Origin of the sequence: Blautia sp. OF03-13, from assembly GCF_003460685.1 — a bacterium.
Lineage (GTDB): Bacteria > Bacillota > Clostridia > Lachnospirales > Lachnospiraceae > Fusicatenibacter > Fusicatenibacter saccharivorans.
This window is the reverse complement of record NZ_QTVR01000015.1, coordinates 1-57,671: the sequence shown is the minus strand read 5'-3', so window position 1 is coordinate 57,671 and position 57,671 is coordinate 1. Positions and strand designations below refer to the sequence as shown.

Annotated in this window: 48 protein-coding genes, 1 tRNA gene and 3 pseudogenes (1 of these 52 running past the window's edge); 6 read left to right on the top strand and 46 right to left on the bottom strand. The window is 50.2% G+C overall.

Annotated features, from left to right (window positions below; all coding sequences use genetic code 11):
• From DXA55_RS12115 to DXA55_RS12105, 3 genes are all read right to left on the bottom strand, one after another.
• Window positions 1-1,151, bottom strand: the start of a protein-coding gene (locus DXA55_RS12115) for a glycoside hydrolase family 31 protein (protein ID WP_117814336.1). 1,237 nt of this gene lie to the left of the window's left edge; only the first 1,151 of its 2,388 coding nucleotides appear in the window; the start codon lies at window positions 1,149-1,151; its stop codon lies beyond the left edge, outside the window.
• A 99-nt stretch (window positions 1,152-1,250) separates the two neighbouring features.
• On the bottom strand, window positions 1,251-2,921 hold the full coding sequence (locus DXA55_RS12110; RefSeq protein ID WP_117814335.1) for a glycoside hydrolase family 13 protein: 1,671 nt from the start codon (window positions 2,919-2,921) through the stop codon (window positions 1,251-1,253).
• Between the two features lie 154 nt (window positions 2,922-3,075).
• The gene (locus tag DXA55_RS12105; protein WP_117814334.1) at window positions 3,076-4,092 is read right to left on the bottom strand and encodes a LacI family DNA-binding transcriptional regulator; all 1,017 of its coding nucleotides are present in this window, start codon (window positions 4,090-4,092) and stop codon (window positions 3,076-3,078) included.
• 349 nt (window positions 4,093-4,441) lie between these two features.
• On the opposite strand from DXA55_RS12105, the gene DXA55_RS12100 reads away from it, so the two are divergent.
• The gene (locus DXA55_RS12100; RefSeq protein WP_147342021.1) at window positions 4,442-5,056 is read left to right on the top strand and encodes a hypothetical protein; all 615 of its coding nucleotides are present in this window, start codon (window positions 4,442-4,444) and stop codon (window positions 5,054-5,056) included.
• A gap of 2 nt (window positions 5,057-5,058) precedes the next feature.
• Window positions 5,059-5,973, top strand: coding sequence for an InlB B-repeat-containing protein (locus DXA55_RS12095; RefSeq protein ID WP_117814332.1), 915 nt, complete (start codon window positions 5,059-5,061; stop codon window positions 5,971-5,973).
• Window positions 5,974-6,096: 123 nt separating this feature from the next.
• On the opposite strand, the gene DXA55_RS12090 is transcribed toward DXA55_RS12095, so the two are convergent.
• Window positions 6,097-6,399 (bottom strand): Dabb family protein, encoded by a 303-nt coding sequence (locus tag DXA55_RS12090; RefSeq protein ID WP_022462610.1) that lies wholly within the window; start codon window positions 6,397-6,399, stop codon window positions 6,097-6,099.
• 69 nt (window positions 6,400-6,468) lie between these two features.
• Window positions 6,469-7,215 carry an RNA polymerase sigma factor region1.1 domain-containing protein gene (locus DXA55_RS12085; RefSeq protein ID WP_147342020.1) on the bottom strand — a complete coding sequence of 249 codons (747 nt, stop codon included), beginning with the start codon at window positions 7,213-7,215 and terminating at the stop codon, window positions 6,469-6,471.
• Between the two features lie 140 nt (window positions 7,216-7,355).
• Here DXA55_RS12085 and DXA55_RS12080 point away from each other — a divergent pair, with 140 nt between their 5' ends.
• Window positions 7,356-7,985 (top strand): HdeD family acid-resistance protein, encoded by a 630-nt coding sequence (locus DXA55_RS12080; protein WP_022462612.1) that lies wholly within the window; start codon window positions 7,356-7,358, stop codon window positions 7,983-7,985.
• 110 nt (window positions 7,986-8,095) lie between these two features.
• On the opposite strand, the gene DXA55_RS12075 is transcribed toward DXA55_RS12080, so the two are convergent.
• From DXA55_RS12075 to DXA55_RS12065, 3 genes are all read right to left on the bottom strand, one after another.
• A complete protein-coding gene (locus DXA55_RS12075; RefSeq protein WP_117814331.1) occupies window positions 8,096-10,897 on the bottom strand; it encodes a glycoside hydrolase family 3 protein in 2,802 nt (933 codons plus the stop codon).
• A gap of 175 nt (window positions 10,898-11,072) precedes the next feature.
• Entirely contained in the window at window positions 11,073-12,431 is a 1,359-nt protein-coding gene (locus tag DXA55_RS12070) for a sodium-dependent transporter (protein WP_055219809.1), read from the bottom strand.
• A gap of 77 nt (window positions 12,432-12,508) precedes the next feature.
• Window positions 12,509-13,366 carry an AraC family transcriptional regulator gene (locus DXA55_RS12065; RefSeq protein ID WP_117509636.1) on the bottom strand — a complete coding sequence of 286 codons (858 nt, stop codon included), beginning with the start codon at window positions 13,364-13,366 and terminating at the stop codon, window positions 12,509-12,511.
• A gap of 111 nt (window positions 13,367-13,477) precedes the next feature.
• Here DXA55_RS12065 and DXA55_RS12060 point away from each other — a divergent pair, with 111 nt between their 5' ends.
• Window positions 13,478-14,782: a glycoside hydrolase family 27 protein gene (locus DXA55_RS12060; protein ID WP_117801959.1), complete on the top strand. Its 1,305-nt coding sequence runs from the start codon at window positions 13,478-13,480 to the stop codon at window positions 14,780-14,782.
• An 88-nt stretch (window positions 14,783-14,870) separates the two neighbouring features.
• Here DXA55_RS12060 and sigE read toward each other — a convergent pair whose 3' ends face one another.
• The 28 genes and pseudogenes from sigE to DXA55_RS11925 all read right to left on the bottom strand — a co-directional run bounded on the left by sigE (window position 14,871) and on the right by DXA55_RS11925 (window position 46,292).
• The gene (gene sigE / locus DXA55_RS12055; protein WP_330378078.1) at window positions 14,871-15,569 is read right to left on the bottom strand and encodes an RNA polymerase sporulation sigma factor SigE; all 699 of its coding nucleotides are present in this window, start codon (window positions 15,567-15,569) and stop codon (window positions 14,871-14,873) included.
• Between the two features lie 42 nt (window positions 15,570-15,611).
• Window positions 15,612-16,475: a sigma-E processing peptidase SpoIIGA gene (locus tag DXA55_RS12050; protein ID WP_158554986.1), complete on the bottom strand. Its 864-nt coding sequence runs from the start codon at window positions 16,473-16,475 to the stop codon at window positions 15,612-15,614.
• Between the two features lie 189 nt (window positions 16,476-16,664).
• Window positions 16,665-17,846 carry a cell division protein FtsZ gene (gene ftsZ, locus DXA55_RS12045; protein ID WP_055219889.1) on the bottom strand — a complete coding sequence of 394 codons (1,182 nt, stop codon included), beginning with the start codon at window positions 17,844-17,846 and terminating at the stop codon, window positions 16,665-16,667.
• A gap of 185 nt (window positions 17,847-18,031) precedes the next feature.
• Window positions 18,032-18,979: a cell division protein FtsQ/DivIB gene (locus DXA55_RS12040; protein ID WP_117760483.1), complete on the bottom strand. Its 948-nt coding sequence runs from the start codon at window positions 18,977-18,979 to the stop codon at window positions 18,032-18,034.
• A complete protein-coding gene (gene murA, locus DXA55_RS12035) occupies window positions 18,976-20,241 on the bottom strand; it encodes a UDP-N-acetylglucosamine 1-carboxyvinyltransferase (RefSeq protein WP_117814330.1) in 1,266 nt (421 codons plus the stop codon). Before murA ends, DXA55_RS12040 begins: the two co-directional genes overlap by 4 nt.
• 84 nt (window positions 20,242-20,325) lie before the next feature.
• Window positions 20,326-21,408, bottom strand: coding sequence for an FtsW/RodA/SpoVE family cell cycle protein (locus DXA55_RS12030; RefSeq protein WP_117509641.1), 1,083 nt, complete (start codon window positions 21,406-21,408; stop codon window positions 20,326-20,328).
• 64 nt (window positions 21,409-21,472) lie between these two features.
• A complete protein-coding gene (murD, locus tag DXA55_RS12025; RefSeq protein WP_117814329.1) occupies window positions 21,473-22,840 on the bottom strand; it encodes a UDP-N-acetylmuramoyl-L-alanine--D-glutamate ligase in 1,368 nt (455 codons plus the stop codon).
• A 19-nt stretch (window positions 22,841-22,859) separates the two neighbouring features.
• Window positions 22,860-23,815, bottom strand: a pseudogene (gene mraY, locus DXA55_RS12020) (phospho-N-acetylmuramoyl-pentapeptide-transferase).
• 249 nt (window positions 23,816-24,064) lie between these two features.
• Window positions 24,065-25,789 carry a peptidoglycan D,D-transpeptidase FtsI family protein gene (locus DXA55_RS12015; protein WP_117814328.1) on the bottom strand — a complete coding sequence of 575 codons (1,725 nt, stop codon included), beginning with the start codon at window positions 25,787-25,789 and terminating at the stop codon, window positions 24,065-24,067.
• Window positions 25,790-25,871: 82 nt separating this feature from the next.
• Entirely contained in the window at window positions 25,872-27,926 is a 2,055-nt protein-coding gene (locus DXA55_RS12010) for a peptidoglycan D,D-transpeptidase FtsI family protein (protein WP_117814327.1), read from the bottom strand.
• Window positions 27,927-28,065: 139 nt separating this feature from the next.
• Window positions 28,066-28,509, bottom strand: coding sequence for a hypothetical protein (locus DXA55_RS12005; RefSeq protein WP_117814326.1), 444 nt, complete (start codon window positions 28,507-28,509; stop codon window positions 28,066-28,068).
• Between the two features lie 29 nt (window positions 28,510-28,538).
• Entirely contained in the window at window positions 28,539-29,477 is a 939-nt protein-coding gene (rsmH, locus tag DXA55_RS12000) for a 16S rRNA (cytosine(1402)-N(4))-methyltransferase RsmH (protein ID WP_022461069.1), read from the bottom strand.
• 29 nt (window positions 29,478-29,506) lie between these two features.
• A complete protein-coding gene (gene mraZ, locus DXA55_RS11995) occupies window positions 29,507-29,938 on the bottom strand; it encodes a division/cell wall cluster transcriptional repressor MraZ (RefSeq protein ID WP_022461070.1) in 432 nt (143 codons plus the stop codon).
• A 323-nt stretch (window positions 29,939-30,261) separates the two neighbouring features.
• Window positions 30,262-31,137: a prolipoprotein diacylglyceryl transferase gene (gene lgt / locus DXA55_RS11990; RefSeq protein WP_117814325.1), complete on the bottom strand. Its 876-nt coding sequence runs from the start codon at window positions 31,135-31,137 to the stop codon at window positions 30,262-30,264.
• Between the two features lie 206 nt (window positions 31,138-31,343).
• On the bottom strand, window positions 31,344-32,441 hold the full coding sequence (gene ychF / locus DXA55_RS11985) for a redox-regulated ATPase YchF (RefSeq protein ID WP_117814324.1): 1,098 nt from the start codon (window positions 32,439-32,441) through the stop codon (window positions 31,344-31,346).
• Between the two features lie 124 nt (window positions 32,442-32,565).
• On the bottom strand, window positions 32,566-33,219 hold the full coding sequence (locus tag DXA55_RS11980) for a thiamine diphosphokinase (RefSeq protein ID WP_147342019.1): 654 nt from the start codon (window positions 33,217-33,219) through the stop codon (window positions 32,566-32,568).
• Window positions 33,220-33,253: 34 nt separating this feature from the next.
• Window positions 33,254-33,937 carry a ribulose-phosphate 3-epimerase gene (gene rpe, locus DXA55_RS11975; protein WP_117814322.1) on the bottom strand — a complete coding sequence of 228 codons (684 nt, stop codon included), beginning with the start codon at window positions 33,935-33,937 and terminating at the stop codon, window positions 33,254-33,256.
• A 1-nt stretch (window position 33,938) separates the two neighbouring features.
• Window positions 33,939-34,823: a ribosome small subunit-dependent GTPase A gene (gene rsgA, locus DXA55_RS11970; RefSeq protein WP_055219788.1), complete on the bottom strand. Its 885-nt coding sequence runs from the start codon at window positions 34,821-34,823 to the stop codon at window positions 33,939-33,941.
• A gap of 2 nt (window positions 34,824-34,825) precedes the next feature.
• Window positions 34,826-35,302: pseudogene (locus DXA55_RS19605) on the bottom strand (PASTA domain-containing protein); the annotation flags it as partial.
• 42 nt (window positions 35,303-35,344) lie between these two features.
• Window positions 35,345-37,091 (bottom strand): annotated as a pseudogene (gene pknB / locus DXA55_RS19600) (Stk1 family PASTA domain-containing Ser/Thr kinase); the annotation flags it as partial.
• Complete coding sequence (locus DXA55_RS11960; RefSeq protein ID WP_022463152.1) at window positions 37,085-37,828, bottom strand: Stp1/IreP family PP2C-type Ser/Thr phosphatase; 744 nt, start codon at window positions 37,826-37,828, stop codon at window positions 37,085-37,087. The pseudogene pknB and the gene DXA55_RS11960, both read right to left, overlap by 7 nt.
• 30 nt (window positions 37,829-37,858) lie before the next feature.
• Window positions 37,859-38,899 carry a 23S rRNA (adenine(2503)-C(2))-methyltransferase RlmN gene (gene rlmN, locus DXA55_RS11955; protein WP_055226967.1) on the bottom strand — a complete coding sequence of 347 codons (1,041 nt, stop codon included), beginning with the start codon at window positions 38,897-38,899 and terminating at the stop codon, window positions 37,859-37,861.
• Window positions 38,900-38,902: 3 nt separating this feature from the next.
• Complete coding sequence (rsmB, locus tag DXA55_RS11950; RefSeq protein ID WP_306665733.1) at window positions 38,903-40,270, bottom strand: 16S rRNA (cytosine(967)-C(5))-methyltransferase RsmB; 1,368 nt, start codon at window positions 40,268-40,270, stop codon at window positions 38,903-38,905.
• Window positions 40,260-40,955 (bottom strand): zinc metallopeptidase, encoded by a 696-nt coding sequence (locus DXA55_RS11945; RefSeq protein ID WP_117814320.1) that lies wholly within the window; start codon window positions 40,953-40,955, stop codon window positions 40,260-40,262. Before DXA55_RS11945 ends, rsmB begins: the two co-directional genes overlap by 11 nt.
• A gap of 81 nt (window positions 40,956-41,036) precedes the next feature.
• The gene (gene fmt, locus DXA55_RS11940) at window positions 41,037-42,008 is read right to left on the bottom strand and encodes a methionyl-tRNA formyltransferase (RefSeq protein WP_117814319.1); all 972 of its coding nucleotides are present in this window, start codon (window positions 42,006-42,008) and stop codon (window positions 41,037-41,039) included.
• Between the two features lie 28 nt (window positions 42,009-42,036).
• Window positions 42,037-42,528, bottom strand: coding sequence for a peptide deformylase (def, locus tag DXA55_RS11935; RefSeq protein ID WP_117814317.1), 492 nt, complete (start codon window positions 42,526-42,528; stop codon window positions 42,037-42,039).
• Between the two features lie 63 nt (window positions 42,529-42,591).
• On the bottom strand, window positions 42,592-44,820 hold the full coding sequence (gene priA, locus DXA55_RS11930; protein ID WP_117814315.1) for a replication restart helicase PriA: 2,229 nt from the start codon (window positions 44,818-44,820) through the stop codon (window positions 42,592-42,594).
• Window positions 44,817-46,292, bottom strand: a complete 1,476-nt coding sequence (locus tag DXA55_RS11925) for a UDP-N-acetylmuramoyl-L-alanyl-D-glutamate--2,6-diaminopimelate ligase (RefSeq protein ID WP_117814313.1) — start codon at window positions 46,290-46,292, stop codon at window positions 44,817-44,819. Before DXA55_RS11925 ends, priA begins: the two co-directional genes overlap by 4 nt.
• A 197-nt stretch (window positions 46,293-46,489) precedes the next feature.
• Here DXA55_RS11925 and arcC point away from each other — a divergent pair, with 197 nt between their 5' ends.
• Window positions 46,490-47,419 (top strand): carbamate kinase, encoded by a 930-nt coding sequence (gene arcC, locus DXA55_RS11920; RefSeq protein ID WP_022463144.1) that lies wholly within the window; start codon window positions 46,490-46,492, stop codon window positions 47,417-47,419.
• 76 nt (window positions 47,420-47,495) lie between these two features.
• Here the strand turns inward: arcC and DXA55_RS11915 are convergent, their stop codons facing one another.
• The 10 genes from DXA55_RS11915 to DXA55_RS11870 form a co-directional block, all read right to left on the bottom strand.
• Window positions 47,496-48,893 (bottom strand): glycine--tRNA ligase, encoded by a 1,398-nt coding sequence (locus DXA55_RS11915; protein WP_055265793.1) that lies wholly within the window; start codon window positions 48,891-48,893, stop codon window positions 47,496-47,498.
• Between the two features lie 27 nt (window positions 48,894-48,920).
• Entirely contained in the window at window positions 48,921-49,613 is a 693-nt protein-coding gene (locus DXA55_RS11910; protein ID WP_022463142.1) for a hypothetical protein, read from the bottom strand.
• Between the two features lie 25 nt (window positions 49,614-49,638).
• Complete coding sequence (locus tag DXA55_RS11905; protein WP_055265795.1) at window positions 49,639-50,919, bottom strand: adenylosuccinate synthase; 1,281 nt, start codon at window positions 50,917-50,919, stop codon at window positions 49,639-49,641.
• Window positions 50,920-51,060: 141 nt separating this feature from the next.
• A complete protein-coding gene (purB, locus tag DXA55_RS11900) occupies window positions 51,061-52,497 on the bottom strand; it encodes an adenylosuccinate lyase (protein ID WP_022463140.1) in 1,437 nt (478 codons plus the stop codon).
• Between the two features lie 167 nt (window positions 52,498-52,664).
• A complete protein-coding gene (locus tag DXA55_RS11895) occupies window positions 52,665-53,423 on the bottom strand; it encodes an amino acid ABC transporter ATP-binding protein (RefSeq protein ID WP_117814311.1) in 759 nt (252 codons plus the stop codon).
• Between the two features lie 24 nt (window positions 53,424-53,447).
• Window positions 53,448-54,095 (bottom strand): amino acid ABC transporter permease, encoded by a 648-nt coding sequence (locus tag DXA55_RS11890; protein ID WP_055226988.1) that lies wholly within the window; start codon window positions 54,093-54,095, stop codon window positions 53,448-53,450.
• Between the two features lie 6 nt (window positions 54,096-54,101).
• The gene (locus DXA55_RS11885; protein WP_117804200.1) at window positions 54,102-54,956 is read right to left on the bottom strand and encodes an amino acid ABC transporter substrate-binding protein; all 855 of its coding nucleotides are present in this window, start codon (window positions 54,954-54,956) and stop codon (window positions 54,102-54,104) included.
• A 206-nt stretch (window positions 54,957-55,162) separates the two neighbouring features.
• A complete protein-coding gene (gene alr / locus DXA55_RS11880; RefSeq protein WP_022463136.1) occupies window positions 55,163-56,287 on the bottom strand; it encodes an alanine racemase in 1,125 nt (374 codons plus the stop codon).
• 111 nt (window positions 56,288-56,398) lie between these two features.
• Window positions 56,399-56,854, bottom strand: a complete 456-nt coding sequence (locus tag DXA55_RS11875) for an Lrp/AsnC family transcriptional regulator (protein WP_022463135.1) — start codon at window positions 56,852-56,854, stop codon at window positions 56,399-56,401.
• 174 nt (window positions 56,855-57,028) lie between these two features.
• Window positions 57,029-57,295 (bottom strand): 4Fe-4S dicluster domain-containing protein, encoded by a 267-nt coding sequence (locus tag DXA55_RS11870; RefSeq protein WP_158565083.1) that lies wholly within the window; start codon window positions 57,293-57,295, stop codon window positions 57,029-57,031.
• Between the two features lie 251 nt (window positions 57,296-57,546).
• Here DXA55_RS11870 and DXA55_RS11865 point away from each other — a divergent pair.
• A tRNA-Gly gene (locus tag DXA55_RS11865) sits at window positions 57,547-57,617 on the top strand.
• The last annotated feature ends 54 nt before the right edge of the window (window positions 57,618-57,671 follow it).

Below are 57,671 nucleotides of genomic sequence, written 5' to 3'. Positions count from 1 at the left end.
TAGCGGGAGAAGGTCATCGGACGTTTTCCGTCTCTTCCACTATCAAGGAAATGATAGTGATTCAACATCCACAGCGGATCAAGACCCTCGATCTTGGTATTTTGTCCCTGCTGCCAGTCAATCCACCAGAAATCGACGCCCTCTTTTTCCATCGGATGATGGACTTTGTCGAAATATACATCAACAAATTTCGGATCCGCAATGTCAAAATTGACCGGCTCTTCTTTTTTTGCATCCACTCCCATAGCTTCTGCTACTTCCGGATAGCAGTCCTCATACGCACGAATTCCGTCTGCAGGATGGACGTTCAGTGTTGTCTTCATGCCACGTGCATGGAGTTTTCCAAGAAAACGCTCCGGATCCGGGAAGAGTTTTTTATTCCAGCTATAGCCGGTCCAGCCGCTGCCGTATTTCGGATCCACATCGTCTACACGGTGCCAGTCCATATCGATAACAGCAACCGAGAAGGGAACGTTCTCTTTGTCAAAGTCTTCCATCAGTTTCATATAGGATGTTTCACTGTAACGCCAGTAACGGCTCCACCAGTTTCCAAGCGCAAACCTCGGAAGCATCGGTGTCTTGCCACAAAGGTGGTAGAAATCCTTTAATGCCAAACGGAAATTCCAGCCATAGCCGAAGAAGTACAGATCCTGCACTCCTTTCTTTCTCGGGGTCACCCAACCGTCCTCTGTCATCAGAAGCGACTTCGAATCATCCAGAACAGCGGAACCAAACCAGGACATGATACCAGGTTCCAGTTCGCATGCTCCGTTGACCTGATCAAGCGTACGGGCCGTTCCTCCAAGATCCTGTGTCGGATCTCCGTAATGCCATGCCGGTACAGAACTGATGCCGACTGCCGTTGTTTTGCAGGAAAGTCCGTTTGCAGAGAATGCCTTTTTGTTGTAATTCAGCTGCAGATACTTTGTGCGCAGCTCCAGCTCATCGCCTGTGTCTTTGACGGAAAATTCCACTGCTGGAAAATCACGGTTTACAACCGTCTGGGATGCCGCATCGATGAATTCACCGTCCTCACTGTATTCCAGCCGAAGAAGATGATCCGTCAGCACCGTGATACGATATTTATCGCCCTTTACTACATTCTTCGGATCTGCAAGCGGATGTGTCTCCATTTTCAGATATGATTTCATGTTTTGTTTTCCCCTTTCTTATCTTACCGGTTTTTGCCACATTTTGAGAACAGGAATCTGTGGCAAAAGTTCGTTCTGTCACAGATTCCTCTGCATTTTTTATTTTGTTTGCAGAACAACCGCCTCATACGCGCGCAGTTTTCGTGTCCCTGCTGCCGCGCCGTCCTGCGGATAGTTGCTGATCAGCACCTCTGCTCCTGCAAAGGTTTCCGGAACCGTGTACTCCTGCTCCTCTTTTGTAAAATTGCACATCACGAGGAGTTTCTGATCGCCTAAGGTTCTGGTATATACATACAGTGCCTCGTCCTCCGGATCGAGCAGCTCGTACGTTCCGTAAACCATGATATCCTTCTCTTTCCGGAGATGAATCAGTTTCTTGTAATAATTGTATACAGAATCCGGATCCGCCATCTCATTTTTTGCATTGACGGTCTCGTAATCCGGTCCGACTTTGATCCACGGGGTTCCTGTGGTAAATCCTGCCGAAGCGGTATCATCCCACTGCATCGGAGTTCTTGCATTGTCTCTTCCGCGCAGGTTCAGGTAGCGCATCATATCGTCCGGCGCTACTTTTCCGGCTCCGGTCAGCTCGTGAAACGCGTTGATGCTCTCAATATCGCGGAATTCGGACAGATCGTGGAACGGAACGTTCTTCATGCCGAGCTCATCGCCCTGGTATACGTACGGGGTACCCTGCATCATATGAAGGCAGGTTGCAAGCATTTTGGCACTGACTACGCGATATTCCGGTGAATCATCGCCGAAACGGGACAGGCAGCGCGGCTGGTCGTGGTTTCCAAGGAAGAGGCTGTTCCATGCCTTGCCCTCAAGCTCCGTCTGCCATGCTGTCATGACGCGTTTGAAATCTTTGAGCGGTACGCGTTTGTCCGTCCATTTGCCGTATTTTCCGCTTGCCAGCTCAACCAGCTCGAACTGGAATACCATGCTGAGCTCTTTGCCGTCTGCGGATGCATATTTTTCTGCCTCCTCGATCGTGACACCGGCACACTCACCGACCGTCATCAGATCATATTTGGAAAGGACTTCCTTGTTCATCTCCTGCAGATACTCATGAACGTGCGGTCCGTTTACGCAGCCGGAGTCACCGTAGAGTCCGCCTTCCGGAATCTTGCCGTCCGGCAGCCCTTCCGGTTTGGAGATCATGCTGATGACATCCATCCGGAAACCGTCAATGCCTTTTTCACACCACCAGTTCATCATATCGAAAACTTCTTTTCGAACCGTTGGATTCTCCCAGTTCAGATCCGGCTGTTTTGTTGAGAACAGATGCAGGTAATACATCTCGGTCTGCGGATCGTATTTCCATGCAGAACCGGAGAAGCAGCTTCCCCAGTTGTTTGGCTCTTTTCCTTCTTTTGCATCACGCCAGATGTAATAATCGCGGTACGGGTTGTCTTTCGATTTGCGGCTCTCCACGAACCATTTGTGTTCATCTGAAGTATGATTGACAACAAGGTCCATGACCAGCTTGATGCCTCTTTTATGCATCTCCGAAAGCATGCGGTCAAAATCCTCCATTGTTCCGAATTCCTGCATGATTGCCCGGTAATCGCTGATATCATATCCATTGTCATCGTTTGGTGACTGGTACACCGGAGACAGCCAGATAACATCCACGCCAAGATCCTTCAGATAATCCAGACGGGATGTGATACCATTTAAATCGCCGATACCGTCTCCGTTGCTGTCCATGAAGCTGCGCGGATAAATCTGATACACTACGGCTTCTTTCCACCATTTTTTGTCCATTTTTTTACCTCCTTTATTTCATCCCCAGAACGTGTCTGGTTCTTTGATTCTGTCGTTTGCAAGCACAGTTTACCATACTTCACGGTGATTTTTCAATAGTTTTGCGCAAAACCAGCAGTTTCTACAAGAGTTTTTCTGTAATTTTGGTAACTATTTACTTCGTCAGATCTCTTACCGACTCCCTCTCCACCAGCGTTGTCGGCAATGGCGGAATATCTTTTTGTACCGGCTCATCCTGGATCAGGTGCATCAGGACCTCTACGGCACGGCGTGCTTTTCCATCCACCATCTGATGCACGGTAGTCAGCTTCGGCCGCGCAAGTGTCGCATAAGTAACATCATCAAAGCCCGCAATTGAAATTTCCTCCGGAACCTTTATTCCCCTGTTCTGCAGAAAGTTGGATGCTTCAAGTGCATAGTAATCCGATGAAAAAAAGAGCGCTGTCTGTTTTTTGAAGAACGGAAGCATCTCCTCATATGCCTTCTCCCTCTGCTCTGGATTCCACGGGATCACAATATGGCGGCTTTCAAAGTCCTCAATTCCCGCCTCCTCCATTGCCTGACGCACACCGAGCCACCGATAGTGGTCAACACCGAGATCGCAGTCGGATAAAAAGAGAAATTTTTTATGTCCCTTTCCAATCAGGTACTGACTCATCTGGTACGCACCGCCGCGGTCATCCATCGTAATGGAGCGGACTCCAAGTTCCGGCGGGAGATACTGATCAATGGTTACCAGCGGTTTTCCGAGACGTTCCGAGAGCTCTGCAATCTCCTTTTCCTTCAGAGCCATCGCAATCATGCCGTCAAAATTCCAGCCGAGCGCCTGCTGCATAAGATCATCCTGCTCATGGCGCGCAACCAGCATCATATAGTAGCCGTGTTCCCGGATCTGATACTCCAGATTTCCGAGCATTGCCGACACAAAGGGATCCTCAAAGGAAGATGCATTTCCTTTCTTCATGAAACCAAGCGCCACACCAATGAGACCGGAGCTGTTATTCGCCAGCATGCGCGCGCTGATACTCGGCACGTACTCCATCTCCTTTAAAATCCGGTTGATTTTCTCGACCGTCGCCTTTGAGACGCGCCCTGTCTTTCCGTGTATTACATTCGAAACCGTCGTCGGGCTGACCCCTGCGCGGTCTGCAATATCTTTGATTCTAATCATCGGTTCTCTGCCTTTCCTTTTTCTTCACAATTTTCTGAATTCTGTTATGTTTATTTTACCAAGACGGCAAAATGTTTACAACTACTTTGCATCGGCAAACACTACAAAATTATTACATTTTCTTAAACGATATGTAAGAAAATCTCCATCCCTCCTTCATTTACTTTCCGCCGGTTCCGTGGTAAGATAGGATGACAGAAAAAGTTCACCTTTTTTCTGTAAGAAAGGACCTACACATCATATGCGGCTTGCATTTACAAATTTTTCGATAAAATCTCCCACCGGCAAGAAATCCGGCCGTTTTTTTCTTGCCCTTTTTCTGGGCATTTTTCTCTTTCTGACTCACCCCATGCTCTGTCAGGCTGGTTTTGCCTCCAGTACGCCGTTTACCGGCGCCTCCTGGGAATTGGTCGGGGAATATCCGATTCTCGGCAGCAACGGCGCGGTGCAGTCCGTCTGTGCGACGGAAGATTATATCATCTGCATCGAAAATTTTAATGATCTGACGACAGAGCCGGACGTAGTCTCTGCCTACTATAAAAATGATACAGACGCAGACGGAAATCCCGTTACGCAGTATTCCCTCGCGCATCAGGTAAGGGACGCAGACTTTGCTCACGCGAACGGTATGGCATACAATCCCGTCACACATGAAATCCTCGTAAGCGGCTACAGCAGCCCGGATGCTTCCAATTACGGATGTATCTTCCGCCTCGACCCGGATACCCTGGAGCAGAAAGAGCGGATCCAGCTCTCGACGAGCTACAATATTCTCGGCATCGATTATCTTCCCTCTACGGGCGGCTATCTGATCCAGACCGATGCAGACGGCGGCTACGGCTTTAAACTTCTCGATGCCTCACTTCAGATAGTGGATGACTGGGGCACGTATCCCTTCGATTTTTACATGGAAATTTTCAGGATCTCTGTGTTTCCGGCGATCTCTTTTTTATTTTTCCACTGACGATGCATCTCGGAATCGGAAACTTTATCCAGACATACTCACTCTCGCAGAAAACACTGCTTGCGGACGACACGGTTGATTTTGGCTTTTCCGACGATATCACCATCAATGAACCAGAGGACCTCTGCGAGACAAATCCTGGGGAATTTATTGCGATTGTAAACGTAAAAAAGGCAGATGGTGGACGGTATGTGCAGTTCTACCGCACCCGGGTTCCGTATCTGTTCACGGTTTCCACTTCCGCGGCGGAGCATGGCTCAGTGTCCGAGGGCGGGGAATTTTCCCGCGGAGAGGAAAAAACCGTTTCCTACACGGCAGACGAAGGCTTCCGGCTCGCAAAGCTCTCGGTGGACGGCTTGTATCTGCCGGTGACGGAATATCCGGACAGCTATACTTTTTCGGATGTTCAGGCGGACCATACGCTTGCCGTAACCTTTGAGCCGATTCCGACGGCGACACCGACGCCGACTGCCACTGCGACGCCGACCGAAACACCGGCCATAACCCAGACACCGGAACCGGCCATTTCCAAAGCACCGGCATCATCCACGGTTTCCTTCTCATCTGTGGCTTCCCATTTCGCAGCGTTCTGGAAAAGCACTGTGCATGCCGCTTCCTGGTTCCGCCATCTTGCCTCGGCCGGTGCATCCCTTTTTGCCCGTATCCGGAAGGCAGATCCTGTTTTTCTGGCGATGCCGTTTGTCCTTCTCGTTCTGATTCTGCTCTTTGTCCTCCGCCTGCGGTATGTCCGCCGCATCCGGCGGGAGCGGTCGCGGAAAGCGCTGGAACACAGAAGAAGAACGTACGAAGAACTGGTCAGAGAATTTACGGAAGATCCGAAGGACGAAGAGGTTTCCATCGATGAGCTGCTGCTTACAATTGACGAACTGCAGAAGGAAGAACAGAAAAACACTTAAATGAAACGTATTCACCAGATCAGGAATTGATCTTCTCGGCACAAAAAAAGTATCCCGCTTCCCCAAAAGGGACGGGATACTTTTTTATTTACACGGGCAACGAGCTAAAGTCCGTGCTTGTTTTTACTCTTCGTAATCGAGTGCCGCACGCTCCGTTGTGTACGGACGTACATAGGTGTCTGCTACTTTTACGTGCTCCGGATGTTTTGCATATACAGCTACATCCTCTGCTTTTTCCAGGGTTGTGACAAGTGCCATATCATGGGTGGAAGATGCAAGCGGTGCTTCTACAAAGTCAACCGTCAACAGTCCCGGCACTTTGCCGACCAGGCTTTTCAGGTTCTCTGCCATCGCTTTTTTCAGCTCCGGTTTCTTTGCATCCTCTACTTCTGGTTTGAATTTCCACATAACAATATGATGTACCATTGTATTTTTCTCCTTTGCTTTTGTTTTATTGCCAATTCACACAGTTTCTGTGCAAATACCAGCCTTTTGTTACGGCTCTTCGCCTGCAATCCGCAGAATATCCTCAATCTCTTCCACGGACATGTCAAGATACGCGGAAAGCTCTGCCACACTGAAATCCATGTCATCGCCGTCGGAGAGTTCCTCGATGGCGTCTTTTAAGCGGTTTACTTTATTGACTACAGTATTGTCCTTGTGTTTCTGAACTCTGTGTTCTTCCATGAAATCGCTGATCGTCTCACGCACAGCCGCATCAATCGCCTGCTCCGCCGTCTCAGCTTTTACAACGGACTCCAGCGCTACTAAAAGTCCGACATTTCCCTCCTGCACCAGATCCATCAGGAAGAAATCGCGGGTGTGCATTTCTTTTGCGGTCTCAATAACTTTCGGAAGCCAGAGCTGCACGAGCATGCTCTTTGCAAGGGAATCGCCCTCTGCCGCTTTCCGGTAAAGCTCTGCCGTTTCTTCCTCCGACGGTGTTTCTGTCTCCGGCAGTTCGTCAAGATACTGCTGTAAGGCACGCAGCTCCTCCTCGGAAAACTCCGGTTTTTTCTTTTCTTTTTCGGTCTCCTCCGGCACGACGCCCGGCTCATAATCTGCCACATCGACCTGCTCCATCGTCAGATATTCGCAGACAAAGGTGACTTTCTGCTCATCCAGTGCAAAGTCTTCAAAAAAGTCTCTGACTTCTTTCATCGTTACTTTATTTTCATGGTCTCTGGCGTATGACAGCAATTCGGAGAGCTTCTCCTGGAACTTTTTCTGTTCGTCCTGCATCTTTTTTACCCTCTCTTTCTTCCGTTTCACGATTCCATTTCTTCGTACATTTTTTTCAATTTGTCCATTGCTTTTTCTGCTTTGAAAAGCTACTATAAAAGCAAACGAAAAACCACATTCAAGTGGAAAGGAGAATCCTTATGAAACAATTTTTTCAGGATGTGAAAAACAGTTTCCTGCTTTCAGCCGCTGTCTCTATTATACTAGGTATCGTGCTGATCGTCTACCCCGTAAAAACGAGTTTGCTGATCTGTTATATCGCCGGAGCACTGCTCCTGTTTGGCGGCGTTGTTGCGTTGATCCGCTACATTGCAAGCCGCGGCGAGCCGTTTTTCTTCCGCTACGATCTGTTCGTTGCCCTGGTACTGATTCTGTTCGGCTGCTTCGTTATCTTTGAAAGTGACCTTGTAATCGCATTCATCCCGGTTGTCATCGGTATCATCCTTCTGGCAAACGGACTGCTCAGCATTCAGAAGGCGTTCAACCTCAAAAAAACAGGGCTGGAAAAATGGTGGCTTGAGTTCCTGCTGGCTCTTTTAACCAGCGTTCTCGGCATCATCATCTGTACCAATCCGTTTGATGCCGTTGCAACCACAAACATTTTCATCGGTATCTGCCTTGTCTACAGCGGCATTTCCGATCTTGTCACCACCTACTACATGGGCCGCGCAAAACGCCGGATCAAAAACGTCATCCAGACCGAGATCAACCAGCAGAAAATCCTGCACGATGACAATGTGATTGATGTGGATGAGGACGAGCTTCACTAAAAAACAGCTTCTTCCATAAAAATCTTCTTTCATACGAAAAACCGGAACCCGGCACCGCTTTCAAACAGCGGCTCCCGGGTTCCGGTTTTTCTCTGTATTTCTTTTTTTATTTATTCCTCGTGTTTGCTCAGTACTTCCATGCCTTCTCTTAACTTCAGGCGGATCTTTCCAAGCTCCAGACCATTTGCGCCGAAGTACAGCTTCAGGTAGTGGTTCGGGCCGAAGAAGAAGCCAAGGTCTCTCGTCTCTTTGATCCACTCACCTTTTGTTCCGCGGATGCTGATCATAGTTTTTACGATATTGTCGATGTACACGGTTACCGGCAGCTGTGCGAGGTCTTCCAGATCGGATTTCATCTCGATTTCGATATCGTACGTTCCCATCTTGTCAGCCAGAATCGTAACACCGCATACTTCACTGTTTCCTTTTTTCGTGTTCCATGCGGATGCGTCAATCACAACATCTCCCGTTGCCGGATCTGCCTCGTATGTTACAAGATCTGCTGCAACGAAATCGTTGTCGCCCATCTGCTCCTGTGCTTCTTTCTCTTCCTCGCTGATGCGGTCCAGGAACCGTAAGATGCTTGGAGTTCCAAGGATGAAATGCAGGACATTCATCGCATTTCTCTGCAGGTCGCCTCTTGTGATCTCGCCGTTTTCCAGTGCCTCTTTCACATCGTCCTGTCCCATATCGGAGCAGTCGGTGCATACCATGAAGACATCGTTTCCGGCAGATACCATCGGTGCATGGGTTGTTTTGGTTGCTTCATATCCCTCACGGTTTGACATTGCCCACCAGTCAGTCATAACGAAGCCGTCGTAGTTCCACTCGCCGCGCAGAATCGTGGTCAGAAGATCGTAATTTCCTGCAGTCCAGATGCCGTTGACCGGTCCGTAAGTGCTCATGATGGATCTTGCGCCGCCTTCTTTGACTGCGATTTCATATCCCTTCAGATAGATTTCACGCAGGGCACGCTCGGAAACAACGGCGTCCACATGATGTCGGTTGGACTCCTGGTTATTTGCACAGAAATGTTTGATGGTTCCGGTTACATCGGATTTTTCCATACCAAGAATCTGTACGGCACTGATCCATCCGGTCAGGTACGGATCCTCGGAGATATACTCAAAGTTACGGCCGTTCAGCGGGTTTCTGTGAATATTCATACCAGGTCCGAGCAAGGCATCGACACGGTTCTGTCTCATCTCGCGTCCTGCCATCTCGTACAGATCTTCTACCAGCGGAAGGTCAAACGTACAGCCAAGCAGGGTTCCGTTCGGCATGGAGAAGGCTCTCGTTCCGCAGTCAAAGCGGAGTCCGGACGGGCCGTCGGTACAGCAGGCTGCCGGAATACCGAATTCCTGCAGTTCCGGTGTCAGGCCGCCGAATGCTGCTGCGGTTCCCGGAGTAACCTTCGGGCTGCACATGCCCTCGCCGCGGAAGATGCAGATCAGATCTTCATCGGAAAGCTGTGCCACGAACTCTTCCATCGTTACTTTCTTATCCAGGACATCACCGAGCTTGTAGCCTTTGTCACCGGTATAGGTGATCGGCTCCATGCGGTTTTCTTTCATGCGCTCGATCGGATCTACGGTGCGCAGAGGAGCTGCCTCATATCCCGGTTTTAACGTTCCGTCTTCGCCCGGAACAGCTTTCATGCGCTCAAATGCTTCTACCGGAGCCATAGCCTCGGTCAGGATCTCAACCACTTTGAACGGCTGCTCGTATGCACCGGCAAAGGCTGCGCTTCTGACATCGCTTCCGACGTAGAACTCATAACTGCCCTCTTCGAGTACGTAGCAGGATTTGTGGCCGGTTGCACCGCTGTCATCGTAGGATGCAAAGCTCTCTTTGGTCACATCGATCGTCAGCGTCTCTTTTGCGCCTGGTGCAAGAACACCGGTCTTTGCAAAACCGACGAGTGCGCGGGATGGTTTTCCAAGAACACCCTGCGGAGCTTTTACATAAACCTGAACAACCTCTTTACCATCCGTTTTGCCGGTATTTTCAACGGTTGCCGTCACGGTTACATTGTCAACATCTTTCTCTTCTGCCTCTGCGGTCACGGCAAATGTCGTATAGGAAAGACCAAAACCGAACGGATACAATACTTTCTCTTTTGCAAAGGTCTCAAAGTAGCGGTATCCGACGTAGATATCCTCTTTGTACTCATTGCGGGTCAGATCGCCGAAGCAGCCTTGGGACGGATAGTCCTCGATATTCTCTGCAATCGTGTCGGTCAGCTTACCGCACGGATTGACTCTTCCCATCAGTACATCGGCAACACCGTTTCCGCCTTCCTGACCACCCTGCCATACATAGAGAACAGCTGCCGGATTGCACTCTTTCACCCATTTCATGTCGATAATGTTTCCGACGTTCAGCACAACGATTGTTCTTGCAAATGCTTTGCTGACTTTTTCTACCATCTCTTTTTCAGTATCGGTTAAGAGATAGCTGCCTGCCTCATTTTTGTTGTCCTGATCCTCACCTGCGGTACGGCCTACAACAACGATGGCTGCATCGGCGCCTTTTGCACTCTCCACGATCTCGTCGGTCAGCTCCATCTCTTTTTGGGACCACGGCACCTTGCCCCAGCCCTGTCCTTCGTCGTACGGATTTTTCTCGATCCATTTTTCGTATGTTCCAAGAAGATTCTCGTCGAGTGTAATGTCTTTTTCTTCTTTTAAGGCATCCAGAATACCGACAACGTATTTCGTATTGACAAGACCGCCGGAGCCAAGTCCGCTCTTATAATAGTGGAATGCAATTCTTCCGAAAACAGCCACTTTGTCTCCTTTTCGAAGCGGGAGTGCCTCATTTTCGTTTTTCAGAAGTACACAGCCTTCTGCCGCTGCCTGACGGGCCAGTGCTGCATATTTGTTGAAATCCAGTGGTGTAAATTTTCCCATTTTGTTCCCCTTTCTCCTGTATCCTTTCTGATCCGACAAGTGCCGGGACACCTGATACTTCCGGGTCCCGGCACCTGTTCTGGTCTCTTGTCTTTTATTATCTCGTATTCCTGGCTTTTTTTCCAGTTCTTTTCTTATCTTTTTTTCGTCTGATATTGACCTTTTTGTTCCTGTCTTATCCGATCAGTCCCTGGACAATTAATACCAGAAGCAGCAACGGCAGAATATAAGAAAGATAAACCCGTACCCAGTCCGGCACTTTCAGGCCCCCGCCCTTATTTGCCTCTGCCTGGTAGTTTTTGAAGCCCCAGCCCCATTTTGAAGTACAGAACAGAAGGTAAATCAGAGAGCCGACCGGCAGCAGAAGGTTGCTGACGATAAAGTCCTCAAGATCAAGAACGGTGCTTCCTGCGCCGAGCGGCTGGAATCCGGACCACACATTGTAGCCGAGTGCACACGGCAGGGATCCTAAGATCACCAGAATGCAGTTGATGATGGCTGACTGTTTTCTGGAAACGCCGAAAATCTCAGAAAAACAGCACATGATATTCTCAAATACAGCGATGATGGTAGACAGCGCCGCAAAGAACAGGAACAGGAAGAAGAAGCTTCCGAAAATCCGTCCGCCCTTCATCGAGGTGAAAATGTGCGGCAGCGTCATAAAGATCAGCTTCGGGCCGCTGTCCGGCTGTACGTTGTAGGAGAAGCACGCCGGGAAAATGATGAGGCCTGCGGTAATCGCTACAAACGTATCGAGCGCTGCAATGCTGACTGCCTCGCCGAGCAGGGATTTTCCGCCGTTTAAGTAGCTGCCGAAAATCAGCATCGCGCCGATACCAAGGCTCAGCGTAAAAAATGCCTGGCTCATCGCGTTTGTGATAATGTGGAACAGTCCCACCTGTTCGATCTGCTGCATATCCGGCACCAGATAGAATTTCAGTCCCTCTTTGGCACCCGGCATCGTAAAGCTGTAAACCGCAAGGAAAATCATGATGACCATCAACACGATCATCATCACCTTTGTAACACGCTCCACGCCGTTCTGCAGACCCACCGAACAGATCAGAAAGCCTGCAATTGTAATAATCAGCATGGTAATGACAAGAATCGACGGAGATGAAAGCATCTCGTTGAATTTTCCGGTTACGGCGTCGCCTGTCAGGCCGCTGAATTTTCCGGTTAAAAAGCTGTAGAAATAGTACAGCATCCAGCCTGCAACGACGGTGTAGAACATCATCAGCAGATAGTTTCCGATGAGGGCAACGTATCCGTGGATATGCCACTTCTGCCCTTTCTTTTCCAGTTCCCCATACGCGCGCACGGTACTCTTTTTGCTTCCTCTTCCGATGGCAAGCTCCATCGACAGAATCGGAACTCCCATGATGGCAAGGAACAGCAGGTAAAACAGCACGAAAATGCCGCCTCCGTTGTTTCCTACCATATACGGAAATTTCCATACATTTCCGATGCCGATGGCACATCCTGCCGAAAGCAGAAGAAAGCCAAGGCGCGATTGGAATGTTTCTCGTTCCATTTCTTTTTGTTCCTCCCTTTTTTCTTCCATACTCCCGGAATTTCTCCGCAAGTACATCTTCGTACAAAACCAAGACTTCAGACAGCACCGTTCTGCCGTTCTTTCCGGTATGCCGACGGCGAGATTCCCATATGGTGACGGAATACTTTTCCAAAATAGTTTCCACTGGAAAATCCGGTTTCTGCTGCAATCTCTTCCACACTCTTTCCGGTATTCAAGAGCAGCGTCATCGCTTTGCGAATTCTCGCTTCCTGAAGATACTGCATGGGAGAAACGCCTGTTTCCTCCCGGAAGCATCTCGTAAAATGGGCAAAGGAAACCCGGCTCTGTTCTGCCAGCTGTTCAATCCCCTGCACAGATGCGCAGTCGGTATCCATCTGCCGTATCGCTTCCCGAACAAAAAAATGTGTCTGCTTCCGCTCCGGACGCTGTACCTCCCGCAGAAGAGAACAAAAAAACTGATACAAAAACACACCGCATTCATACGGTTCCGACCGGTAACCGTTTTTCAGTTTTCGATGCATCTGCAGTGCAGTCCGAATTGGCTCGCTATCTGCATCCGCATAAAAAACATCTCCTGTTTTTTCAAACAGTCGTTCTGCCGCATAGGACACTGCACTTCCACGAAAATGAAAATACAGAAAAATCCATGGTTCTTCGGATTCCGGATGCAGATAATATCTGCTATTCTCCGGAATCTGACACAAAAATCCTCTCCCGGGACGCATTTCATACGTTTTTCCGTTTTTTTCAAACCATCCTGTTCCCGAAAGCGTATACTGCATCAGCCATCCGGAATATGTTCCGCGGTCTGTATTATGAAATGCATACGGTTCCTTCCATCTCTTTTCCACCCCGCCGTCCAGCAGCAAAAACGGAGCGTTCGGCCAGTGATCCAGATCCAGGATTCCATATACTCCGATCAGATCTTCCATCAAAAAATTACCTCTTTTATCCGGTTTGTCTTCTTGTTTTGCACTATGTCCTTTATTATACTTTTCTTATCAGAAAAAAACAAGCATTGCTTTAGAAAGGAGTTTTTTCTTATGCATCTGACAAACAAAAATACATGTGCACCAACCCCACCGATGGGCTGGAACAGCTACGATTACTATGATACAACCGTGGACGAGGCTGCGGTAAAGGCAAATGCCGACTATATGGCAAAGCACTTAAAAGCATATGGCTGGGAGTATATTGTAGTGGATATCCAGTGGTATGCAAAAAAGGCCGGTTCCATGCGCGACCGGTATCAGTATATTCCATTCTCTGAACTGGAAATGGACGAATACTCCCGTCTGCTGCCGGATCCCGAACGTTTTCCATCTTCTGCAGACGGTTCCGGCTTTAAACCACTTGCCGACTATGTACACAGTCTGGGACTGAAATTCGGAATTCACATCATGCGCGGTATTCCGCGAATCGCTGCACATCATCACGGAAAGATCAAGAACAGTTCTCTTGGTGCTGAACACGTTGCCGATCCTACGGTCATCTGCGGCTGGAATCCGGATATGTACGGTGTACGCGATCTTCCGGAAGGACAGCTTTACTATGATTCCCTGCTGGAGCTCTACGCTTCCTGGGGTGTTGATTACATTAAATGCGATGATATCTGTAATACCAACATGCACAAAAATCCGTTTGCAGCTGCGCATGAGATCGAGATGCTCTCGAATGCCATCCAAAAATGCGGACGGCCGATCGTCCTCTCTCTGTCTCCGGGACCTGCGCTCATAGAGAAAGCATGGTTCTATGAAAAGCACGCGAATCTCTGGCGCATCACCGATGATTTCTGGGACAACTGGGCACAGTTAAAGGATATGTTCCAGCGTTGCGAGCTCTGGCAGAGCCACGTCTCTGCCGGCTGTTATCCGGACTGTGATATGCTGCCGCTTGGCGAACTCGGAAAAGGTTTTGCTACAGAACATCATACGTATTTTACCCCGGATGAGCAGAAAACGATGATGACACTCTGGTGTCTCTTCGGCTCTCCACTGATGCTCGGTGCCGAAATGACGCTTCTCGATGACGATACACTGGCACTTCTTACGAACACGGATATTCTCGCGATGCTGCCTCCGTCCGTTCGTCCGCATCAGATCACGCGTACAGACAATGAAGCTGTGTGGTATGCAAAGGATGACACAACCGGAACAACCTACGTTGCACTTTTTAATCTTTCGGATGCACCGCAGACGGTTTCTTCCACACTTGCCGATGCAGACTGCCCACTGGAGTCTGTTGCGGCGAAAGAACTCTGGAGCGGTAAAGCACTTTCTTTAAACGGCGGTTTTTCTGCTTCTCTTGCTCCGCACGCCTGCAGCGTATGCCGTTTTGAAACACGATAAAACGATCATTTCTTAAAACAAGCAGCAAATCATGTCCTGCCCGGGACCAAAACAATGGTTTTTCCTCCGGGCAGGGCATTTTTATGCTCTATTCATACCGCGCAATCTCTTTCCGCAGCCGCTTCATAATCCGTTTTTCCAGCCGCGAGATATACGACTGGGAAATCCCGAGAAGATCCGCGACTTCTTTCTGCGTTTTCTCCCGTCCCTCCGGCATATTGATGCCGAACCGGAGCTTCACAATCACCTGCTCCCGCTCCGAGAGCTTGCTGATTGCACTTCCGAGCACGCGGTGTTCCGCCTCCTGCTCGAGACCCTGGTAGATCACATCCTCCTCCGTTCCGAGGATATCGGACAAGAGCAGTTCATTTCCATCCCAGTCCACATTGAGCGGCTCATCAATCGAAACTTCCATGCGCGTCTTGTTGTTTCTCCGCAGATACATCAGAATCTCGTTCTCGATGCACCGGGACGCGTACGTGGCGAGCTTGATCTTTTTCTCCGGATTGAACGTGTTGATCGCCTTGATGAGGCCGATCGTCCCAATCGAGATCAGATCCTCCACACCGACTCCCGTGTTGTCAAATTTCTGTGCAATGTAGACGACAAGGCGCAGATTGTGTTCGATCAGCTCGCTCCTTGCCGTCTCGTTTTCCGGATCGGAAAGCCCGGCGATCGCGTCCGCCTCCGCCTGGCCCTCCAGAGGCGCCGGGAGAACATCTGCGCCTCCGATATAGAAAATCTCCCCTGTCTGACGAAATACAGCCGGCACGGACCGCGGCAGCATACGAAGCCGGAATCCGTTTGGCAGTGCAGCCTGCAGCATACTTCATTCCTCCTGTCCTTCCATGAGATCTGGATGCAAAATTATTTCATAGCCCCTGGGAGATGAACTATTTTCTCCGCCAAGCGCAATCAGCGGTCCGCTTATGTGCCTGGCTGTATGTTCTGTCACAAGAATCATTTCCGAGATCCGGATCACCGGCAGAAAGCCCCGGCCTTCCAGTCCGCGAAACGGTATGTAACGGGGCTGCAGCGCAAGAAGCCGTTCCGGCTCCGGCACCGTCTCGTGCCTTGCAAGCGCCGCAATCCCTGTCCGCATTTCGTCCGGGAACAATTCGAGTATCACAGTGTACGGTACGACCGAGACCGGCTTTTTGGTTGTGGCATCCCGCAAAGTATTGCCCGTGTCGTACAGTCCTTTTACTTTTTTCCATTTCCCATTCTGCACAAGCTGTACCGTAACCTGCCTGGCGTGTTCCAGGAGCATCTCCTTTCGGATCTTCAGCAGGAGGAGTGTTCCCGCATATGCGGCACTCCCGGAAAGAAGAAAAAGAAAAATTCCCCTTCCCGGCATCAGCTCCCGGAACAGGCGGTATGCACTGCCGATCAGAAAACCGGACAGTATATAGCCTGCCATTCCCACCACAAGATCCCGTACTGTCGTGATTCTGCAGCCAGATTTCACCATCCCTGTTGTAATTCCGATTCCGACCAGGGCGAGCAGCGCACCCGGCAGATACCGTGCAAACACGGCATACAGCACCGCATAGCCGGCGCCGAGCGCGGCTGCCGCAAAACTCCTTCTTCGCGTGGCAGATCGTTTCAGAAGAAAGGAGGAAAGGCGCAGAATAGTATAATTCAGCAGAAGATTCTCTGCAAAGAGAAGATCCAGAAAGATCTCATAGTGCAAAAAAACACCCCCTGCGCCTTTTGCATGGTCTGAATTTCTAACAGACCCTATTATAGACGGAAGGGGGTGAATTTTTTGTCGTTTTCGGAAGAATGACCTTCTTTTTTGATCAACAAACTTCGACACGCCGCAACATTTTCGGTCTGCGGCGTGTCGAGGTAAATTCGTTATTTGCTTATTATTCTTTGCTTATCTGCGGTTTCTTAAGAAATCCGGGATCTGGATGTCCTTTTTCGGAACATTGCTTGTCATGGTCTGCTGAGCCTGTACCTGCGGCTGCACCTGAACCTGTGGCTGCGGCTGTACCGGAGCGGAAGCTTTCGGAGCAGTGTGTACCGGAGCGGCTGCCTGTGCAGAGAAGCTGCTGCTGGAAAATGCGCTCTTTCTTGCATCTGCCGGCTCTTTGCGGGATACGCTTGCCTGTTTCGCCGTTGCATCGTTGAGGCCTGTTGCGATAACGGTGATCTTCGCTGTATCGGTAACAGAATCATCATACATAGCACCGAAGATGATGTTTGCATCCTCTCCAGCCAGATTCTGTACGTAACTTGCAGCATCGTTTGCATCCATAAGGGAGATATCTCCGGAAATGTTGATGATAACGTGGCTTGCACCCTCGATGGTGGTCTCAAGCAGCGGACTGGAAACAGCCTGCTGTACAGCCTCGAGCGCTTTGTCGTCGCCCTTTGCCTCGCCGATACCGATGTGGGCGATACCCTTGTCGGTCATAACGGTCTGAACATCTGCGAAGTCGAGGTTGATGAGTGCCGGCAGGTTGATCAGGTCTGTGATGCCCTGTACGGCCTGCTGCAGAACCTCGTCTGCTTTCTTTAATGCCTCCGGCATGGTTGTCCGGCGGTCTACGATTTCAAGAAGTTTGTCGTTCGGGATCACGATCAGGGTATCTACGTTTTCCTCGAGTTTTTCGATTCCCATCAGCGCATTGCTCATACGGGTTCTTGCCTCGAATTTGAACGGTTTTGTTACAACGCCGACAGTCAGAATGCCCATTTCTTTTGCAACGCCTGCTACAACCGGTGCTGCACCTGTTCCGGTTCCGCCGCCCATACCGCAGGTGACGAATACCATATCAGCGCCTTCCATGATCTGTTTGAGCTCTTCGATGCTCTCCTCGGCTGCTTTCTCTCCAACCTCAGGTTTTGCTCCTGCGCCCAGTCCCTTGGTCAGCTTCTCGCCGATCTGGAGAATGGTAGGTGCCTTACAGAGGGTCAGCGCCTGTTTATCGGTGTTGATTCCAACGAATTCAACGCCGCCGATGGATTCCTCCACCATTCTATTTACAGCATTATTTCCTGCACCACCTACACCGATTACGATAATCTTTGCAGATGATTCTGCCTCATTTGTCATGATCTCTAACAATTTCAACTTCCTCCTTTTGATTATGAACTGCTGTCTATCTCAAAATAGTCTGATATTCTGATGGTCATACATAAAGATATAATATAATTTCTTCGGAAAATAATCAACTGTTTTTTTCGTATTTCATAAAAAATTCAGGATTATTGCGTTTTTTTGACGGCTTTCCTTTCCTCTTATACATCTTTCGAGAAGACAAAGCTGCTGTCGCCGTCCTTGTAATCCTCCATATGGAGTTCTCCGGAAAGACCGGAAAGGCTCGGCAGGATTGCTGCTACGCGCGTCATCTTTTCTTCTAACGCCGTATCGGTTCCAAGCAGAATCCGCACGGTATCATAGTAATGCAGAATAATTTCGCTGTTCTCATTAAATTCCACACTGTCCGGCGTGATATTGTATTTCTCCGTCATTCTCGTAAGTGCGAGCATGGTGCGGAAAACTGCCGGTTTTTCAACCGGGAGCTGCTTGTTCACGGTCACATAGTCAAACGTAAGTCCTGTTACAAGCGGAACATCGGAAAGGGTCGGCTGAAAGTCTGTCGTTGTCACACGTGCACTTTTAATCGTATCCGCCGAGAGCGCACCGTCGGACGTACTGCTTTCGGATGCTGTGCCATCGGATGATACGCTTTCGGATGCAAGCGACTCACTCGTAAGGGATCCATCCGCACTCGTTCCATCGGAGGCGGTTCCGTCGGAAGGCTCACCCTCCGCAGGTGTTTCCTGCTCCTCGTCCACGCACTCCAGCACGATGCCGTTCTTGTCAAAATAGACCTTCTGGCCTTCGTACTCGACATAACCGACCACTTTTTTCTCATTTACCTGGATGCAGATGGTGTCATAGCTTACAAACGTAAACTCCACGGAGTTCATAAAAGGAATATCGCTCATATCAACCTTCGAATGAAACGTCGTAAGAAGCACCGTGTTTTTCATCCACTTGTCGTCCGCGACCATCTCTTTGATTTCATCTTTTGTATACCGGGTGTTCCCCGCCACCTGGATATTGCGGATTTTGAACACATTAAAAAACAAGGCACCTGCAAGGCCGACGCCAAGCACCACCCCGGTCAGAATCCGTATTTTTCTGTTTTTCTTCTTTTTTCTGTTTTTTTTCTGTCTCATATTTCTTTTTCTACGATAATCTTGGCTCCGAGTTCCCGGAGCGTTTCTGGAAACCGTTCATACCCCCGCTCAATCAGTTCTGTCTGCCGGATTGTGGAAAATCCTTCTGCGGCAAGCGCCGCCGATACGAGTGCCGCGCCGCCCCGAAGATCCTGGGAAACAACTTCTGCACCGTGCAGACGGCTTTTTTCGGCCGTCAGCCATTTTCCGCAGATCTGCAGCGTACCGCCCATTTTCTGCAGCTCCTCTGCCGTCCGGAGGCGGTCCTCAAATACATTTTCACAGATACAGCTCTTTCCTTCCAGCGTCATCGCTGCCGCCAGATACAGCGACTGCAGATCCGTCGGAAAACCGGGATATTCCTCTGTCTCCACGTACGGAACAGCATGCTGCACGTTTTTGCTGTCTGCTACCAGTGTACCACTCTTCCTTGTATATTGTCCACCTATTTTCTGATAGAGGGACAGAACCGCCCCCATTTCGTCCAGCGGCGCGCCGGAAAGCGTCAGGTGCCCCCGCGTCGCCGCGCCCATCAGAAGATACGTCCCTGCCGCGATCCGGTCACCCGGAACACGATACCGGCAGCCGGACAGCAGTCTCTTTCCCTGCCTTCCGTAAACGGTAATCTGCTCCGTCCCCTCGCCGGTAATCTCCGCTCCCATGGCCTTAAGAAACCGGCAGAGATGAACCACTTCCGGCTCCCGCGCACAGTGCTCCAGCCTTGTTGCACCTTCCGCTCCGACAGCAAAAAGAACCGCATTTTCCGTCGCCCCGACACTCTTTTTCGGAAAGCAGAGCACGGCTCCTTTCGGATGATCTGCCTTTGCCCGAATGGTGCCGTCCTCCTCGAAGACCTCGGCTCCCAGAAGCTCCATTGCCCTCTGATGCAGGTCCGTCGGCCGCTTTCCGATCCGGCAGCCGCCGGCCCCTGCAAGGTATGCCTCCCCTGTCCTTGCAAGAAGACTTCCCAGAAACAAAAGAGAGGCGCGCAGTCTCTTCGAAAGCGCTCCCTCCACACGGCTTTTTTCGATCTTTTCACAGTTCATGTGGAGCGCATTCCTCTCCCACCAGACTGTTCCGCCAAGGCTTCTTACAATCTCCGCCATATCCTCCACATCGGAAATCTTCGGGCAGCCTTCCAGCACGACCTCCTCTTTTGTCAGAACCGCCGCCGCGATCATGGGAAGAACGGCATTTTTGGAACCCTGGACTGTTACCGTTCCGCAAAGCCGCCTTCCGCCGAGAATCTGATATACTCCCACCTGTTCTCTCCCATCCGGCCTCTCTTTTTACGGTATGCATTACACTCCCGTTTTGTTCCCGTTCTGCAGCGCTTTTCCGCCTTTTTAATCGGTGTCCCTCGAGACCGACAGGGCAAGCCCCATCTCGCCGAGCAGAAACAGCACGGAGGTGCCGCCGTAACTGATAAAAGGCAGCGTAATGCCGGTATTCGGAATCGTATTTGTCACAACCGCGATGTTCAGGATCACCTGAAGCGCAATATGCCCCATAATTCCGCCCGCAATCAGTGCTCCGCCAAGATCCCGCGCATGGATCGAAATGACCATCAAGCGCCAGATCAGCACCGCAAACACGGCGATCACCAGGCAGGCGCCGAACAGTCCGCCCTCCTCACAGATAATCGAAAAGATCATATCATTCTGCGCTTCCGGCACAAAGCCAAGCTTCTGCAGGCCTTTTCCAAGCCCACAGCCAAAGATTCTCCCGCTGCCGATCGCATAGAGTCCCTGAATGGTCTGGAACCCCTTCTCGTACGCCTCCGGGTTGCGCCAGATGGCAAGGCGTTCGAGGCGGTAGCTTTCCATCATCAGAAAAACGGCAATAAACCCGATGCCGGCGCCTCCGATTCCGAGAAACGGCAGGTAGCCCGGATGTGAAATAAAGATCAGAAACGCACAGATTCCGAGCAAAATAATCGCCGTACTTAAGTTATTGCTTCCGACAAGCGCTGCAATCGGCAGGGTGCACAGCACCGCCTTTGTCATAAACCAGAGACTGTCGGACCGGCCTTTCGTGTGCTCCATCACCCAGGGCAGGAAGAGAATCACCGCCATCTTGGCAAATTCCGAGGGCTGGAACGATAAGGGGCCAAGCTTTAACCACCGCTTCGAGCCGTTGTACTCACTTCCGAAAAAGAGCACCGCCGTCGAGAGCGCAAGGGAAGCCGCATAAAACCACGGTGCCAGTGCAAACAGCCGCCGGTAATCTATTTTTGCAACCGCATACATACCGATCACACCGAGCGCACTTGCAAAGAGCTGCTTCTTGAAATAATAAGCCGGGTCATGGAATCTGACCCGGCCGTTATACGCGCTGGCGCTGTACAGAATCACAAGGCCAAGGCCAAGCAGAATCCATACCGTCACCAGCAGCGTCCCATCTATTTTTTTCTCTTTTTCCTTCCGCATCCGCGCCACACCCGCCGTTCGCTCTTTTTCAGCTTATGCGGGATAGTTTCCTGATATGACGTTTTTACAGTGCTCTTACGTACTCCTTAAACAGCTCACCGCGCTGCTCGTAGCTCTTAAACTGATCCCAGCTTGCGCAGGCCGGGGAAAGAAGAACCGCATCCCCTGCATTTGCCTTGTCGTGGCAGATCTGTACGGCTTCTTTTAAGTTGTCTGCCATGATAATGTCGTTGAATCCGACGCTTCTTGCCGCTTTTGCGATCTTCTCTTTCGTATCTCCGATCAAAACCAGGAAGCGTACCTTTCCATCGAATGCCTGAATCCACTCTTCGTAGGTGGACTGCTTGTCGTAGCCGCCGCCGATCAGCAGAGTCGGGCGGTTCATCGCCTGGATGCCTTTGATGGCCGCATCCGGATTCGTTCCCTTGGAATCGTTGTAATATGCCACGCCGTCCTTCTCGCAGACATACTCGATGCGGTGCTCTACCCCTGCAAACTCCTGAATGACTTTGCGGACAGTTTCCATCGGCACGCCTGCATGAAGTGCCATCGCAGAAGCAACCATGACGTTTTCAAAATTATGTAGGCCGAGCAGTTTTAAGTCGTCGGTTCTGGTCAGAAGCTCCGTCTCGCCGTTCTTTGCAATGCGGATTTCGCCGTCCTGATAATAGATGCCGTCCTTTAACGCACGCAGACTCGAGAAGTACATCACCTGTACTTTCTTCTCTGTCATCAGTTTTTCGCCGAACGGGCGCAGGATTTCGTCCTCATAATTCAGCACACAGAGATCATCCATCGTCTGATTTTCGGTGATACACTCTTTCACGCGGATATACTCTTCCATCGTGTGATGGCGGTTCAGATGATCCTCGGTAATGTTTGTGATCGCACTTGCCGCCGGATGGAACTCTTTGATGGTTTCCAGCTGGAAGCTGCTGATCTCGGCAACCGTTACGGTATCATCTGTCGTGTCGAGTGCTGCGGATGTGTACGGGGTTCCGATGTTTCCGACCACTTTTACTTCCGGCTGATATGCTTTCATGATCTCGCCGAGCAGTGATGTTGTGGTAGTCTTTCCGTTGGTACCGGTAATCGCAAGCACTTTTCCGCGGCTTACCTGATACGCCAGCTCCACTTCACCGATGACCGGGATCTCTTTTTCTTTCATTTTAAGGACAATCGGCAGATCCGTCGGAACGCCCGGGCTTAAAACGACAAGATCAAGGCTGTCGAGCATCTCCTCCGGGAGCTCGCCTAAGACAACTTCCACGCTGTCACGGCTCTCTAATTTTTTTAAGATTTCTTCTTTTTCGAGTTTGTCATTTCCATCGTAAAGAACGACAGAAGCACCTTTCTTGTGCAGCAGCTCCTCCGCTGCAATTCCACTCTTTCCGGTTCCGAAAACCAGTACTTTTTTTCCTGCGAAAATCATGTTTGATTACCTCCATATTTTAAAGCCCCATCAATGCGATCAGGCATAATATCGCTGTGATTGTAGCAAACACCGTCACAATCTGTGTCTCCGACCAGCCCATCAGCTCGAAATGGTGATGGATCGGCGTCATCTTGAAGATCCGTTTTCCCTTCGTCAGTTTGAAGAATGACACCTGCAGGATCACAGAGAGAATCTCCATCATATAAATGAATCCCACAAGCGGCAGAAATAAGGGGAGACGTAAGAAACACGCCATTCCCGAGACGAAACCGCCGAGTGCCAGACTTCCGGTATCGCCCATAAAGACGCGGGCAGGAAATACATTGAATACCAGAAACCCCAGCAGACTCCCGATAACCGCAAGCGGGGACGGGGAAACACCGTTTCCGAGGCCGATTGATGCCACGGAAAAGAAAACAGCATTTAAAATCGTCACACTCGCCGCCAGCCCGTCAAGGCCGTCGGTAAAGTTGACACCGTTGACCGTTCCAAGAATCACAAAGGCGAGAAACGGAATCGTAAAAATCCCTGCGTCCAGCTCTTTGCCTGGAAGGAACGGAATGCGCATCCGGAGGGAAATTCCGGAAAAACGCGCCAAATACCACAGAAAGACTGCTGTAATCACTGCCTGCAGTGCCATTTTCTGCTTCGGGTACAGCCCGTCGCTGCGGTGCAGCACGACTTTCAGATAGTCATCGAGAAAGCCGATCAGGCCAAAACCAAGCGTCAGAAACAGCACCGGAACCACTTCCGCTCCCTCTTTCCGGAAAGGAGGGAAACTGCGGTAAACGCCGCCAGAAACATCACGCCGCCCATCGTCGGGGTTCCCGCTTTTTTCTGGTGGCTCGGCACACCCTCTTCCCGCTCCTTCTGCCCCGCTTTGACTTTTCGCAGAAACGGGATCAGAACCGGCCCCAGCGCCAGGCTGATGCCAAAGGAAAGAAGAACCGGCAGGATCATTTCTCTTTTCATAGACGCACCTCTTCCTTTTTGTACGGATTGTGTACGGAACAGGCATGTCAAAATATTTTCTCCAGCCTATTCAGTATATAGCTTTTTGTTCTGTTTCGCAACCTTCTTTTATAATCCAAGTTACGGTTCGCTCAGCAGTGAAACACTTGCTGTTTCGCTGCGTAAGAAAGTGATTCAGGTGTGAGCAGCCCTCCTTTTGCGAAGCAAAACTTTAAATGAGGGCTGCGAAGGACACAATTCTCAGGTTTCCTAAGAATTGTGTCCAATACCGAGATACGGAAGTACATTGGAAAAGATATCGCGGATCACCGGCGCGCAGATCGTTCCGCCGTAGTAGACGCCCTGCGGATTGCGGATAATGCAAAGCCCCAGCACCGTCGGATGCTCCGCCGGGGTGAAGCCGAGGAATGAGGAAATATAGCGGTTGGCGCTCCGCGGAAGTGTCTGCGAGGTTGCCGTCTTTCCGCCGATGGAATATCCCTCGAGGTACGCATTCTTTCCAGACCCTTCTGAAACGACGCTTTCCAGAATTTCGCGCACCGTCCTGGAAGTTTCTTCCGAAAGAACCCCTTCTTTTTCCGGAAATTTCAGATGCTTTACGACATTTCCTTCTTCATCAAGCACATCCGTTGCGACATGCGGCGTCACCATTTTTCCACCGTTGACGAGCGCAGAGACCGTCGCCGCCAGGCGGATCGGCGTGATCTGGAAGGACTGGCCGAATGCCATCGTCGCAAGCTCAACCTCTCCGATGTTTTCCTCCTTGTGCATAATCGTCGATGCCTCGCCCGGCAGATCGATCCCCGTCTTTTCCATCAGACCGAAATTCCGGAAGTAATCACAGAACTTTTCCACACCGAGCCGCAGCCCCACTTCAATGAACACCGGGTTGCACGAGTTCTGCGCGCCCTGCACGAAGTTTTCGGCTCCGTGTCCCGTCCGCTTGTGGCAGTGGATCCGGCGGTCCTCCACGATTTTGTAGCCGGGACAGAAAAACGAATCGTTCGGCGACACAACGCCCTCCGAAAGTCCCGCCGACATCGTGATGATCTTAAAGGTAGATCCCGGCTCGTACGTATCGTTGATGCAGGCATTCCGCCACATCTGGTTCAGCAGATCCTGAATTTCTTTTTCCGAAAGTCCCGTTGTATCCTGCTGCAGCGTGAACGGATCGTTGAGGTCGAACTCCGGCACATTGACACAGGCATAGATTTCTCCGTTCTGCGGATTCATAAGAAGAATCGAGACGCTGTCCGCCTGTTTTTCTGCCATCGCCTTTTCCGCTGCCTGCTGGCAGTACGCCTGGATATTGACATCCAGGCTGACCTTTAAGTCCCTTCCCGCCACCGGCTCCTGGCGGCTCTCCCCGATGCCGTTCTGCTCAATCCCGCGCGCATCCGTTGTCGTCAGGATTTTTCCGTTGATTCCTTTTAAAATTTCCTCATATTCCACCTCCAGCCCGATGATGCCCTGATTATCGCCTCCGGTGAAGCCGATAACGCGCGACGCCAGCTTCCCTTTGGGGTAATACCGCTTGAAATCCTCATCCACTTTTACCCCCGCGTATCCGTACGACCGGATGGTATCACCCGTCTTCTTGTCCACATTCGTCTTGACACGCTCGATTGAAGACCGCTTCTCCACGCGTTTCCGCGCCGTCTCCTCCGAAATTCCAAGCTCTTTTACCAGCATCGCAATCACCGCCTCCGGCTCCTCGATCTGGCTGTGGATCACGGAAATCGTACAGACCGTGCGGTTTGCCGCGAGAACTTCCCCGTTTGCATCAAGAATCCGGCCGCGCGCCGCCTTGATCCCGCGCTCCCGCTCGTGCAGATCATCCGCCTTCTCGGAATAATAGACGGACCGGAACACACACAGATACACCAGCCGCCCGGCAAGTCCGACCATCATTCCCATGCAGAGTACCCACAGAAGAACCATCTTTTTCCGGTGATACGTTTTGTTTTTACGCATAGAATACCCCATAGCCGAATCCATTATGATAACACTATATGGAAACTGCTATGGGGTTATGTCTTTTGTTTTTTATGTTTTTTTACTCTTCATTGATGAGATCCAGCTCGGCGTTTGTCAGACCGCCGTTCTCGATATTGCTGTTTTCAGCACTGTTTTCCGTATCGTCTTCCTGTACCGGTGCCGCTACGTTTGGATCATCCGTTCCGGTCTCGGAGCCTTCGCCCGTCACACCGTCCGTATCATCCGGGAATACGTTCAAATACGGCAGCAGTTCTGTGTAGATCTCTTTTACGATCTCCTGTGCCAGCACACTGTTCGCCTGATTTTCTACATCCGGCTCGTCCACAATCGCGTAAACAACAGCTTTCGGGTTTTCTACCGGTGCAAATCCGATAAAGGAAACGAGATATTTTCCATTGCCTCGCGGATACTTCTGTGCAGTACCTGTTTTTCCTCCCATCGTGTAACCGGCAACCTTTGCACTCTGGCCGCTTCCATCGGTCACGACTCCCTGGAGGAAACTTCTCATTTTATCGCTGATTTCCGCGGAAACCGTCTGACGCACCAGATTCGGCTCATTGCTCTCAACAACGGCTCCTGTGCTGTCCGTGATCGTCTTCATCACATGCGGCTGGTAATAATTGCCTCCGTTGATCAGGGCGGAAAACGCAGCTGCCTGCTGTACCATCGTCACGGTGTAGCCCTGTCCGAATGTACTCGTTGCAAGCTCGGTCGGTCCCATGGTATCCTCCGTGTGAACCAGGCCGTACGCCTCACCCGGCAGGTCAATTCCCGTCAGACTGCCGAAACCGAAAATATCCTGATAGCGGAGAAATTCCGCTGCTCCCATCTTCTGTCCGATCTGCATCATACCAGCGTTGCAGGAGTTTTTCAGTACATCGGCCGGTGTCTGTACGCCATGTGTTCCCGGATAAGCTCCGCAGCGGATCATCTGCCCTGCAATCGTCTCAAACCCCTCACAGTCAAACAGGGTATCATCATCGATTACATCGAGGGAATATGCCGCCGCCACGTTCATCGGTTTTGCCGTGGAACCTGGCTCGTATGCATCGGAAATACAGTAGTTTTTCCAGATGGCACTCAAAGCCTCCATTGTCTCGTTATCGTTCATCGCATCAATTTCTTCCTGCGAATAGAACGGTGTCAGATCTCTTGGATTGTTCAGGTCATACCAGTCGGAAGAATCCATACCAAGAATCTCTCCATTGTTCGGATCCATCACGACAACGCCGATATTCTTTGCTGCTTTTGTCTGACGGTTCGTCCCAGTGTCCGATTCGTCCGCGCCGTTCTGGACATGAATCCGCTCATTGTAATTCTCGATCGCCGTGCGGATGATCTTCTGAATATTTACATCAATCGTCGTAACCACGTTTTTGCCCGGCTGCGCCTCGATGATCGTCTGTTCCATATCCGCATCTTCGTTGTAATAGCCGAACTGGCGGCCATTCACGCCATTTAAGATACTGGAATAATACCCTTCGATTCCCCAGTCTGCCGTGTCTCCTGAATACGTAAAGCCGATCAGATCGCAGGCAAGTGAATTTAACGGATACGTTCTGTGGTAGGATTCCTCAAACCAGACGCCGCGGATGTTGGCACGGTATGCTTTTTCCGCCTGCTCGTTCTCATCGAGCTCCTTGTTCTTTTTGTCCGCGTACTCGTCCACATAGGTCTCAAACGCTTTTTTCGCGTCCATCGAGACCTCTCTGGCGAGAACCTGGTACTGGCTTTCTTTTGTCGTTTCGCCGGTCAGACGATCCCGGATATCCGTCTCATCGAGTCCGAAGTATTCGACCAGTGCTGCTACGGTCGGATCGACGTACGGATGGGTATCGTTCTTTTCTTCATCTTTTACCGTCGTATTGGCAAGTTTACAGTCGAGAATAACGTTGTAAACCTTCTCACTCGTTGCCAGAATCGTTCCGTTCCGGTCGGTGATACTTCCCCGCTGGAATGGAATTGTCCTGCTGTCGTAGGACTGCTGCGTCTGGCTTAAAACCTGTCTTTCGTATTTTTCTCCCTTTGTGGCATTCACATACGTAATGTCAATCGCTAAAGCAACAAAAACCAGCATCACTCCCAAAAAGAGTGCTACCAGTTTTCTACTCATACGCCCACTTGTCTTCCGTCTCCGGAATGCCCCGCTTCGTTTTTTATTCTGTTTCTGTTTACTCACGTTTTCACCTATTTCGCATCCGGAACATCCTGATACTGTCTCACATAGCTGTTTTCTGAATCATTGAAATAAATTACCTGGACTCATCTGCATATTTCATGCCGAGCCGGTTCTGTGCTGCTTCTTTGACTGCCTCAAGATCTTCGGAGGCAACCGTTGTATTGTAATAGGCGTCATTGTCCGCCTTCAGATCGCTCAATTCTTTTTCTTTGCTGGTAATGTCTTCCGCCTGCGTGGTAACCACGGTCTGCAACTTGACATACGCAACACACGCCGCGATACACAGTGTGCAGACAATGGCAAGAAAAACAGCGTAGCCCGCGCTGATCTGTGTCGCCCGTGCCCGGTTTCTTCTTGTCTGGCTGCTCACACCCGATTTCAGAGGCCGTGCTTCTTTTGGTGCTTCCTGCGGCTGTGCTGCAAGACGCCGTACCGCACTTCCGTCCTCAAACGTATCTGGCGTATAACGTTTCGTTCTATCTGTCGAATTTACCCTTCCATCTGCCCGTCTGGCCATAACTTCTCTGTCTCCTTCGTGCCGAGCCGTCACACTTTTCGTTCAAAGACGCGCAGTTTTGCGCTCTTGGAACGGGGATTTGTTTCCATTTCCTCTTCTCCCGGCAAGATCGGTTTCCGAGTTACTACGGTTCCCTTGGACTTCTTTCCGCATACGCAGACCGGAAATTCCGGCGGACACGTACATGGATGCTCGTTTTTTCTGAAAATGTTTTTTACGATACGGTCTTCCAGAGAATGAAAGGTGATGACACAAAGTCTTCCACCGTCATTTAAGAGATCAATCATGCCGTCCAGTGACTCCGACAGAACGGTAAGTTCCTGGTTCACTTCGATACGGATTGCCTGAAAGGTTCTCTTGGCCGGATGGCCGCCCGTCGCCCTTATTTTTGCCGGAATCGAGCGCTTGATGATTTCGATTAACTCCCCAGTTGTTCGAATCGGCGCCTGCTGCCGGCTTACGCATATATTGTGTGCAATTTTTCTTGCAAAACGCTCTTCTCCATATTCATGGAGAATACGCGAAAGATTCTCTTCACTGTAATCGTTCACGACTTCGTACGCGGAAAGAGCATTTCTTTGATCCATCCGCATATCCAGCGGAACATCCTCACGGTATGTGAATCCACGCTCTGCATTATCCAGCTGATAGGATGAAACTCCAAGATCCAGCAGGATTCCGTCTACCCCGGTGACTCCGATTTCGGCAAGACGCGGAACCATATCGCAATAATTGCTGCGGATAATCGTGACCTGGTTCTGAAATGGTTCCAGGCGTTTACCCGCAGCAGCTATCGCAGCTTCGTCCTGATCTATGCCTATTAATCTCCCCGTGGCAGATAAGCGCTCACATATATGACTGGAATGTCCAGCGCCTCCCAACGTCCCGTCCACGTAGATTCCGTCCGGTTTTATCTTAAGGTTTTCAATGGTTTCATTCAGTAATACTGATGTATGCGAAAATTCCATGGTCATCTCCTGTATCCCAACGAAACAGATCAGATCACAATGCCCATCTCTTCCATTGATTCGGCGATGGCATCCATATCATCATAATTGCTGTTTTCGTTCCATTTTTCCTTGCTCCAGATTTCAATCCGGTTGATATTTCCGGTAAGGACTACATCTTTTTCCAGACCAGCAAATTCCCGCAGCGTTGCCGGTACGAGAATCCTCCCCTGCTTGTCCAGTTCACATGACGTAGCACCTGCTACAAAGAAACGGGAAAAAGTTCTGGCGTTTTTGTTTGTAAGTGGTAAGGCTCTCAGCTTCTCTTCAAAGGCAGCCCATTCGTCGTTTGGGTAAATGGAAAGGCATCCGTCCAATCCCTTCGTCAGTACGAACTCTTCTCCCAGCTGTTCTCTGAACTTGGACGGTATGATCAATCTTCCCTTCGCGTCAATCGTATGACTGTACTCTCCCATGAACATAATGAAAACCCTCTTATCACCTGAAATGGCGGTCTCCCCACGCACCACTTCATGTATCGCGCCGCAGCCGGACTGCCACATCCGCTCCACAACGCACCACTTTTCACCACTTTCTACCACTTATGTTTTTATTCTATATCAACTCAGGGAAAATAGCAAGGTCTTTTTTCTATTTCATTTTTAAGATTTTCCCCAAAATGCAACATTTTTATGCGCATTTTCCGCCTTTTTTATACCAATTTTGTATCAAAAAAGAGAAAACCTTTTTTGCCGGTTTTCCCTTTTTCTGTATTTTTATTCTGTTTTTTTCACTGGTTTTATCCTTAAGAATGGGCTGTCTCCCCACCGGATGATAATTTTTTTCGTTTCCATACCACCAGGATGGTACATCCCACCACAAGGCACCCCGAAAGGAGCTGGGAAACCGGAAGTCCCACCACTGGAAGCAGAAGCTGGTCGGTGCGGAGTCCCTCGACCCAGATTCTTCCAAGGCCGTATCCTATCAGATACATCAGGAACACTTCGCCGTTAAATTTTTTTCTTTTCCGAAACCAGAAAAGAAAAAGCAGGACACCCACATTCCATAAACTTTCATATAAAAAGGTGGGATGCACCTGAATATACTCGACGCCGTTTACCGTCACCACATGATCCCACATTTTCTGTGTGATTTCATTGGCACGGACCGCGGAAACCGGAAGCTGCATTGCAAACAGGTTGTTAGTGTAGTCACCGAATGCCTCACGGTTAAAGAAGTTTCCCCACCGTCCCATAATCTGACCGAACACGATGCTCATGCTCGCGGTATCCATCAGAAGGCCGAAGTTCTGTTTCTTCTTTCTGCTGTAAATCACCACCGCAATGCAGGCACCGATGATGCCGCCGTAGATGGCAAGTCCGCCTTGGCGGATGTTGAAAATACTCAAAAGATCATCCTTATAATAGTCCCAGGCAAATATAACGTAGTAAATCCGCGCCCCGAGAATACCGGCTGCGATGCCGATCATCGCAAGATCGAGGTACTGCTCCGGGTTCTGCCCCGTCCGCTTTGCCTCTCTTTGGGCAATCCAGATCGCAATCATCATACCGGTTACGATCACGATGCCGTAATAGGCAATGGAAAATCCGAAAATACTGATGTTTTTTCCCACATAATCGAGATAAATCCCGAGATTGGGAAAATTAATTTCCATATCCATAAATTTTATTCTCTCTGATTTTCAGTTCATTGTTTCAACTCACAGTCGGTATTTTCACGGAGTCTGACATGTCGAAAATAGTTCGACTGTGACCTGCCTCATGTCAGTGGAGGATACCGATTTCTCTCCGCCCGCCACTGCCGTTATGTTTCTTTTAACAATTCATCCCACTGCTTTAGAAGCGGGGGACTTCTTGTCTACTGGTGTTAAACGTTGAAACGGAACAGGATGACATCGCCGTCGCGGACAATGTAATCTTTTCCTTCCATACGCACAAGGCCTTTCTCTCTTGCTCCTGCGTAGGAACCGCAGTCGAGCAGATCCTGATAATTGACAACCTCGGCTTTGATGAATCCGCGCTCGAAATCGGTGTGGATTTTTCCGGCTGCCTGCGGTGCTTTTGTTCCGACTTTGATGGTCCATGCACGGGTCTCATCCTCTCCTGCTGTAAGGAAGCTCATGAGGCCGAGCAGACGGTAGCTTGCTGCGATCAGTTTTTCCAGGCCGGACTCGGTAAGACCAAGATCCTCGAGGAACATTTTTTTCTCATCCTCTTCGAGTTCGGAGATTTCTGCCTCGATCTCGGCGCAGATGACGAATACTTCGCTGTTGTGCTCTTTTGCATATTCGCGGACGGACTTTACATAGGAGTTGTTTGCACCGTCGTCAGCGAGATCATCCTCTGCTACGTTTGCTGCGTAGATGACCGGTTTACTGGTCAGCAGGTTGTACTCTGCGATCCATTTCTCCTCGTCCTCGTTCTGCAGCTCCATCAGGATGGCATCTTTTCCGTCCTCGAGCAGTTTTTTCAGACGCTCCTGGAATTCGAGCTCTTTTGCTGCCTCTTTGTCCATTCTTGCAGATTTTGCAGTTTTGGAAATACGGCGCTCGAGTACCTCAAGGTCGGCGAAGATCAGCTCAAGGTCGATGGTCTCGATATCACGGAGCGGATCAATGCTGCCGTCTACGTGGATAACGTTCGGATCCTCGAAGCATCTGACAACGTGAACGATAGCGTCTACCTCACGGATATTGGCAAGGAACTGGTTTCCAAGTCCCTCTCCTTTGGATGCACCTTTTACAAGACCTGCGATGTCAACGAACTCGATGACAGCCGGTGTTACTTTCTTGGACTGATAGAAATCTCCGAGCTGCTGCAGACGCTTGTCCGGAACCGGCACGATGCCGACATTCGGGTCAATGGTACAGAACGGATAGTTTGCGCTCTCTGCTCCTGCTTTGGTCAGGGAATTGAAAAGTGTACTTTTTCCGACGTTCGGAAGGCCCACGATACCTAATTTCATAGTAATCTATATCTCCTTTGTTTTTATTTTTCGCTTCTTTTTCTGTTCGGGTTCTTTTTATGCACAAAAAGAGCCCAATGCAACTATAAATTATAACACACGGGCTCTTTGATTTCAATGGATTTTAATCTCTTGACTGTACCATCAGAAGAATGCCGCCCTCGTACGATACATGCGCGGTCTCCTCGACGATCTCATTGCTCACGCACAGACCACCCGAAGTATTCGGCAGATAGTGATGGTCGAGCGGGTAGGCGAAGCCCTCCAGGGTGATGGATGCGACTTCCTTTTCCAGCGGGAAGAACGAAACGTACTTTCCGAACTGCTCTTCTTTCCGGATTTCAAACGAAGTTTCCACCGGAATCGTAATCAGATTGCGGCTGTCCACGATGTAAGCCGGAATTTTCTTCTCCCATGCCGTTTTCAGGTTCTGCACAATACTTAAGAAATGGTCGAGTCTTCCTCCTGTTGCTCCGAGGATCGTGATTTCACTGCTTCCCAGAACAATCGCCTGCTGAAATGCGATGTCCGTGTCCGTATTGTCCTTCATGGTATTAAATTCCCGGATCGGTGCGACATGGTTCTCCTTATAATAATTTAAAATCTCCGGAGATAAACTGTCAAAATCTCCCAGAATATACGTCGGCATAATCTGGTAATGGTAGCAGAACTCCAGTCCCCGGTCTGCTGCCAGGATAATATCAAACTGCTGTTTCTGAAGATATGGGAAGGCAAAATCCGGTTCGATCATCCCTCCCGAAATAATACATGTTCTCACGTTTCCCTGCCTCTTTTTTCTGTCTTTTTGTATCTTATTCTGCCTTTTTGCTGTATGAAGAAATTTTTTCCTGCAGCTCGCGCACGTTCTGCTCGATGTTGCTGCCAAATACAGCAGAGCCTGCCACGATGATGTTGGCACCTGCCGCAAGGACTTCATCGATGGTCGCGCGGTTGATGCCGCCATCGACCTGAATGTGCACATGCTCCAGTCCCTTTTCATCCAGCATTCTGCGGAGCGTACGGATCCTCTCCGTCGACTCCGGGATATACTTCTGGCCGCCGAAGCCAGGATAAACGCTCATAATCAGAATCATTTCTACCTGATCCATCACGTCCGTAACCGCAGAAAGCGGCGTATCCGGATTTACGGCAACTCCGGCATCTGCGCCTGTTTCATGAATCTTTTTCACGGTTTCTGCCAGATCGCGGCATGCCTCCGCGTGAACCGTGATCATATCCGCCCCGCATCTTTGAAATTCTTCTACGTACCGCTCCGGGTCCTTTACCATCATATGAACATCAAAATACAGACTGCTTTCTTTTCGGATCGACTTTACCACCGGCATTCCAAACGAAATGGATGGTACAAACATTCCATCCATAATATCGATATGAAGCCACCGGCACTCTGCTTTCTCTACCCTTTGGATCTGTTCTCCGAGACGGTTGAAGTCTGCGGATAAAATAGAAGGTGCCAACTGATATACTCGGCTCATGCTAGTATCTCCTCTTTTCCTGTTCTTTCAGTTCTTCATAGAACATGGTATAGTTTTCAAATCTTTCTTTGCTGATATTTCCCTGTTCCAGTGCCTCTTTGACGGCACAGCCCGGCTCTTTTCCGTGGATGCAGCCGAGGAAACGGCATTTTCCTTCGTACGGATGAAATTCCGGGAAAAAGTTTTTCAGCTCCTCTTTTTCCATATCGGTTGTATAAAGCGAGCTGAACCCCGGCGTATCGCACAGATACGTCTCATGGTCGATCGGGATCATCTGGGAATGGCGCGTCGTGTGTTTTCCTTTTTTCAGCTTTTTGCTGATCTCTCCGGTCTCCATCTGGATTTCTTTCTGCATCCGGTTTGTGATCGAAGATTTTCCGACGCCGGACGGACCGGCTACCACCGTTGTTTTCCCTTTCAGGTATGCTTCCACTTCCTGCATGCCCTGCTCTTTCGCTGCACTCACCGTAAAGACACGGTAACCGCAGTTCTCATAGACGCTTCGCAGATGGTCTGTGTAATCTTCCCCCGCAAGATCTCTTTTATTGAAACAGATTGCCGTCGGAACGTTCTGCTGTTCCATCATCACAAGAAAACGGTCCAGAAGCGTCAGGTTCGGGGTCGGATTTTCCAGCGCAAAAATCACAAGCGCCTGATCGATATTGGCTACTGCCGGACGGATCAGTTCATTTTTTCGCGGCAGAATCCGGGTCATATTTCCTGTTTTTTCCGCTTCATCCAGAATCTCGATTTCCACAAGGTCTCCGACGAGCGGTTTCTGGCCTTCCTTCCGGAAAATTCCTTTTGCTTTGCACTCATAAATGCCGGATTCTTCCACGTCTACGTAGTAGAATCCGGCAATTCCTTTCATAATCTTTCCTGTCATACTCAACCTTCACTCAACGGAACCGATGGGTACTGTGCAATTGCCTGATAACTTCCGCTCGAATCCATCTCATAGAAGACGATTCTTCCGGTAGAAGAAGCAGACGATGAAGCACTCCAGTTGGTGTTGACAGAATACGGCCAGCTCGTAATGGCCTGTCCGTCCATGATGGTGATGGAGGTCTCGTTTCCGTTCCCATCATCCTGGATCAGCTCAATTTTTGCAATACCACCCTGATACTGATCCGGCGCACTTAAGGTCTGGCTGCAGGACCAGGTAACATCCGTAGCGGTATTTGCGCCCGGCTCTGCCGGTGTCGGGGTCGGTGTATTCTCATCCGGCGTCGTTGGCTGTGCACTCGGGCTATTGACATAAATCGTAACGTCAGAACCTTTCTTTACTTTGGTTCCGATTGCCGGGTCAACCTCCATGACTTCGCCCTCGGCCACCTTGCTGCTGGTTCCTGTTTTCACAATAATATTGAAATCGCTCAGGATTGATTTTGCTGTCTCCTCATCCAGGCCGATTACATCACGGATTGCAATTTCTTCCGCGTCCTTGGATCCCTTGCTGATCACCAGCGTAACGGTAGATTCCGGCGCAACCTGACTTCCCTCTGACGGGTCAACGGAAATAACCAAGCCTTCTGCAACGGTATCGCTGAAATCCTCTGTTGTGGAAACCTGCAGTCCCAGCTGAGTCAGTGCAGCACTTGCAGCGTCTTTCTGTGTTCCAACAATGCCGGTCGGAATCGTTACGGTTTCTTTTCCGGAGCTTACATAATACGTAATCGTTGCATTTTTATCGACTTTCGTTCCCGGTTTCAGATCCTGGCGGCAGATCTTTCCTGCCTCAATGACATCCGATGCCTCGGTTCCGCCGTTGACTACACCAAGGTTCAGGCTGTTTGCCAGATCGACGGCATCTGCCTCGGTTTTGTTGGTCAGATCCGGAACGGTTACTTTTTCCTCTTCTTTGCTGCTGGAAGAAACAACTTCCGTGCTGCTCGAAGATGATGCGGAACTGGAAGAAGCTGCGGTCGGTCCTTTTCCGCCGACAATGCCGGCTGCCTGTGCAATAAAGTAGATCAGCATGCAGATGATGATGGCTGCAATCGCAAAACCGCCGATTGTGATGATCTTTTCGAGTTTGTTTCCGGCTTTGTCATCGTCGTCGTCATCGTCGTAGTAGGAATCGTCGTCATCCTCATCGTAGGAATCGCGGTCATCCTCTTCTTCGTCCTCATCCTCGTCTTCTTCGTCCTCGTAGCTGTAATCTTCGTCCTCTTCCTCATCCTCGATCTTGCTGTAGCGCTTGCGGGCCGGCTCCTCTGCCGTCTGCGCATTTGCCTTTGCTGCTGCGCCGGAACGGATCTGGCTTAACTCCTCTGCGGATACCATAACAGTCTCGGCGTGAGAACTTAACGGAGTTACTTTTACGAAATTGCCCTGCGGCTCCATCAGCGAATGCTCAAGTCGTCGATCAGCTCCGCCATGTTATTGTAACGGCGGTCCGGGCTCTTCTGGGTACATTTTAAGATGATCTGCTCCAGTGCGAACGGAAGGTTCGGGGTATATTTGGATGGAGATTCAATCTCCTCCTGCAGATGCTTGATTGCGATGGCAACGGTGGTATCGCCGTCAAACGGCACTCTTCCGGTTACCATCTCGTACATGGTGATGCCAAGGGAATAGATATCACTCTTATAGTCCGAATATCCGCCGCGCACCTGCTCCGGAGAGCTGTAATGTACGCTTCCCATAACGTTCGAACTGATCGTATTGGAAGAAGTTGCCTTTGCAATACCAAAGTCGGAAAGTTTTACTTTTCCGTCTGTGGAAATGATGATGTTCTGCGGTTTGACATCGCGGTGTACAATATTGCGGTTGTGTGCTGCTTCAAGACCAAGGGAAACCTGAATGGCGATGCTGGTTGCCTCTTTTACGCTCAGTTTTCCTTTGCGGTCAATGTAATCCTTCAGAGTAATTCCCTCGACAAGCTCCATGACGATATAGTAAACGCCGCGGTCCTCCCCGACATCGTACACGTTTACAATATTCGGATGGGACAGTCCTGCTGCGGCCTGTGCCTCCGTGCGGAACTTGCGGATAAAGGTTTTATCCTCCCGGAATTCCGGTTTTAAACCTTGACGGCCACCATGCGGTTCAGCTTGTGGTCTTTTGCTTTGTAGACATCAGCCATACCGCCGGAACCGATCCGGCTTATGATCTCATATCGTTCTCCTAAAATAACGCCCTCTTTTAACATTCTTTCACCTCGTTTGTAAATGGTTCAACGACAATGACTGCGATATTGTCTCTGCCGCCATTTGCATTTGCTTTATCAATTAAACGTTTCGCCTTGTCCTCACCGTCTTCTCGGCAGATGAGTTCGAAAATCTCCTCATCCGTTACCATGTTGGAAAGGCCGTCCGAGCACATCACCAATTGATTGCCCTCTTCAAGCTGAATGTCAAAGAAATCAATCTTTACGGTATCCTGTGTGCCTACTGCTCTGGTAATAATGTTTTTGTCCGGGTGATTCCGCGCCTGCTCGGGAGTGAGTTCTCCAAGGCGCACCATCTCTGCGATCAGGGAATGGTCCTGCGTCACCTGGTCAAACGTGCCATCTGCTGCCAGATACAGCCTGCTGTCTCCTACGTTTGCAACGTAGGCATAGTTGCCGACAACCGTAGCTACTACCATCGTCGTACCCATGCCTTCCATGGATATATCTCGTTTTGCCTGCTCAAAAATCTGGCTGTTTGCTGCTTCAATTCCATGCCGAATGATCCGCACCGGGTTGAAATTCGTATCCCTTTTTACAGATTCCACCAGTACAGAAACACCGTAACGCGAAGCAAAATCGCCCGCGTTATGGCCTCCCATGCCGTCTGCAACGACGAAGAGGTTCGGAAGGTTTCCGACCGGAGAGGCGGAGGCAAACACAAAATCCTGGTTCATCGTCCGTTTCTGTCCGATATCGGTTGCAGAAAATACCTTCATGCTTTTTTCTCCTGTATTGACAGCCGCTTTTTACGGCTGTTCGTTTGATTTATCGATAAAACTTTTTCTTAACTGTCCACAGGCTCCGTCAATATCGGCGCCCATTTCCCTTCTAATAGTAACATTAATTCCGTATTTTTCAAGTTTATTTTTGAAATTCTCTACGACTTTTTTCGTTGATTTCACGTAATCGCGCTCTTTGATCGGGTTGACCGGGATCAGATTTACATGACAGTTGATATCCGAAATCCGCGCGGAAAGCTCTTTTGCATCGGCTTCGCTGTCATTTTTCCCGCCAACGAGAGAGTACTCAAATGTAATCCGACGGCCTGTTTTTGCAAAGTAATTGCGGCATGCATCGAGAATTTCATCAATGGAATATTTATTGGCAATCGGCATCAGCTCGCGGCGCTTTTCATCGTTCGGCGCATGAAGGGAAAGTGCCAGGGTGATCTGGAGTCCCTCATCTGCCAATTTGTACATATTCGGCACGATTCCGCAGGTGGAAACAGTGATGTTTCTCTGGCTGATGTTGAGTCCTTCCTGGCTCGAAAGCAGCCGCACGAAGCGCACCAGATTGTCGTAGTTGTCCATCGGCTCACCCGTTCCCATGACAACCAGATTGGAGACCCGCTCCCCGGTGTCCTCCCAAATCCGGTAAATCTGGTCGAGCATCTCCGACGGAGTCAGGCACCGCACGAGTCCGCCGATTGTGGACGCGCAGAAGCGGCAGCCCATCCGGCAGCCGACCTGGGATGAGATGCAGACGGAATTTCCGTGGTGGTACTTCATCCAGACGCTCTCGATCACGTTGCCGTCGCTAAGGCGGAACAGGTATTTTCTCGTTCCGTCGATTTTGGACTCCTGCACCTGCACTTTTTCGAGACAGGTAAGCGGATACTGTTCCTTTAATTTTTCCCGGAAGGCAAGCGAGAGATTCGTCATCTCATCGTAGCTGCCCGCCAGACGATGATGCATCCAGTCGTATAACTGTTTGGCACGGAACGGCTTTTCTCCCATCTGCTGGCAGGCGTCCTTTAATTCGTCTAAGGTCATTGATTTAATATCCATCTGTTACGCCCGTCCTTCCTCTGTTTTCCGGAATTTTGCAAGGAAAAATCCGTCTGTCTTGTGTACCCCCGGGATCAGCTGCAGCTGTCCTTTGGCCGTTTCTCCGCTTTTCAGCTCATCCGGCAGCAGTTCATCCAGACTGACTGCTTCAAACGGGAACTGTTCCAGAAACCATGCGGCATTCTCGCCGTTTTCTTTTCTGTTGACGGTACATGTGCTGTACAGCAGTGTGCCGCCCGGCTTTACGTACGATGCGGCATTTGCAAGGATTGCCCGCTGAATCCGTACCAGCTCCTCTTCTTTTTCTTTTGAAGCGTAATATTTGATATCCGGCTTTCTGCCGATGACGCCGTATCCGGTGCACGGCAGGTCTGCAATCACAACGTCCGCTTTTCCGATCCATTCCGCATCGAGCTGTTCCGCATCTTTTACCTTCGGCACGACGCAGGAAACACCTGCTCTCTGCACATTTTCCCGGATCAGATCGACCTTGTATTCGGTGAGATCACGCGCTTCCACGCATCCCTGATTTCTCATTTTATCTGCTGCATGGAGGCTCTTTCCGCCCGGTGCCGCGCAGAGATCCAGCACCTGGTCACCCGGCTTTGGATCCGCCAGATGCGCCGCCATCATGGAGCTCACATCCTGAATCTGGAACCGGCCTTCCTGGAAGGCATTCAGTGATGCGATCGTCTCAAAGTTTTTCAGATAGAACGCCTCGCCAAGATACGGCGCTTTTTCCAGCTCTGCCCCCTGGCTTTCCAGGCTTTTCTTCGTCTCCTCGATCGTATTGTTCCAGCGGTTGATACGGATCGTCACCTGTTTTTCTTTCAGGAAATCCGCCATCATCGTTTCTGCCGTTTCTTTTCCGTACTGGGATACGAACTCCTCAACCAGAAATTCCGGCATGGAGTATTTCACGGAAAGATACTGCGTAGTATTGTTCTCCTTCGGCATCGGCAGATGATCTTTCTCCCGCACGATCGTGCGCAGAACGCCGTTGACAAAGCCCTTTAAGTTGTAAAAATGCTTCTTTTCCGCCAGTTTCACCGCCTCATTGACGACTGCCGAATCCGGTACTGCGTCAAGAAAACGGATCTGGTACACCGACATCCGTAAGATCGCACGAATCACCGGCTTGCATTTGTTGATCTTGATTTTGGAATACTGATTGATGATGTAGTCATTCTGGATGCCGTATTCCACGGTTCCCTCGCAGACCCGCTTGATAAACGCACGGTCCTGCCGCGGCAGGAACTGGTATTTATCGAGGGCGTCCCTTACAGCAAGATGGCAGGGCGTTTTCTCCCTGTCCATCTCAAGCAGAATGTTCATAATCAGCTCTCTTGTATTGATTGTATCAGTCATCATTTCTCCTAAATGCTCCGGATAAAATCAGCAGCCGGAGCAGCTGCAGCAGAGAACCGATCACCGCGGCCACGTATGTCATGGCTGCAGCCCAGAGTACTTTCTTGACTCCGTCGTGTTCCGTCTCTGTCACCATACCGCCCTCACTGAGCATTTTTAATGCTCTTCTCGACGCATCGAACTCGACCGGAAGTGTTACCACCTGGAATGCCAGTGCCAGCACAAACAGCCAGATCCCGGCTTTTACCAGCATCGGAAGGCTGAAAATCAGTCCGATCAGGAACAGCGGCCAGAAAAGCTGGGATCCAAGGTTCGCTGCCGGAACAATGGCGCTTCTTACTTTCAGCGGCACGTAATCCGTATTGTGCTGTACGGCATGGCCGCACTCATGCGCTGCGACGCCGATCGCTGCGACCGAGGTTGAATCGTAAACCGCATCCGATAAATTCACGGTTTTTGTCCGCGGATCATAGTGGTCGGTCAGCTTACCGGATACGTGGCGGACGGTCACATCGTAGATGCCGGCCTGATGCAGAATGCGCATCGCCGCCTCGCGTCCCGTCATGCCGCTGTACGAGCGGACGGTCTGATATTTGCCAAAAATCGTGTTCATGCGGGCGGATACCGCCATGGAAATCAGTGCGGCAAGAATCACCAGCAGATACGTACTGTCATAAAAAAGTCCCATATCGTTTTTCTCCTTTTTCTTGGGCACAGCAAAAAAAGCCGCTGTGCAGTTCCCCGCCTCAACTTCAGGTTGCTTTTTTCTTTATTCTCCCAGTCTGGTACCAGGTTCGATGGAATAGCCGCGCAGGAAATCGGCGATTTTCATCCGTTTCTTTCCTTCGAGCTGCAGTTCTTCAATCACCAGAATGCCGTCGCCTGTCTTTACATGAAGGCCGGTTTCATCTGCCACCCAGACTTTTCCGGCATTCTTCGTCGGATCCTGCCCCGGAATCTTCGAGAACAGGTTGCCGCCCAACATGGCAATCACCTTTGCATCCCAGATTTTCAGGTTCTTTCCGTTTACTTTTGTAAACGCGCTCGGCCACGGACTCATCGCACGGATCTGGCGTTCAATCTCGATGGCGCTCTTCGTCCAGTCAATCCTTCCGTCCTCTTTTTTAATCATTCGTGCATACGCTGTCGTGCTCTCCTTTGGCTGCTTTTCCGGTGTAATTTCGCCTTTTTCGATTTTAGGAAGCGTCTCCACCAGCAGCTTTGCACCGGCTGCCGAAAGTTTGTCAAAAAGACTGCCGCCGGTCTCATCTGATGCAAGCGGAATCTCCACTTTCGAAAGCATTTCACCGGTATCAATGCCTTCATCCATTTTCATGATCGTAACACCGCTTACCTGATCACCGTTCATCACCGCCCACTGGATCGGCGCTGCACCACGGTAGGCCGGAAGCAGGGATGCATGTACGTTGATGCATCCATATTTCGGCATCTCAAGAATCTCTTTTGTAATAATCTGGCCAAAAGCAACAACAACAATCACATCCGGCTCCATTTCCCGGATCTTTTCGATCGCTTCTGCGTCCCGCACGCGGCGCGGCTGGTAAACCGGAAGACCGTGTTTTTCGGCTGCCTCCTTGACCGGTGTCGGCATCATCTGTTTTCCACGGCCCTTCGGTTTGTCCGGCTGTGTCACAACGCCTGTGATCTCATAGCCGGCCTCCACCAGTGCCTCAAGTGTTCCCACGGAGAAATCCGGGGTTCCCATAAATACCACTTTCATCTAAAGTCATCTCCTTTATCTTTTCGGCCTACTCTTCGTCCTCGTATTCATCATACTCATCGTACGTGTTGTCCCAGAGTTCGCCTTCTACTTTTTCTGTATACATATGTCCGTCGAGGTGATCACACTCGTGACAGATGCAGCGGGCAAGAAGTTCGGTTCCCTCCAGTTCAAACGGCTGCATGTCGCGATCCAGTGCTCTTACCTTTACGTAATTCGGACGGGTTACCGTACCGGATTTTCCCGGAAGGCTTAAGCATCCCTCTGCTCCGGTCTGACTTCCGGAAGTCTCCAGAATTTCCGGGTTAATCAGCAGATGCGGTGTTCCATCCACATCCATGACTACGATTCTCTTTAAAATGCCGACCTGCGGTGCGGCAAGACCTACGCCGTTCGCCTCATACATCGTGTCAAACATGTCGTCGATCAGCTCGATGATTCTTGGTGTCATCTCCTCCACCGGTCTGCATTTTTTCGTTAATACGCGGTCGCCTACGACTCTGATTTCTCTGATTGCCATAATTCTTTTCCTTTCTTTTGCTCTTCTATTATAAATAATCTATGTGTAAATAGTATGAAAAAACTAATACTTTCTGCTGAAGTCAAACTGTAAATAAACGGTACGGAAGCCTTTGTTAATCTCGATATACCGCTCCAGTTTTTCCCGCAGCTCTGCCAGCACCTCTTCCTGCGGCGCGCGTACATACACGGCCATGCGGTACAGGTCATTGATTTTCGACACTGCCTCACTTGCCGGGCCGATGATCTGGACTTCGCGGTTTCCCCGGATGCGGATGAGATATCTGCGAATGTATTCCATCGCCTGCGTCAGATGCGCTTCATCCTCCCCGGCTCCGTGGATCGCCAGAAGCTCCGCCGCCGGGGGATATCCCATCAGACGGCGGTAGTCCATTTCTTTCTCGTAAAATGTCCCGTAATCCTGCTCTGCCGCCGTCTGAATGCTGTAATGTTCGGGATGGTACGTCTGAATGACTGCCATTCCCGGCTTTTCGCCTCTTCCGGCGCGGCCGACTGCCTGCGTCAGCAGCTGGAACGTACGCTCCCCGGCACGGTAATCGACTGCATTCAGGGAGAGATCCGCCGCCAGCGCTCCCACCAGCGTGACATTCGGGAAATCGTGGCCTTTTACGATCATCTGGGTTCCAATCAGGATATCGGCCTCCCCTGCCGCAAATGAGGACAGGATTTCTTCATAACTGTTTTTCGTTTTTGTCGTGTCGCCGTCCATCCTAAGAACGCGTGCCTTTGGAAACAGCTTTTTCACGTTCTGCTCGATCTGCTGTGTGCCGGCACGGAAGCCGCCGATGTACGGGGAACCGCACGACGGGCACGCATGTACCTGCGGTGTTTCATAACCGCAGTAATGGCAGACGAGCTTTCCGTTATTGTGTGCTGTCAGTGATACATCGCAGTGCGGGCATTTCATCACATGGCCGCATGCACGGCATGAGACGAAGCCCGCATAGCCTCTGCGGTTCAGAAACAGTACAACCTGTTCCTTTTTTTCAAGCCGTTTTTCGATCTCTTCCCGCAGTTTTCCGGACAGAATCGAACGGTTTCCCATCTGTAATTCTTCCCGCATATCCGCGATCCATACGGACGGAAGTGCTGCATTTCCGTACCGCGCATCCATCCGGAACAGCGCGTACGCTCCCGTCTCGCAGGCGTAAGAAGCATCCACCGACGGCGTTGCCGAACCCATCACCACATGGGCATGCTCCAGCCCGGCACGGCGCACAGCGGTCTCCCTTGCATGGTAGCGCGGCGTCACTTCACTTTTATAGGAGGTTTCATGCTCCTCATCGATTACGATCAGCCCCAGATCCGGAAACGGTGCAAAGAGTGCGGAACGCGGACCGATCATAATACTGACCTCCCCGCGCCGCGCGCGCTCCATCTGGTCGGCGCGCTCGGACGGTGTCATCCGCGAGTTGACCACCGTGACCCTTGTTCCAAACCGTGCGCAGAACCGCTCCACGTTCTGATACGTCAGCGCAATCTCCGGGATCAGCACGATCACCTGTTTTCCTTCTGAGAGCACTCGCTCCATCAGCTCCATATAGACGAGCGTTTTGCCGCTTCCCGTCACACCGCGGATCAGGCAGGGGCGGTTCTGCCCTTCCCATTCCTTTCGAATGCCGTCCACCACGGCCTGCTGCTGTTCGTTTGGTTTTCCCGCAGTTGTTCTTCCTGCCGCATCAGATACCGGATTTCTCCAGGTGCTCGTACGGCGGATTTCCAACACGCCCTGCTCTTCCATCACGTGCAGCGTATCTGCCGTGATTTTCAGTTCCTTGCTCACAACCGGCCCTGGAAGAACCGGCTGGGCCAGCAGCGCGTTTAAGAGACGGATTCTCGCTTTATAATTTTTCTTTCTGTAGTTTTCCAGCAGCTCCTCACATCTCGCAGGATCTGCAAGAAGCGCAATTTCGCGGGTTTCTTTCCCGCGCGCCTTTACTTTGACCGGAAGCACCGTCTTTAACGCCTGGATCATCGTCGATCCGTACGTATGACGCATCCACGCGGCGAGCGCGATGAGCTTCGTCTCTACAGTCGCCGCATCCTTTTGTACCGCGAGGATGGCCTTCATCCGGTCCTGCGGATATTTCGGCTCGTTTCCGACGGAAAGCACATAGCCGGTGATCGTGCGGTTTCCGTTTCCAAACGGAATCTGTACCGCCGTTCCCGGACCGATCTCCCCTGTCAGTTCCGGCGGAACCTTGTACTGAAAGGTCCGGTCCAGTTTTTCATTTGTGATGTCTACGATTACATCAGCGTAAACGCTGCTCATACATTCCCCTTACTTTCTTCCAGTATTTCCCGGATCAGCACGCGCTCATCCATCTCGTACCGTTTCCCCTTCCGGATCTGATACGTTTCGTGGCCTTTTCCCGCGAGCACCACGAGATCGCCCGGCTGCCGGTTTTCGATCACATACCGGATCGCCTCCTTACGGTCTGCAATCTCAACGAAAGCGCCTTCTGTTTTCCCGATTCCCGTCCGGATATCGTCCAGAATCGCCTGTGGTTCCTCATCCCGCGGATTGTCCGAGGTGATAACGGTCAGATCCGCCAGACGCCCCGACACCTCTCCCATCTGGAATCTCCGGTCCCGCGCGCGGTTTCCGCCGCAGCCGAAGAGACAGATCAGGCGCTTCGGATGGTATTTCCGCAGTGTCTTTAACAGGCTTTCGAGGCTCATCGCATTGTGTGCGTAGTCAATGAGAAGCGTCATTTCCGGATACACCGGAACTGCCTCACACCGCCCACGGACGCGGACTGTGGAAAGTGCCTCCTGCATCGCCTTTTCCGGGATTCCCATCTGCGCGCAGACCGCAATGGCGGCAAGCGAGTTGGAAACGGAAAACAGACCCGGCAGATCTACCCGTACCGGAAAATCCGCTGCGCCCTGCACCCGGTATGAGACACCGAGCACGCCGGGCGCCTGATCGAGTGCTGCATCTGCTGCCATAAAATCAGCTTTTTCCCTGCATCCGAATGTCACCAGACGGCAGGTGCTCTGCCTTATGATCTCCGGAAACCTTTTGTCATCCCGGTTTACAATTCCGGTTCTGCAGGTGCGAAGCAGCTTCTTTTTGCAGGACAGGTATTCTGCAAACGATGCATGCTCCCCGGCGCCGATGTGGTCGTTTCCAATGTTGGTGAACACACCGTAATCAAACGTAATTCCATCACACCGGTGCTGTTTTTCCGCCTGCGAGGAAACCTCCATCACAACATGGGTGCAGCCCTCCCGCATCATTTCAGAAAACAGCTTCTGCAGCACAACAGGCTCCGGCGTTGTATTTTCTGACGGAATGCTTTTTTCCCCGATCCTCGTCTCGATCGTTCCGATGAGTCCTGCGCGGATCCCTGCTTTTCGCAGGATTTCGTAAATCATATATGCAGTCGTCGTCTTTCCCTTCGTGCCGGTCACTCCGATTGTCACAAGGTGCTGCGCCGGATCGTCCTCCCAGGCACAGGAAAGCTGTGCGAGTGCTTCTCTGCTGTCCTTTACTACGAGTACGGTTACCTTTTCCGGAATCCCTTCCAGTTCCCGCTCCGCAACCAGGACAGCAGCGCCCCTCTCGACTGCTTCTTCTGCATATACGTGCCCGTCCATCCTGTTTCCGCGGATGCAGACAAACACGTTCTGCGGCTGTACTTTTCTGCTGTCGCATGTGATTCCTGTAACTTCCGCATCCAGACTGCCCTGCTGGAGCTGATATGCGATCCGTTTTTGTAACGTGCGCATGTTTTTCATGCCGGGACCTCCCTTTCACGTTTCAAATCCCTACGACTCAGATACTTTTATAGAATACCATAGTCCGAAAAACATTTCAATGTGCGCAATGTCGGTTTCTTCTTGATTTTTGCCTCCATAAACTTTATAATAGTTCTATATTGATGCCTGGTTTTTTCGTATCAAAATCTATGAACTGCAAAGAGAGGTATCTTCCAATGAAAAGAAAAAAAATAGTTGTTGCACTGGGACACAAAGCTCTTGGAACGACGCTGCCGGAACAGAAAGCAGCCGTAAAACGTTCCGCAAAAGTAATCGCAGATCTCGTTGCTGCCGGCGCTGATGTTGTCATCACCCACAGCAATGCGCCGCAGGTCGGCATGATCCACATGGCGATGAATGAATTCGGCAAAATGCACACCGACTACAGCGCAGCCCCGATGTCTGTCTGCTCCGCTATGAGCGAAGGCTACATCGGCTACGACCTGCAGAACGCCATCCGTGCTGAGCTTCTCCGCAGAGGAATCTTCAAAACCACATCCACGATTCTTACACAGGTTGAAGTAGATCCGTACGACGATGCCTTCAACAATCCGGTCAAACTGATCGGCCGTACGCTTACCAAAGAGGAGGCTGACGCAGAGGAAGAAAAAGGAAACTACGTAACGAAAACCGAGGACGGCTACCGCCGAATCGTTGCTGCTCCGAAGCCGCAGGATATCGTAGAGATCGACTCCATCCGTCTTCTTCTCGATGCCGGACAGGTTGTCATCGCAGCAGGCGGCGGCGGAATACCGGTTCTCCCACAGAATGAAGAGTTAAAGGGTGCATCCGCAGTCATCGAAAAAGACCTCACCAGCGGCCTGATGGCAGAAATGCTGAACGCAGACATGCTGATGATCCTGACCAGCGTGGAAAACGTTTCCATCAACTACGGTACCCCGGACGAAAAACCGCTGGAGCACATCACCGTTGCTGACGCGAAGAAATACATCGCAGAAGGCCAGTTCGGAGAAAACTCCATGCTGCCGAAGATGGAAGCAGCTGTTTCTTTCCTCGAGAAAGGCATCGGCCGTACCGCAGTCATCACTTCCATTGATTCCGCACTCGCCGGATTCCAGGGAAAAACAGGTACGATTATTGAGTAATACAAAGTATACAAAAAAGGATTCCCTCGAGTGGGAATCCTTTTTTTCTACTCTTTTTCCGGACTAAAAAGCCAGATTAGAAAGTAAATTTATCTGCAAAGTAAGCATCGAGATCCTCAATTTTAATTCTCTCCTGCTCCATGGTGTCACGGTCACGGACGGTAACAGCACCATCGGTCTCGGAATCGAAGTCGTAGGTGATGCAGTACGGAGTACCGATCTCATCCTGACGGCGATACCGTTTTCCGATATTTCCACGGTCATCAAACTCGCAGTTGTATTTCTTGGACAGCTCTGCAAAGACTTTCTCAGCGCCCTCGTTCAGCTTCTTGGAAAGCGGAAGCACACCGATTTTTACCGGTGCCAGTGCCGGATGGAAATGCATCACAGTACGAACATCATTCTTCTCTGCGTCGAGAACTTCCTCGTCATAAGCGCTGCACAGGAATGCCAGAACGACACGGTCAGCACCAAGAGACGGCTCGATAACATACGGGATGTATTTCTCGTTCTTCTCTGGATCGAAATAGGTCATATCCTGTCCGGATACATTCTGATGCTGGGTCAGGTCGTAATCGGTACGGTCTGCGATTCCCCACAGCTCGCCCCATCCGAACGGGAACAGGAACTCGATATCGGTTGTTCCCTTGCTGTAGAAGCACAGCTCTTCCGGAGAATGGTCTCTTGCACGCATCTCTTCGTCTTTCATGCCGAGGCTCTTCAGCCAGTTGATGCAGAAGCCTCTCCAGTACTGGAACCAGTCAAGGTCGGTGCCAGGCTCGCAGAAGAACTCCAGCTCCATCTGCTCGAACTCACGGGTACGGAAGGTGAAGTTACCCGGTGTAATCTCGTTACGGAAAGATTTACCGATCTGACCGATTCCGAACGGAATTTTCTTTCTGGAAGTACGCTGTACGTTTTTGAAGTTTACGAAGATACCCTGTGCAGTCTCCGGACGAAGATATACGGTGTTCTTCGCATCCTCTGTAACACCCTGGAAGGTTTTGAACATCAGGTTGAACTGACGGATATCGGTAAAGTTATGTTTTCCGCAGGACGGACACGGAATCTGATGCTCCTCGATGAAGTTCTTCATCTCTTCCTGGGACCATGCGTCTACACTGCCGCCTTCGATTTCAATGCCTTTTTCCTCGCAGAAGTCTTCGATCAGCTTGTCTGCACGGAAACGCTCGTGGCACTCTTTACAGTCCATCAGAGGATCGGAAAATCCGCCGAGATGACCGGAAGCTACCCATGTCTGCGGGTTCATCAGGATCGCGCAGTCAACACCTACGTTGTGCGGGCTCTCCATCACGAATTTCTGCCACCATGCTTTTTTCACGTTGTTTTTCAGCTCAACACCGAGCGGGCCGTAATCCCAGGTATTTGCTAGGCCGCCGTAGATTTCGGAACCCGGATATACAAAACCTCTGGATTTTGCTACTGCCACAATTTTGTCCATTGTCTTTTCCATAGTTAGTTACTCCTCTATTTTATTTGTTTACTTACCATAAACAACAATAACAGGACTGGCAAGAAGAACGTCCTGCTCATATTCCTGCTCTGTTTCTTCTGTCTTAGTCTGCTCTGATGATGACGCAGAAGCACTCTCTGTGGACTTTGTGGTCCACTCGCCGGCCGTATCCACCGTGTTTTTTCCTTTGATCACGGCTGTACCGGAAACGCAGAGCACCGGATCTTCCGTTACGATTTCCAGCGGCTCCTCGCAGACAATCACGCGTACATGCTTAACGCCTTTGACCGCATCTTCGACTGAAACCTCATTGCCTTTAGAATCGACAAAGGAAGCGGAAAAATCATATCCCGCTTCTTCTGCCTCATCCAGCGTGCCTGCGAAAAATTCTGCTCCGTGATAATCCGCGTAGGACTGGTAATCTCCGTATTCCATCCGGATCTCCACCTTGTCCTCTTTGATCTGGCATTTTTCCAGCTTCACGGAATCCGCATCGCCGCGCTCCTCTGTGAATTTTTTGATGTCATCCTCCACAAAGACCTTCAGTTCGTCTTCCGTGTAATCATCGTCTTTGCTGTAATCTTCCACAATGGCTTCTGTCACAACACCATTTTTGCTCACATAGACAGATGTCGTTGTCACATCTTTTAACTTCTCACAGCCCGACAGCAGCACGGAAGCCGCTGTCAGAACTGCGAGAAGCTGTCCTGCTTTTTTCATAAAAATCCTCTAAAAACCGCCTGAATTATTTATTGCGGTAAATGATATCGTCTCTTCCCGGTCCGTTGGAGATCATGGTGATCGGGAATCCGATTTCTTTCTCTACAAACTCGATGTAGTTTCTGCAGTTCTCCGGCAGATCCTCGTATTTCTTGATGCCGCGGATATCGCATTTCCATCCCGGAAGGGTTTTCAGAACCGGTTTTGCTTTCTCAAGAATGCTGGTGTTCGGGAAATCGTGGATTTCTTTTCCGTCTACTTCGTATGCTGTGCAGACCGGAATCTCATCCAGATAGCCAAGTACGTCAAGTACGGTGAACGCTACATCGGTGGTACCCTGCATTCTGCAGCCGTAACGGGAAGCAACACAGTCGAACCATCCCATACGTCTCGGGCGGCCTGTGGTTGCACCGAACTCTCCGCCGTCTCCGCCGCGTCTTCTGAGCTCATCTGCCTCATCGCCGAAGATCTCGGAAACGAAAGCACCTGCTCCTACTGCGCTGGAGTAAGCTTTGCATACGGTTACGATTTTCTTGATTTCATATGGCGGAACACCTGCTCCTACTGCGCCGTAGCCGGCCAGTGTGGAAGAAGAAGTTACCATCGGGTAAATTCCGTGATCCGGGTCTTTTAAGGAACCAAGCTGACCCTCAAGCAGGATCTCCTTGCCTTCCTGAATCGCGTTCCACAGGAATGCGGAAGTATCGCATACGTATGGCTCAACCATTTTTTTGTATTCCATCAGCTCTGCATAGATCTCATCCGGATTTAACTGCGGTTTGTGATACAGATGCTCGAGCAGAATGTTCTTGGTTTCGCATACGGATTTCAGTTTCTCTTTCAGGTGCTCATCGTCGAACAGCTCGTTTACCTGGAAACCGATTTTTGCATATTTATCTGAGTAGAACGGAGCGATACCGGATTTGGTGGAACCAAAGGATTTTCCGCCCAGACGCTCTTCCTCATACTGATCGAACAAGATGTGGTACGGCATTACCATCTGTGCACGGTCGGAAATTTTGATTTTCGGTGCCGGCACTCCCTTCGAAACGATCTCATTTAACTCTTTGATCAGAACCGGAATGTTGAGTGCAACACCGTTTCCGATTACGCTTGTTGTGTGGCTGTAAAATACGCCGGATGGAAGGGTATGAAGTGCAAACTTTCCATAGTTGTTTACAATGGTATGGCCTGCATTCGCACCACCCTGGAAACGGACAATAATGTCTGCCTCTTTTGCGAGCATATCGGTAATCTTACCTTTTCCCTCGTCTCCCCAGTTTGCTCCTACTACTGCCTTAATCATGTGACATCCTCCTAATTCAACGTATACTTGCGGCCTCTTTTTTTCGGCCGTTTATGCATAGTATACCATGTTTTCTTCATAAGTAAAACTTATTATTACTTATAAAATTTGTTTTTTTATTATTTCTGTTTATCAAACGCATCAGACGTTGATTTCCGCAGTCATGCCAAGTGCCTCTTTGTTTGCCTCAAGCACCGGATTGACTACGTTCTTCAGGAATGCGTCAACCTGTACGGATGCGCGGCCTGTGTATTTGGACGGATCCATCGTCTTTTCCAGCTCTTCTTTGGTCAGATGGAACATCTCATCCGCTGCGATCAGATCCAGAAGATCATTGTCGCGGCCTTCCTCTTTGACATGTTTTCCGGCGATCATGGACAGCTCGCGGATTCTCTCATGCAGCTCCTGACGGTCGCCGCCTGCTTTTACCGCATCCATCATGATATTCTCAGTTGCCATAAACGGAAGCTCTGCCATCATGTGTTTTAAGATAACCTTTGGATAAACCACAAGTCCGTCTACGACGTTCATGCACAGATCCAGGATACCGTCGATGGCAAGGAAGCCTTCCGGAATGGAAAGTCTCTTGTTTGCAGAGTCATCGAGGGTTCTCTCAAACCACTGTACAGAAGAGGTGATGGCCGGATTTAATGCATCGGTGATCACATAACGGGACAGGGATGCGATACGCTCGCTTCTCATCGGATTTCTCTTGTATGCCATGGCGGAAGATCCGATCTGTCCTTTCTCGAACGGCTCCTCAACTTCTTTTAAGTGCTGCAGAAGACGGATGTCGTTGGAGAATTTTGTTGCGCTTGCCGCAATGCCTGCCAGAACGTTTAATACTCTCGTATCGACTTTTCTGGAATACGTCTGTCCGGAAACAGGATAGCAGTTCTTGAAGCCCATTTTCTCAGCGATCATCGGATCGATCTTGTCGATGGTCTCCTGATCTCCGTCGAACAGCTCTAAAAAGCTTGCCTGTGTGCCTGTTGTTCCTTTGGAGCCGAGCAGCTTTAAGGTGCTCTGTACGTACTCGAGATCTTCAAGATCCATTAAGAACTCCTGCATCCACAGGGTTGCACGTTTTCCGACGGTGGTCGGCTGTGCCGGCTGGAAGTGGGTGAAGGCAAGGGTCGGCTGGTCTTTGTAGGTATCCGCAAATTTTGCCAGCTCAGCGATAACGTTCACCAGTTTTTTCTTCACCAGCTTTAAGGCTTCGTTCATGACAATGATATCGGTATTGTCGCCTACGTAGCAGCTGGTTGCTCCCAGATGGATGATTCCTTTTGCTTTCGGACACTGTACGCCGTAGGCATACACATGGGACATTACGTCATGACGGCAGACTTTCTCTCTTTCTTTTGCCACATCGTAGTTGATGTTCTCGGCATTTGCTTTCAGTTCTTCGATCTGCTCATCTGTAATAGAAAGTCCCAGTTCTTTTTCTGTCTCAGCCAGCGCAATCCATAACTTTCTCCAGGTACGGAATTTCATATCCGGGGAGAAGATGTACTGCATCTCCTTGCTTGCATAACGTTCGGAAAGAGGGCTTACATATCTGTCAGTTCCGCTCATAGACACGATTCTCCTTTTCTTGTCAAAATGTGTATTCGGTTTCTCTTTTATCCCCGCTCTTTTTCATCCCCAAAAACAGAATGGGACGTATAAAGAGCGTGTTTGAAATACGTTTCAACCACGCTCTAGTATAACGCATGTTGTTTTTTTAGGCAAGTGCAACGTCGTTACTTCTCACGAAATTTTCCCAAAAAGCCCTGCATTCTGGCATTTTCGGAATCGAAGACTTCGTCCGGTGTTCCTTCCACGGCGATCACACCCTGGTCCATAAAGATGACGCGGTCGGAAATTTCCCGGGCAAAATTCATCTCGTGGGTAACGATCACCATCGTCATGTTCATCTCCGCAAGAGATTTGATGACCTTTAAAACTTCGCCTGTCAGCTCCGGATCGAGTGCCGATGTCGGCTCATCGAAAAAGAGCACCTTCGGGTTCAGCATCAGCGCGCGCGCAATCGCAACCCTCTGACACTGACCGCCGGAAAGCTGACACGGATACGCCTTTTCTTTTCCTGTGAGCCCCATTTTCTGCAGCAGCTCTTCTGCCTGTGCTTCCACCTCCGCACGGTTGCGTTTCTGCACATGAATCGGCGCATCGCAGAGGTTTTTCATCACATCATAATGTGGAAACAGGTGGAAGCTCTGGAATACCATTCCAAAGTTTTCCTGAATTTTCCGCAGCACGGCCGGCTTTGCATAAACGGATTTTCCATTTTGCATGGTGACTGCCTGCTCGCCAAGATACGTCAGGTCACCGCCATCCATCGTCTCCAGCATCGCTGCACACCGCAGCAACGTCGATTTTCCCGATCCCGACGGGCCGATGATCGAGAGCACCTCGCCCTCTTCTACTTTGAGGGAAATATCTTTTAACACTTCGAGATCCCCAAAGCTCTTTCTTACATGGTTCATTTCCAGATAAATCATATCGTTTTCCGCTCTCTTCTATAGTTAATGATAATAAGAAAATTTCTTTTCCAAAAGTTCCATCACCCACGCCACGACAAAATTGAAGATGTAGTAGAAAATACCGGCGGCGACGAACGGAACCATCGTGGTCTTGGCCGCCGCGATCTGTTTTGCGATCGTGAACATTTCCACATAGGAAATGGAAAAGGCCAGCGACGTATCCTTGACCAGCGTAATCACCTCATTGGTGATCGCCGGCAGAATCCGTTTCACAACCTGCGGCAGAATAATGCGGACAAACGTCTGTCCCTTCGAATAACCAAGAAGCTTTGCTGCCTCGTACTGTCCACGATCCATCGAAACGATGCCAGAGCGGTAGATTTCTGCAAAATAGGCGCCGTAGTTTAAGGCAAATCCGGTGATAATCGCCGGAAAGCGCCATTTTCCGATGTTCATACCGAACAGATAGAACGGTCCGAAGTAAACCACCATGAGCTGCAGCATCAGAGGCGTGCCGCGCATCAGGGAGATATAGAGCCGGAAAATTCCGCTCACAATCCGGTTTTTCGACATACGCCCGAAGGCGATCAGCAGACCGAGCGGCAGGGAAAATACGAGCGTCAGGACAAATATCGAGATCGTTCCCGCCATTCCGGTACTAAGCTGTGATAGAATTATGGACAACTTCATGCTGCTTTACTCTCCTTTTTTCTCCAGACACACCATGTCTGCGATTCCGTATTTTTCTGCGAGCTTGTCGAATGTTCCGTCGGCCAGAACCTGCTGCAGGCCTTCGTTTACTTTATCGCAGAGCTCGGTATTTCCTTTTTTGAATCCGATCGCATATTTCTCAGAGTTCAGGTACTCGTCGAGGATTTTGTATCCTTCTCCGCGGCTTTCCAGCTGATATTTGGCAACGCCGATATCCATGGCAACCGCATCGATGGAACCTGCCTGAAGCTCTACAAACGCATTGTTGTAATCCGGGAACTGCTGCAGAGCGGCGAAAGTATCGGCGAGTTCTTTCTGACCGCCTTCTTCCTCACTCTGTAAAAGATCGAGTGCTGCGGATGCTGCCTGCACACCAACCGTCTTTCCTGCCAGATCGGACAGGCTGTTGATGCCGGAATTCTCAGATACGACCATCACCTGGCTGTTGTCCACGTACGGATCGGACCAGGTGTAATCGTCCTCTCTGCCGTTCATGGTAAAGCCGTTCCAGATGCAGTCAATCGCACCAGAATTCAGCTCGGTATCTTTCGCATCCCAGTTGATCGGGGTTTTTACCAGCTTCCAGCCGTAAATCTCGCAGACTGCCTCGGCGAGCTCCAGGTCAAATCCGGTGTAATCGCCGGTCTCATCGTCCATGTAGCCGTACGGCGGGTATTCTGCATCGAAGCCTACGGTAAAGGTTGTCGTTCCGTCTGTGGAAGAGGATGCTGCTCCTGCTGATGAGGCGGATGTTTTTGCTGTGTCTGCAAAGCCGCAGCCAGCCAGCAGGGCAGATACACAAAAGGCTGCTGTCAAAATGCTAACCATTTTCTTTTTCATAATAATCTTCTCCTTTTCTACGTGATCATGTTATCACTGTACTACGCTAAACTAATTGGTATCCTACCATACTCCGGCACCGCCTGTCAACCCGCACCGGTTAAATAATCCAGAAAACCTGTTCCAACACAAAAAAGTCTCCGAAACGGTCAGCAGATTCTGCTTTTTTCCGTCTTCGGAGACTTTGATTTTTCTATTTTGGATAACTATTTATAAACCCTTGTTACACGGCTGCTGATATCGCAGAGCATCTCGTAATCGAAACGTGCCGCCGGGTTGGCGATCTCTTCGATCGTGATGGTCTCATCCCCGTCGGTTCCGACAAGCGTTACAACGTCCTCCACCTGCACATCCGGGATGTCGGTCACGTCCACCATCATCTGATCCATACAGATTCTTCCGATGATCGGTGCTTTTTTCCCGTGGATCAGCACACAGCCCTGGTTCGAGAGAGCTCTCGGATAGCCGTCTGCATAGCCGGCTGAAACAGTTGCGATCCGTGTCATCGGTTTCTCGGTCACATACGTGGCACCGTAGCTGACGCCGATGCCCGGGCCGACTTCCTTCACATGGATGACATGGCTCTTCCATGAAAGCGCCGGGATCAGATCGAGGCGCTCTTTTTTTACCTCCTCGGATGGGTAAATGCCGTAGGTGATGATACCGGAACGCACCATCTCAAAGCGGTGATCGTCAAATTCCATGATTCCGGCGGAGTTGCAGATATGGCGAAGCGGAATCGTCACGCCGCGCTCTGCTAAAAGTGCCGTCATCTTATCATATTTTTCCATCTGCATCGAACAGTACGTCTTGTCTTCCTGATCGGCGCAGGAGAAATGCGTAAACATACCTTCCAGCTCGATGTGCGGAAGATCCGCGATTTTTGCCGCCTCATCCGCATCGTGCTCCGTCACCTGGAAGCCGATCCGCGTCATGCCGGTATCGACCGCAAGGTGTGCTTTTGCTTTCCGGTTCTGGCGTGCTGCCTCTTTTTCGAGGGCAAGTGCCTGTGCGTAGCTGTCGATCGTCTGAGTGATGTCGTATTCCACAAGGTCGCCGTACTGGGACGGGGACACGTAGCCGAGAATCAGGATCGGCGCGGAAATGCCGTTTTCTCTGAGCTCGACAGCCTCCTCGATGGTTGCGGTTGCAAAATAATCAACCTGGTTTTCCAGATAGGATGCTACTGGAACGGCACCGTGGCCGTAGGCGTTCGCTTTTACAACGCCAAGGAGTTTCACGCCCTCCGGTAGTCTTTTTTTCACTTCTCTGATGTTATGCCCGATCGCTTCGAGTGAAATCTCTGCATAACAGCGTAAGTATCTGTTCACTTTTTTCCTTCTTTCTTTCCGTACTTTTTCTGAGACGCCAAAACGTGCCTGAAAACTCTTTCGGATTATTTTCAGACACGCTCTCGTATCAGATTCCGGCTGTGCCGGTTTTTATTTGTCCGGTCTGCGGATGGCGGAATAGATATTTTTTACATTTTTCAGCACTACATGCGTTCTTGTCGCATCGACGCCCGGAAGGCTCATCACCTGGCGGTGGATTTCTTCGAGTTCGTCGGATGAGTGACAGGAAATGCGGATAATCAAATCAAAATCTCCAGTCTGATAATAGCAGGATACGATGTACTCCAGTTTCTGGATCGCATCTGCAAAACTGTCAAAGAACTTCGGATGCTCCAGGCTGACTTCCATCAGCGCGGTCATCTCATTTCCCGTTTTCTTTTCGTCTACAATAATGGTGTATTCTTTAATCACTCCGGTTTCTTCCATTTTACGGATTCTCTCGATGACTGCAGAAACCGATAAATGAATCTCTTTGCTGATATTGGAAGCCGTCTCGCGGGCATTTTTCTGCAATATCTTCAGAATCTTATAATCAATGGCATCCATGTATTTTTCCTCCCATAAGAATTGACAGGGCCTCTCTTTCCAGATCTTAGCGTAAAATTTCCCTGTCATTACCTTTCTATTATATCAAATTTTTCAGATAAGTCCAGTTTTTCCCAAAATATTTTATAGAAAGATTAGAATGCTTCTTTAAATTGCACAGATGCTCCTTTTTTCCTATTCTCCGAAGGTTTCCGCGATATCCTGCATCAGAATGCCGATCCCGAGGTGCTGCGGGCACTGCTTTTCACAGCGATAACAGTTGATGCAGTCATCGGCACGTTTGTCCTGACGCTCATACTCTGCACGAACCGCTTCGACGCCTTCCGTCGCTGTCCGGTTGTAAAGCACAAACAAACCCGGGATGTTGATTTTTACCATGCACGGCATACAGCTCTGACAACCGGTGCAGCAAACCAGAAGTTCTGTTCCATTTTCCTGCATAGGGAAATTCCCCCTTTTTTGCTTTTCCGTTTTTCTATTATAGTACATTTCCCGTTCTGGAACAAGGCTGATCTTTGCGGACATTTTCACGCCCCTTTCACCCTGAATTTTCTCCTTTTTCAGTGTTTTGAAAATTTTTTATTTTTTTCAAAAAAGGGGTTGACTTTTTCTCAGCTTTCCTGTAGAATACGTTTTGTCAGTGAGGCACGGCAGTCAACAAGACAGAGAAAAAAAATCAGTGCCCATCATCTGCGGGTGTAGTTCAATGGTAGAACACCAGCCTTCCAAGCTGGATACGTGGGTTCGATTCCCATCACCCGCTTCATCCAAAGGATGTATATGCGCGAGTGGCTCAGGGGTGGAGTACAACCTTGCC

Coding starts and splice junctions, on each gene's coding strand:
- DXA55_RS12110 (WP_117814335.1), bottom strand. CDS start 2,921: ATGGACAAAAAATGGTGGAAAGAAGCCGTAGTGTATCAGATTTATCCG.
- DXA55_RS12105 (WP_117814334.1), bottom strand. CDS start 4,092: ATGATTAGAATCAAAGATATTGCAGACCGCGCAGGGGTCAGCCCGACG.
- DXA55_RS12100 (WP_147342021.1), top strand. CDS start 4,442: ATGCTCTGTCAGGCTGGTTTTGCCTCCAGTACGCCGTTTACCGGCGCC.
- DXA55_RS12095 (WP_117814332.1), top strand. CDS start 5,059: ATGCATCTCGGAATCGGAAACTTTATCCAGACATACTCACTCTCGCAG.
- DXA55_RS12090 (WP_022462610.1), bottom strand. CDS start 6,399: ATGGTACATCATATTGTTATGTGGAAATTCAAACCAGAAGTAGAGGAT.
- DXA55_RS12085 (WP_147342020.1), bottom strand. CDS start 7,215: ATGCAGGACGAACAGAAAAAGTTCCAGGAGAAGCTCTCCGAATTGCTG.
- DXA55_RS12080 (WP_022462612.1), top strand. CDS start 7,356: ATGAAACAATTTTTTCAGGATGTGAAAAACAGTTTCCTGCTTTCAGCC.
- DXA55_RS12075 (WP_117814331.1), bottom strand. CDS start 10,897: ATGGGAAAATTTACACCACTGGATTTCAACAAATATGCAGCACTGGCC.
- DXA55_RS12070 (WP_055219809.1), bottom strand. CDS start 12,431: ATGGAACGAGAAACATTCCAATCGCGCCTTGGCTTTCTTCTGCTTTCG.
- DXA55_RS12065 (WP_117509636.1), bottom strand. CDS start 13,366: ATGGAAGATCTGATCGGAGTATATGGAATCCTGGATCTGGATCACTGG.
- DXA55_RS12060 (WP_117801959.1), top strand. CDS start 13,478: ATGCATCTGACAAACAAAAATACATGTGCACCAACCCCACCGATGGGC.
- sigE (WP_330378078.1), bottom strand. CDS start 15,569: ATGCTGCCGCGGTCCGTGCCGGCTGTATTTCGTCAGACAGGGGAGATT.
- ftsZ (WP_055219889.1), bottom strand. CDS start 17,846: ATGACAAATGAGGCAGAATCATCTGCAAAGATTATCGTAATCGGTGTA.
- DXA55_RS12040 (WP_117760483.1), bottom strand. CDS start 18,979: ATGAGACAGAAAAAAAACAGAAAAAAGAAGAAAAACAGAAAAATACGG.
- DXA55_RS12030 (WP_117509641.1), bottom strand. CDS start 21,408: ATGCGGAAGGAAAAAGAGAAAAAAATAGATGGGACGCTGCTGGTGACG.
- murD (WP_117814329.1), bottom strand. CDS start 22,840: ATGATTTTCGCAGGAAAAAAAGTACTGGTTTTCGGAACCGGAAAGAGT.
- DXA55_RS12015 (WP_117814328.1), bottom strand. CDS start 25,789: ATGCGTAAAAACAAAACGTATCACCGGAAAAAGATGGTTCTTCTGTGG.
- DXA55_RS12010 (WP_117814327.1), bottom strand. CDS start 27,926: ATGAGTAGAAAACTGGTAGCACTCTTTTTGGGAGTGATGCTGGTTTTT.
- DXA55_RS12005 (WP_117814326.1), bottom strand. CDS start 28,509: ATGGCCAGACGGGCAGATGGAAGGGTAAATTCGACAGATAGAACGAAA.
- rsmH (WP_022461069.1), bottom strand. CDS start 29,477: ATGGAATTTTCGCATACATCAGTATTACTGAATGAAACCATTGAAAAC.
- mraZ (WP_022461070.1), bottom strand. CDS start 29,938: ATGTTCATGGGAGAGTACAGTCATACGATTGACGCGAAGGGAAGATTG.
- lgt (WP_117814325.1), bottom strand. CDS start 31,137: ATGGATATGGAAATTAATTTTCCCAATCTCGGGATTTATCTCGATTAT.
- ychF (WP_117814324.1), bottom strand. CDS start 32,441: ATGAAATTAGGTATCGTGGGCCTTCCGAACGTCGGAAAAAGTACACTT.
- rpe (WP_117814322.1), bottom strand. CDS start 33,937: ATGAGCCGAGTATATCAGTTGGCACCTTCTATTTTATCCGCAGACTTC.
- rsgA (WP_055219788.1), bottom strand. CDS start 34,823: ATGACAGGAAAGATTATGAAAGGAATTGCCGGATTCTACTACGTAGAC.
- DXA55_RS11960 (WP_022463152.1), bottom strand. CDS start 37,828: ATGAAGGTATTTTCTGCAACCGATATCGGACAGAAACGGACGATGAAC.
- rlmN (WP_055226967.1), bottom strand. CDS start 38,899: ATGGATATTAAATCAATGACCTTAGACGAATTAAAGGACGCCTGCCAG.
- rsmB (WP_306665733.1), bottom strand. CDS start 40,270: ATGATGACTGATACAATCAATACAAGAGAGCTGATTATGAACATTCTG.
- DXA55_RS11945 (WP_117814320.1), bottom strand. CDS start 40,955: ATGGGACTTTTTTATGACAGTACGTATCTGCTGGTGATTCTTGCCGCA.
- fmt (WP_117814319.1), bottom strand. CDS start 42,008: ATGAAAGTGGTATTTATGGGAACCCCGGATTTCTCCGTGGGAACACTT.
- def (WP_117814317.1), bottom strand. CDS start 42,528: ATGGCAATCAGAGAAATCAGAGTCGTAGGCGACCGCGTATTAACGAAA.
- priA (WP_117814315.1), bottom strand. CDS start 44,820: ATGAGCAGCGTTTACGCTGATGTAATCGTAGACATCACAAATGAAAAA.
- DXA55_RS11925 (WP_117814313.1), bottom strand. CDS start 46,292: ATGAAAAACATGCGCACGTTACAAAAACGGATCGCATATCAGCTCCAG.
- arcC (WP_022463144.1), top strand. CDS start 46,490: ATGAAAAGAAAAAAAATAGTTGTTGCACTGGGACACAAAGCTCTTGGA.
- DXA55_RS11915 (WP_055265793.1), bottom strand. CDS start 48,893: ATGGAAAAGACAATGGACAAAATTGTGGCAGTAGCAAAATCCAGAGGT.
- DXA55_RS11910 (WP_022463142.1), bottom strand. CDS start 49,613: ATGAAAAAAGCAGGACAGCTTCTCGCAGTTCTGACAGCGGCTTCCGTG.
- DXA55_RS11905 (WP_055265795.1), bottom strand. CDS start 50,919: ATGATTAAGGCAGTAGTAGGAGCAAACTGGGGAGACGAGGGAAAAGGT.
- purB (WP_022463140.1), bottom strand. CDS start 52,497: ATGAGCGGAACTGACAGATATGTAAGCCCTCTTTCCGAACGTTATGCA.
- DXA55_RS11895 (WP_117814311.1), bottom strand. CDS start 53,423: ATGATTTATCTGGAAATGAACCATGTAAGAAAGAGCTTTGGGGATCTC.
- DXA55_RS11890 (WP_055226988.1), bottom strand. CDS start 54,095: ATGAAGTTGTCCATAATTCTATCACAGCTTAGTACCGGAATGGCGGGA.
- DXA55_RS11885 (WP_117804200.1), bottom strand. CDS start 54,956: ATGAAAAAGAAAATGGTTAGCATTTTGACAGCAGCCTTTTGTGTATCT.
- DXA55_RS11875 (WP_022463135.1), bottom strand. CDS start 56,854: ATGGATGCCATTGATTATAAGATTCTGAAGATATTGCAGAAAAATGCC.
- DXA55_RS11870 (WP_158565083.1), bottom strand. CDS start 57,295: ATGCAGGAAAATGGAACAGAACTTCTGGTTTGCTGCACCGGTTGTCAG.